Genomic DNA, 56,967 nt, shown 5'->3' with positions numbered 1-56,967 from the left:
TGCCGCCGCTCTTGGCCGCCGCTTCACGGTTCATACCGTCGCGCACTGCTGCCAAAGACAATAAGCGTCGGCTCTGATCGACGTCCTTGGTGCGGTGCGCAAGCGCGCGCAACTCCTCCGCTGAATAGCCGTCCCGTAGCTTCACTGCCGCTGCCATCGCGCGACTCCTCGCAACTTCAATGAGTCAGAAAATCCGCATCTTGGGAATCCCCTAAGAGTCAGCCATCAACGCCCTTGGTATAATTCGTCCCGCCCGTATTGATTTGAATCAATGTAAGAAAAATCTCGGGCGTTATTAATCTTGATGAGTGTCCGAGCAATTGGAGGCAAAGTTGTGGCCTGGATCGTTCGAATTCTATTGTTACTTGCAGGTATGATCGCCGCGCTATTCGTTGCCAGAGATGCCGTCAATTTTCCCATAATCCAGGCGGTGTCCGGCATGCTGCTTTTCGTCGCCCTTGTCGCCGCTATTGCTCTATGGCCACGCCAAAAAGAACACTAACCGTTGATGCGGACGGCGAAATGGATGCGCCCGCGGTTAAATGTCGACAAGCAAAGGTACCGCTTTGCGAAGCTTACGTTTCGCGAGTAATTGGCGATCGCTCAAATTGCCAGCGAGGGGTAACAGAACGCGGTGGTGCGGCACTCTATGGGGCGACCGACTCCTTGTTTCAATGGAGTCAAATGCAGCGTGCCGAATTGGCCTTGGAGGTTCTATGATACTCACCATTCCATCAGCGGCTTGGATAGTGGTCTGTGACGGCCAGAAAGCACTTTTCCTACGCAATGACGGTGATGCGGTGTTTCCAGCTCTTAGGATGGATCACGTGACCCTCGCACCGCGAAATAAACGGTCTGCGGAGCAGGGCACCGATCGGCCTGGCCGGCTGCGGAATTACGAAGGACCGATCAGCGCTGTGGCGGAGACCGATTGGCATGCTCAATTTGCGATCCATTTCGCCGAACGCATCGCTCGGGAGATCGAGGAACTGCAAGACGACGGTCGTCCGCATCCGATAATTCTGGTGGCACCGCCCAAAATGTTGGCCACGTTACGGGCTCATCTGAATGATGCGACAAGGGCCCATATCATAAGTGAGATTGGCAAGGACTTGACGAAACATCCCATTGATGAAATCGAGAAGCTGCTCATTGAGCATTGATATTTTTCCATAGATCATTCCCGACCGACCTTGTCATGTCGCGTTGAAAGCATCAAAGCGGCCCTGCTGCGACAAAACCGTGGCCGCGCTATGCTTGCGATCGTTATGGAAGCGCTTATCTGACCCCATGCGCGATATCCTCAACTGTGTCCTTCAATCATTTACGACCGTCTGAGGCCGAATAAAAGCGGGTCTCCAAGGTGGTCGTTGAGCTTGGATTCAAGAGGGTACAGATTGCGATGGATCAAACGATTGATGCTCTCTACTTGGTATATTTGTAAATAAAAAGCAATAAAAGCGAGAGAGGGCAGGAATAGGTGGCCGATTATATGACGAGAGAGATCGCGATGCCATTTGACGGCGTAATCGACGCGGTGAGCGATGCTCTTGCAACGAAAGGCTTCGAAATTATCGCGTCGATTGATGTTCAAGCCTTGATGAAGAACAGAGTCGGTGCCGTCATCAAGCCCCATACGGTTCTTTTCGCATGCAATCCGCATCTGGTATGGCGCGCACTGCAAATTGAAGGCAAAGTAGGGCCTCTGCTCCCGATAAATGTCATCGTGCGCGAGAAGCAGGGTGAGTACATCGAAATCGCAATCGCAGATCCGGTCTCCAATGAATGCGATATCGACGACATTCGGCTGCGGAATGTCGCCACCGGTGTTCGCAGACTTCTTGAGGAAGTCCTGAATCAATTGTGTCCCGAGGAAACGCCTCACACCTAGGAGGCGCCATGCGCATAGACGGCGAGAGCATCTCGAGCCACCGGCGAGCTACGAACTTCACCATATCCTCATGATGCGGTGGGACACCTGCGACGTCATGTGTGGCCTTTCGCCACCATTTTTCGGTCAGGAGGAAATTCTCGTACCAAAGCCGGAAGGGAAGTTGTTGCCATGCGTCTCCCCGAAATCGACTGTCCTAAAGCGGTGTCCCGGACTGGCGCTCCGCCACCGGCCGCATCGCTTCGCCGGATGGCCGCGTCCAGTCTAGCTACATATCAAATGCGAGCTCGAATCGCTTGCCGGGAGCGGCGCCAAGATGCGTGGCTCAATCGAAATAGGCTAGCCAGAGCGCAATCGGCGACAATCCTCCGGTTACGCGCGCCAAGGCGGCGGCCGTCGTCCGATCAAAATCGCGAAAGGCTTCGCTGAGCGGGGAGGCATGGCCGATCGTACGGGCCCTCGGCGGAACGACCGGACTGGAGGCGATGTTGATCGCATTGCCGGGAAGTCGCGCGGTGCCCGTCTGGTCGTTCATGTCAGTCTCATTTCAGCATCTTGTTACGGGCTGGTTTCGCTTTGCGGTGGCTGCGTCCTTGATCCTCAGCCCGCCATTTGCTTATTTCAGCGAGTTCAGCATCTGGCCGCGTCACGCGGATCTCGCGTCGCCCCTGATAGATGCGACCGCTGTCGCCATCGATGGAAATCCAATCGCCGCCGGAAATCGTTGTACTTGCAAGGTGGGCGCGATCTGCCGCCACGTCGATCGTCATGCTGTTGCAGCCGACGATGCACGGCTTTCCCAACTGGCGCGCCACGAGCGCGGCGTGAGCGGTGCGGGCGCCGACCGCGGTCACGATCCCCGCAGCGGCGGCAAAGCCCGCGACGTCCGTGGTACTTGTATCGTGGCGTACCAAAATCGCCGGCTCACCGCAGGCGGTCAATCGTCGGGCGCTCTCGGAGTCAAATGCGGCGCGGCCAATCGCGATGCCGCCAGATGCGCCGATCCCGGTTATCAGCGGATCTCCGGTTACGACCAACTCGGTCTCAGACAGGGCGCCGAGATCGATTCCGTCAAGTCGCTTTAGCGCTTCATGAGGGGCGAGGAGTTTCTCGCGCACGAAGTCGATGGCGATCCGCAGCGCCGCGCGCGGCGTCCGCTTTGCAGATCGCGTCTGAAGAATCCAAAGTTTTCCGTCTTCGATGGTAAACTCGATATCCTGGACGTCACCGAATTCCCGCTCAAGTTGCTTGAGAACATCGTCGAGTTCGGTCGCGATTGCGGGTAGTAAACGAGCGATGGTCTCTTCGGTGTCAGGTGTGCTCCGGCCCGAGACGACGTCCTCGCCCTGGGCATCGAGGACAAGGTCAATCATGGGGCATGGCAGCCCGGTGGATGGATCGCGCGAGAACGCGACGCCGGCTCCGGACGTAAGTCCGCCATTGCCGAATACCATGGCCTGAACCGTGACCGCGGTGCCAAGGAGATCGTCGAGCTTCTGGAGGCGACGATAGGTTTGCGCCCGCTCGCTCGTCCATGATCGATAGACTGCCCTCGCCGCGCCGTCGAGTTGCGCCATCGCGTCCTCGAGCCAGCCATCATCCAGGTCTTCGATCAGCGCCTGTTCGTCGGTGGCCAGACGTTCAAGCGCCTCGCTATCAAGTTCGCGAAGGCCGGCGGCAGATTCACTGGCGGTCAGCTCGGCAAGGCGCTCTGCAAAAGGCGCAGGATCGAAGCCCAATACCGTCTCCGTGTAGCTCTCGAGAAAACGCCGCCGGCAGTCCCACGCCAGCCGGGGGCGGCCGGTGGTCCGGATCAGACCATGCACGGCATCCGAGGTACAGCCGACGTCGAGTACCGTATCGAGCATGCCCGGCATCGATCGTGCAGCCCCCGAGCGCACCGACACCAGCAGTGGGTGCCGGCGGTCGCCGAAGTGCTTTCCGGTCGCGCGTTCCAGGAACTCGATGCCTTCCTTCAATCCGTCGCGCAGGTGCCGCTCCGCGCGAGCGTCGTTGTCGATGAGGGCGGCGCACAGCTTGACCGGAAGCACGAAGGCCGGCGGCACGGGTAACCCGAGGGCCGCCATCCGCGCTAGATTGGCGGCCTTGGCACCGATTGCGTCAGCGGAATGCCGCTCCGTCGCTCCGTCGCCGATACGCACGATATGCATCGGTTGGTCCTTCCTAGGCTGATAAATTTGTCATGACGTGGCGCCGCAGCAGATGGCCGAATCCAGCGAGCCGGTCGGTTGCGCGCTCGATAGCGCGGGCGAGTTCAAGGACCGAGAGCGACATGGCTACGTCGCTGCCGCCGGCGAACACTCGTGAAGTGACATTGCGCTCGCACGAATCCGCAGCGTGCTCGGCCTCAGTGAGACGAACGACGGCGGCCAGTGCGTCCTCAGCCTCGATGCGGCGTCCCTCCGGAACATCGGCTGCGGCAGCGATGCCCGAGGCTGCGGCTTCGGCACCGGATACAGCAACCTTGCACAACTCGACAAGTGCCAGCAGCAGCTCTGAATCGATTCCGGGCGGCACCAGCGAGGCGATGAAGGCGGCCTGTTCCAACTCATCAATGGCTTCTTCGACGCGGTCCATCAGTTGCTCGATGATCGGGGGAGCGCTGAGGCGCGTCACTTCGTTGCGGGCTTCAATCGCGATTCGATCGGCTTTTTGCTCGATGCGGCTGGCACGGGCTGCAAGGAGCTTACCGTCAGCCGGGCGGCCGGCCTGTAGGGCGGAGATATGGTGGACGAGGGCGGTGGCGATGTCGTGAGCCAATCCCGCCTGTCGCACGACGATCGCAAGCAGCGCGCTGTCGACACGCTCCAGATGCCTGACCAGATCGGCTTCGATTTGGTCGCGGACCAGCCGAACGGATCGCCCCGCGCTTAGCCCCTCGGTCGAGGCGCGCAGCGCGGTCTTGAGGAAATCAACCGCGGTGGCGCGCCCAAGTGCCTGATCCAGACGCTCACCGAAACCTATCCGCGTCGGCGCCGCATTTCGCACGGCGGCGCCGATCAGTTCGTCGCCGCCAAGTTCCAGGAACGCCCGATGTCCGATCCGTTGTCGCGCGGCCCAGCCGAGAATGCCAACCGCGTCATTTTTGGAAACCCAGTTGCGCAGCAGTTTCCGCGCTTTGTTCCAGTCGATCAAAAACACCAGTGCTGCGCCGATGGCGGCGAGGAACGCATCGCGTTCTTTGGCGGTTGCTGGCCGATATTGCCCGGTTACGAGATAGAAGTTTCCATCCTCGCCGAGGCCGTCAGCCGAGTGACGATCGAGACCGCTCCATTTGGCGGGGAATTCCTCAAACAGGCCGACAAAGAATTTGGCGCGCGCCCGGTGCACGTCGGTGTAGGTGACGGTGACCGCACCGTCTTTGACTGTGATCACCACTACATGAGCATCGGTGGTCCCGATATCGTTCTGAATCGCCAACCGGTCGCCAGATCGCGTCGCCATTGTATCAAGACCCGGATGATCGAATTTTAGTCCTCGGGTCTCCTTGAGCCCCAGCATAAAGCTTTCCACAGATCGATGGTCCTCCGGCCGCAAGCCGAAGACGTGGGCGCCTGCGACGGTCTCTTCGGCGCAACCTGCTGCGAGCCGATTAAGCACCTTGTGCAGATCCATCACCAGACGATGTAAACTGTCGACCTCATTTTCTGCCACCGCGGTCAGCTTGGCGATCCGAGATGCCTCGATTTCATTCGAAGCTTCCAGCAAACCTGAAGTCTGTATTGCTGAAAGGCGTGCACTCATGGCTTCACCCGTCGGCGGTTCGCCAGCCTTCACGGCACGAATCATCGCCGCGACATCGTCAAGGATATCCTTCATCAATTTGGCGAGGTTGGGCGCGGCGATGCGCCCTTCGGCGACAACGTGCGCTCCATCGATCAGTGCTGCGATCAGTGCTGGCTCAATTCCGGCCGCGCGGCATTCAACCTGCAAGTCTGAACCTGGATGGTCTGGCTGCCCGGCGTGATGGGCAGCCGCTTGCAGTGCGCTCATGCGGACCTTGATGCAGTCGTTGGCCGCGAGTGCCGCTGCAATGAGGGACGGTAACAGAATGTCTGCTTGACCGAGTTGTTCGACAATTCGAGACTTCATGGATCACCGACTAAAGTTCGATGAGGCCTCTATGCCTCGCATTCGCGACGATCCTATTGCGCTAGATCATTCATCAAACTGTCGTATTTCGTTGGCGATAGTGGTTTTGCAGTTTTCCTTCCATCACTCCTGCGACATTGGTTCAGGGCCGCAGGACCTTAGACACTCAGGCCGAGGCACAAGGGCGCCCAACCTCGATCAAGGAAAGCCGGTTAAACCTCCTTCTTTCAATCTGCGCAATATTCGGTTTTCGCCTTTGATTGAACGACGGTTTCTCGCGGCCGTTCGTGCGCGCTAAGGAATAAGTAAAGAATCTATCAGTCTGGAATCAGGCTCGGGGATGGGCATTATGCCTTTTACCACGGCCGCGATCGCCAACTCACGCCACCGCGGAAGGACACTCTTGCGAACAAAAACAAGGCCGTGAGGCAAGGCGTCGGCAATTTCGGCGGCAACCGGCAGACCGCCACGCAGGAAGGCGACCACAACAGTGCCGTTGAACCGATATGGCGCGAGCTCTCTTGCCAATCGACGTCCAGCCTCCGTTCGATTCTGAAAAATCATCCTGATACGTCATTTGATCTTGATCCGCTCGTGACTGACAATTGCTTTTATTGCGTTTCAACGATCACAGTGGCCTTCGATCAATGTTAGGCATTGATCAGCATCAAATCCCATATGCGACGTCTCTCGACCTAGCGAGATTTGATAAGAATCAACGTCGATATCCATGTCTTCTTGTTTGATGGCCTTCAAAGTGCGGATAGGAGGACGCGATGGTTGGAATTAAATTGAATGCGGAACAGATTCAGACAGCGCCGCCAGAGGTTCGGCGGTGGCTTGATCAGCAAATTGGCTCCTCAACCATGTTGCCGGAGTCCACGGCATCAGATCGCTCAGAAAAGGCGCATTTGGTTGCCTGCACGCCGCAGGATGTGGTGGCAATCTACGAGGCGGTTCAACATATACCTCCCGTGGTGAATGTGTATTTCGAGCTAGGTCGCGAGGGCGAGGGCGTGGAATTCAACGGCCTCGGAGCGTTCCGGCTCACCGATATCGTGCGTCATGCTCGATTGGCCGACCTTTTGCAGCTTGATATTTGTCTGCAAATACTGAATCGGGCACTGCGGGAACATCGTCGTGACGCAAATGCCACGCTCTATTTCATGAGCGCAGCGGAGTATTGCGTCGTTGCTGCCGCGACCCGACAGAGCATCAGTGGCCTTTGGAACGAGATGGTATCGTTGCAGCAGCTTCAGGCCCTCGCTGGTACCATGGAGCCGAGTCACGATCCCGACCAAGCCGCATTCTTCCCATTCGCTGAGGAGTCAGGGCGTGTTCCGGCATCCTCAATGCATATGGGAAACGCCTACCCCATCAAGCCATAACCGGAAAAGACTATTGCGAAGGGCATCATAATAGTCGGTCGCGCCGCATTCTTGAAGGCTTGATAGGTGAGTCCCTGCGTCGCGGTGAATCGCCAGGGATCGGGGGGCCCCGTCTGGCGTTGGCTTGCAGCTTGAAACGAATCGTATCGCGCTCCCGACAATCATGTCGACGATCAAGAGAATGCGTGACGCTGGCGAGCATGCATTTCAGGACCACTCAGGCGCGTCGCAAATTTCCTGAGCGGCTCAAAAGGAGATGGGAACTTTAACCTTATTGCCGGGCAAGCAGTTCGCGATAGAGCCGTCGAACTCACGTTGATTCTGTTGAGACGGAATTATGAATTACAATGTCATTTCTGGCGCAGGGGGTTGTGCGGGGTTCACCTCCGCTATCTCGGTCATCGTTGCCTCTGTCAGGAGCAATGTACTGGCGACAGACACAGCGTTCTCGAGCGCGACGCGCACAACCTTGGTCGGGTCGATGATGCCCGCCTCAACCAAATCGACATATTGTTTGCGGCTGGCATCGAAGCCATAGTTTCCATTGCCTTCCAGCATCTTCGCCACAACAACCCCACCGTCGACGGCCGAATTCTCCGCGATCTGGCGTACAGGGGCTTCGAGCGCTCGCCTCAGGATTTGCACACCGGTTCGCTCGTCTCCGTCCCGAAGTTTTTCCTCGTCGGCGACTGGACCGACACAGCGCAACAGCGCCAACCCGCCGCCAGGTACGATCCCCTCAGCCACGGCAGCTTTCGTCGCGTTAATCGCGTCATCGAGCGCTTCTTTCTTCGACTTCATCTCAGCTTCCGTCGGAGCACCAACTTTGACCACGGCAATGCCGCCAGCAAGCTTCGCCAGCCGCTCCTGCAGCTTCGAGCGATCATAGTCACTATCCGAATTCTTGATCTCGCTATGGAGTTGCTCGATACGCGCTTTGATCATCTTGCTGTCGCCACCGCCGCCAACTATGGTCGTGTCGTCTTTGTTGGAAACGATCCTCTTGGCATGGCCGAGCTGTTCGATGGTTATATTTTCCAGCTTCATGCCGAGTTCTTCCGATATCACCTGCGCACCCGTCATGATCGCAATATCCTGAAGCATGGCTTTACGCCGGTCTCCAAAGCCAGGCGCCTTGACCGCGCAATTCTTTAAAATGCCGCGGATATGATTGACGATGAGGGTGGCCAGCGCGTCGCCCTCCACGTCTTCGGCAATGACGAGCAGCGGCTGGCCTGATTTGGCGACCGCATCGAGGAGCTTTATGAGATCATTGAGGGACGCGATCTTGCGGTCGGCGATCAGAACCAACGTATCCTCGAACACGACCTCCATTTTCTCAGCATCGGTCACAAAGTAAGGAGAAAGAAAGCCGCGGTCGAACTGCATCCCTTCGACAACGTCGAGAGTCGTGGCTGTCGTTTTGGATTCCTCGACGGTGATGACGCCTTCATCGCCGACCTTCTCTATCGCTGCACCAATCAACTCGCCGATAACGATGTCGTTGTGCGCGGAGATTGCCGCGACCTGCTCCTTTTCGCGACGGGTCTGCACCGTTTTTGAGATCGCTTTTAATGCCTCGACCGCGCGCTTTGCGGCATGATCGAGACCACGTTTGATATCGATAGCGCTGGCGCCAGCCACGACGTTGCGCACGCCATCGGCATAAATCGCATGAGCGAGAATGGTCGAGGTCGTGGTGCCGTCGCCAACCATCTCCCCGGTCTTCTCTGCGGCCTGCCGTAGCATACGCGCGCCGAGATTTTCTTCCGGATCCTTGAGGTCGAACTCTTTGGCGATCGTAACACCATCGTTGCAAATGACCGGCGCCCCCCATTTCTTTTCGATCAGTACCGACTTCGAACGTGGCCCGAGTGTCACACGGACGGCATCGACCAGCTTGGTTGCGCCCCGCAGTATCTTCTGCCGCGCTTCCGAACCAAACAGAACTTGTTTATGCGTCATTGATTTAATCTCCGACCGGCCATCTCAATAGCACATCAAAGGGTCGAAATCCTTGATGTCGGTCAACCCGTCAACGATCCTAGCGCGGCTCACTCGCGCCAGCTCGCACCTCCTCCGGCAGTGTCAATCCCTCCGCTGGCCGGTAAACCGCAACAGCATGACAAAGAGGTTGATGAAATCGAGATAGAGCGTCAAAGCGCCCATGACCGCCCTTTTCGACAGCGCCTCATCACAATCGCTTTGAATATAGATCTCATTGATCCGCTGGGTATCATAAGCGGTCAGGCGGCTGAACAGTGCGATTCCGACAAGCGAGATTGCGAATTCCAGGATTGTTGAGGCGAAGAAAGGATTGACGGCACTTGCCAGCATGACGCTGATCAGAATCATGAAAAAGAATGAGCCGAACCGCGTCAGGTCGCGACCGGCGGCGCCAGCATGACGACCCAGATCAGGGGCGTTCCGGCAATTTGCTGATTAAATCCAGCCCGTACAGCAGCATAACCCGTACCACAGCTCACGGCGAGAGCGCCGGTCATGAAATTGTAGATCTTAAGCATGTAAGAGCGCTGGCCGAGATCAAACTCACCGCCGATGAAAGACCTTGTTTGGTGATCAGGGTGCCTCGGACTGTAGGTGATGGTCGTGCTCCACTCTCGCAAAGTCTTAGCGACATCCGGCCATGATCGCGGGATACCAGGATTGATGCGAATCAAGATCTTGCCAAGCGTTTCGCCCAAATCCAGAAGGATCATGAGACGCAAATGTTCTTGGCGAGTTCCCTGAGCCAGACCTCAGCGTGGCCGTCTGAGGGGACTCCCCAGTCGCCGCGCGGCGACAGCGAGCCGCCGGAGGTAAATTCGGCGGGGTTCGCGAATGAGTCAGTCCGAATTGCTCTGGCCCGTCGGTTTTCCACTACCGTGCTGCTTGTCCGAGCGATTTGATGCTCTTAAGCCATTTCTCATGATCGGTGGTCTCCACCATCCCAATGATCGTCTCGCGGACCGGGCGAATGCCAACGAGTTCCAGAACATTGCGCTTCAGGCTCGTCACGCTGTGCTTGAAAAAGAACCAACGATAGACGAACGCCGGCATGCCCATTGTCACGATCAGACGCGCCGATTTTCCTTTCAACGGGCCTGCGGTCGGGTAGGACGAGCCGGGCGCGAACGCAAAGTCCGGTCGCGCAACCTGTTCTAGAAAAGCCTTCAGATAGGCGGGCACGTCGCCGAGCCAGAGTGGATAGATGATGACCAGATGATCGGCCCACTTGATCGCATCCTGCGCTTCCTTGAGCTGCGGCGGCAGTGTCCCATGGACCCATTCGTCCTGCGATCTCAGGACAGGAATGTCCAGCTTGGCAATGGCGATGACTCGCGCCTCGTGCCCGGATTTCCGAGCACCCTCGGCATAAGCGGCCGCCGCGGCATGGCAAAACCGTTTTTCGTTCGGGTCCGGATGACCATCGACAATCAGGATGTGCATGGCCCGTCGCACTCCTCGCCTATGCCGCTCGGCCGACGGCTGCAGGCGCCGGTAGGAATGGAATACGATCCTCTTTGCAGAGCGCTCGCACCGCGAGCCGCGCCGTCAGAAGACCCGATGGCAAGCCGCCGCCGGGCATGATCCATTGCCCTGCCATCAAAAACCGCCGCAGGCCGGGCAGTGTATTGCGTAGCGGCTTGAACCCCATCCCGGGTGTCAGCAGCCATCCTTCCATGCTGCCCTGCCAGTTGCCCGTGTAACGAATGACGGTTGCCGGGGTTGAGACGTCGGTCGTCTCGATGGCTTTGCGGAAATCGGGCACCATCTTTTCAACGATCGCGACGACCGCTTCTGAGACTCTGCGCTTTTCCGCCTGGTAGCGGACCGGATCGTTGCGCTGCAGATCGGCCCAGAAGGAGAAATTGCGTGTCGGGAGAAAGCAGGTCACAGCCGTTTTGCCGGCGGGCGCAAAGGTTGGGTCGAAGTGAAAGAAGCGCAAGGACAAGGTGGATAGCGTGGTTTCGGGATCGACTGCCAGCGGCGCGTCGAGCACGCGCGTCACAAAGCCGGGCTGTGCGGAAAGATCGCGCGCCACCCCGAAGGACACCTGCAGATAGGATGCAAAGGGCGTTAGCGTGCGGAAAGTCATTTCCGCGAACTCGTCGACATAGGCGCCGTCGAGCAACTCATAGATCGTAGCGTGGGCATCGGCAGCAGAGATGACCCAGTCAGCCTTCAAGATCTCGCCGCCAGCCAGCTGCACACCGACTGCAGCGCCCTGTTCCACTAGAATCTTCTCGACCTTGGCGCCCAGTCTCAAGTGGCCGCCCAACTCATTCAGTTTTTCGCGGAGCGGCCGTATAATCGCTTGCGAACCACCGACCACATAAGCACCGTTGCCTTCGTTCATCCAGGCAAGGGCAAAGAGCAGGGCCAGCATCGAAAGCTGCGCCCCTTCGCCGGAGCTGAAGTAGTCTCTCAGCAGCCTGTTGTGGAAGCGTTCGCCGTAGTCCCCGATGCTGAGGCGCGACCACCCGCGCAGCAGCCGCATGTAAGGCAACAACCGCATGAGCGCCACTCCTTTGCCGGGCCAAGACTCACTTGGATCGGGCAACGGGAAATCGCCGAGCCGCCGAATCGTCGCGATCAGGTGTCGAATTTCCGCTGCATCCTCCGGAGCCTGATGCAGCAGCTCAGCTTCCAGCCGGTCGACGTTTGAGTAAATGCGCAAGCGCTCGCCGTGCTCGGTCTCCACCCGCGCAAACTCTTCGGGATGAAAGAAGCTCAGCCTCTCGACGTCGAACACCTCCCGCCATTGCGCATTTAGCGCTCCTTTGGGCTTGGCGCCCGTAAACCAATGCAGACAGGTTTCGAACGTATAATCTCCCCGTCGCCAGCTCGTCGCCAAGCCGCCGGCGCTGTCGTGCTGCTCGACGACTTCAACCTCATAGCCGCATTTCCGCGCATAAACCGCCGTGCAAAGCCCTGCGATACCGGCGCCGATGACGACAACTCGTGGTGAAGACATGCACGTCTCCCATGGTCGATTTCATGTCCCGTTGGAATCTACCAAGGACCAAGAGACGTCGTTGACTCAAATCAATTGGAGCATGACGACAAGCGATTCAACGACACACCGTTGTCTCCCCATGCCACATTCCGCCCTACTGCCGACCTGCCTTCAGACGCGCTAGGCTCGATCGCCATCGCCTCGAAGACCATTCGTTTCGACCGTTGGGGGGCTCGACATTGGGCTCCTGCAATTCATATCGTCCGGGGCGTCGAGGTCGTGCTCACCACCGGCGGGTTCGACCTCTTGGCTGCGCTCGCCAAACATTCCCGACGCATCTTCGGCCGCGAGATGTTGATGGATTTGACACGCGGGCGCGGTTGGGAAGCCCTCGAGTGGACGATCGACGCGCGGGTCGCCCGGCTCAGCAAGAAAATCGATCGATAGTTTCGGCGTCCTCAATTGCACCGGTGCAAAGCACCTTTTCGATCTCAGCCGCGTTCGTCAGAGCCGGCATGAAGAGCCAGAATCGCCGTGTGCAATGTTTTCGGTCCCAAGACGGTTCGCCCAGGTCTCAGCATTCATCGCCCAACAGCGAATCCCTGAGCAACCCGATTGGCTACATTTGGCTTTCAAGAAGTCTATCAGCGCGGCTCCCACGCCCACCTTGTCCGCAGCGCTCGCGATCACAAAAAGCGGCACATCAAGCACGCGGCGATAAGTCAGGTGCGTCTTGACCGCGTAAATGCATAGGCCTTTGACGTAGGCTCTCGCATTGAGCGCGACGATGATCTGCTCATTTTCGTCGGCATCGCACGGAGTATTTGACGATCCGTGAGATTGGCAAAACTCCTGCCACTCAAAGTGCTGCAAGCTTGGCACAATAACCTTGGCCAAAGGATAAGCCCCATCGACTGTCCGTGGACTGATGAATTCGATCGCGTAGCTATTATGCATTGTCATCGCTCATTAACGCTTGGCAGTGTACTCGAAACAGGGGAAGTTATTATATTCGCCGATCATGGCGCACAAAGCCCCTTATCGGCTCCAGCGCTCTCGCCTGATCCGGGTGATAGCCAAGCATCGCCAGCATTGCCAAGCTGATCGGAATGCCAAACTGCAAAGCGATTATGAGAATGGGTACTATGATCATACCTCCTCTTCATCCAATTTCACCTTCCTCCTGAGGTAGCTCGGACACATTGCGATAGGTCAATCCGCGCCCTGGAATTCCATTTTCGTAGCCGAGGTAAATTCTCGGCGTCGACCTCTCCTTTGAGCAAGATCAAGGCCGCACTTCATATCGCTGGCTACAAGGGGAAGGAATGAAAGGATGTTCACGTGCTTCAACATATTACCCTTCATCTCGCGCGGTGCCCCGAATTTCCCGAAGGCAGTTCCGAGCGAGGATATGAATTTGTCGCGCCGCTCAATGCGTCGGCGCATCTCGATGTCGAGGAATGGAAACACAACAGGGCACAATGTCGCGTGAGACGGTTCTGGCCCGGCGAAAGCGATCGGCATGGCCGGCTCGTCCACCTGGGTGGCGGCCAAGGTGGAACCTGGGCCGTTCGTTACGGCGGTCAGGACTCGAGCGAGGGAGAGACCGGCGTTCGTCTGAGCACACACTGTTTCGCCGAAGGTGAATACGTGTCGATACGCGACGACGAGGGACACGCGCACACGTTCAAGATCGCGCGGCTTCGGCCTCTTAAAGCGACACAACAGCAGGTCGTTCACCGCTGAACGGTGAACGCGCGAGACGGAGGACTCGATGTCTGGAACATCAGGCGTACTGGAGACGTCCGACCATCAATATGAGGTGTTCGCATTCTTGGGTAACGCGGCAACATTCGGCCTGGTTGCTCCAGTGCGCCGGATCGATACGCACGGCGCTATCGTGTTTCTCGCCGGGGCGAATGCTTACAAGGTCAAGCGTGCCGTCCGTTTTCCTTTCATGGATTTCTCGACGCTTGAGAAACGCCGCGTCGCCTGCGAAGCGGAAATTGAAGTCAACAAGCTGAATGCGCCAAATATCTATCTCGATGTCGTTCCAATCGTCCGAACACATTGCGGACTTGCTTTGGGGGGTGTCGGTGAGATCGTCGAATGGGCGGTACATATGCGGCGCTTCGATGAGGATGCGACGCTTGATCGTTTTGCCGACAGAGACGAATTGTCGACACATATCCTCACGCGCCTGGTCGAGGCGATTCTGCTTTCCCATGAGCGTGCGCCGCGCCGTGACGGCGAGCGTGCGTTCAAGGCATTGGCCCGCTATCTTGATCAGAACGAGATGGCTTTCTCGGAAATGCCCAATCTTTTCGATTCCGCGCGCATGCAGACCTTGGAAGCGAGTGCTCGCGCTAGGCTGGAGGCGTCGAAGGATCTGCTACTCGCCCGCGGCCGATCTGGCTATGTGCGCCGTTGTCACGGCGATCTGCACTTGCGCAACATCGTTCTGATTAATAACGAGCCAATCTTGTTCGATGCCGTCGAATTCGACGATGATATAGCGACGGGCGACATTCTTTATGACCTCAGCTTTCTACTGATGGATCTCGAAGAGCGCCAATTGCGGCCAGCTGCAAATTTGGTCCTCAACCGGTATCTATGGCAAAGCGACGAGGCGCATTTATCTGGCCTTGCCGCGCTCCCAATATTTTTAAGTCTTCGTTCTGCTATCAGGGCGAAGGTCATTGCCGCCGGGCTTCCGCATCTTCGAAGGGAGCATCGCGATTCTGCACAAATCGACGCACGGCGATATTTCGCGTTCGCCGAGGAATTGTTGAAAGAGGTACCTGCGCAGCTCGTGGCCGTTGGAGGCCTATCAGGGACCGGCAAGAGCGCACTTTCAAGTCGTGTCGCGCCATGTCTTGGCCGCGCCCCCGGTGCAGTTTGGTTGCGCAGCGACATAGAGCGCAAGCACATGTTTGGTGTTGATGAAACCGATCATCTTCCGCAAGACGCCTATAGAAAATCTGTCGATCAAGAGGTCTACACGCGCCTCCGTCGTAAAGCGATGTTGGCACTGAAGTCGGGACAAAGCGTCATTGTCGATGCCGTACATTCAACACAAGGCGAAAGGGATGGTGTCGCCAGCATTGCCACGGAACTTAACGTTCCCTTCGCAGGCCTGTGGCTCGAGGCACCGCTACAGACGCGGTTGGAACGGGTGATGAATCGAGCAATGGACGCCTCCGACGCCAACGTCGCAGTCGCGACCACGCAGACCAACGACGCCGTCAACCGTATGACCTGGCACCGGGTCGACGCATCGGGCGATCTCGAGGCCGTGACAAAGGCGGCGACGGCGACACTTGAATATTCGGTGAGACCGCTCCTTGTTTCGAAGGACGCCGATAGCGTCGGTATTTGACATCGGTAGATCTCGACTTCCGATGACCAGCTGCCCTTGGTCGCAGTCAACGACAGAGGAGCGGAAGAAGCGTTCAAATGAATAACAAATGTCACTTCCAACCGTCGTTTTTGTGAGGGCGCAAGATTATGACGCCAATGCCGGCTGGATCGAAGCGCGACATTGTCATCTGATATGTCTTTGTGGCGACCATCCGCAACAGGCGCCACCGCGATCTTGAGGCGAGCACGGCGCTCATGCTGGAAAACGAAACTCCGACGGCGGACGTGCTCATGCCGCTGGGACGCGCTAAGGCGGTGCTTCCGCGAGCCGTTGCGTCCTGATATCCAGACCTTCGGCTGACTTGGATCAATGATAATATCATGCGCATTCAATATACTGATTTAGCAGTTCTGAATAAAAGCGGGAGAGTGCGATGAACGATGAACACCTTCGCCAGAATGTATTGGATGAGCTTGAATTCGACCCCATGATCGACGCCGCCAAAATTGGCGTCGTGGTCGAAAACGGGATTGTCACGTTAAGCGGTCATGTTGGCAGCTATACCGAGAAAATCGCCGCGGAGCAGGTTGTGCAACGGATCCGAGGCGTGCGCGGCGTCGCGGAAGAGATCGAGGTTCGCTTTCCGAACGACAAAAAGGATGCCGACGATGAAATCGCTCAGCGGGCGGCGAAGATACTCGAATGGGATGCGAGCGTGCCGCTCGGAGAAATCAAAGTGATCGTCGAGCAAGGGAGGATCACGCTCAACGGTGCAGTGGAGTGGCAGTTTCAGCGCTGGGCGGCAGAGGCGGCGGTTCGCAAGCTTTCGGGAGTCAGGGGCGTGACCAACGCTATCATTGTTCGTCCCCGCGCCAGTGCCGGAGATATCAAGCATCGGATCGAAGATGCTCTCAAGCGCAACGCCGAGTTGGAGGCGGGCGGGATTTGCGTGATGGTGAGCGGCGGCAAGGTCACACTTGACGGCAAAGTGCGTGCGTGGCGAGAGCGCCGCGTCGCGGAGCAAGCCGCTTGGGCCGCTCCGGGAGTTGTCGTAGTCGAGGATCGGTTAACCGTAGCGTAAGCGGGGTTTCCTTAGAGATGCGAGCGACTCCGAGATTATAATGCCGGGGCCGTGTGCCAGCTTTGAACGATCGACGGAAGCTGGCGCAGCTTACGGCAGCAAAATCCAGGCTTGTGTTGCGCCTTCGAACCAGATGCATCTGTCTCGAGCGGTAGAACTGGCGAGCGCGCTCAGCGTTCGACCCAGACGCCGTCCGCTTTGCGATATCGTCGCTTGACGGCGGCCCAGGCGACACGATGGCAGATCTCTTCCCGCGCCGGGCCGCGATTGGCGTAGGACGCCCAGGCGTGATTGAACGCGCTCCGGTAAATTTCGGCCGCATGTAGTGGAAGATGATCGCGTACCGCGATGGGCAGCTGCTCAACGGATTCATAGGGCATGTACGTGCGCTCCGGCAGCGATCATATCGTTATATTTTTCCTCCAAAATCCGATCAGGGCTATGACCTACCGCAAGTCGCCGATCTCCGCTCGCATTTGCCTCTCGGCCGTCCGTGGGGCCGTGCCCGGCCGGCCGGTTTCAATACGGAGGCGCGCTATAGCCACACCAGGCACCCCGCCATCGAGCTTGATCCAGGTCAACCTGGGACGTTCAAAAAAGGCCTTATATTCACCCGTTGCCGGTGGCGCCGGCGATCCAAATGATCCAACAAGACATTCAAACCCTCATCAAGACCGAGAAGATTATTCTTGCGGCTGAATTGCAAGCCGCAGTTTTAGAAGCGGTCGCGCTGCCATCGCCGGATTCGTGGCCTTTATCGGTCTCGTCATGGCCAACGGCGCCGCATAGTATGGTCTCTATGTGAAACTTGGTCCGGCCGCGGCCCTCGAGATTATCGCTGCGTTCGATTTCCTGCTCGCCGGTGGGATGGCCGTTGCGGGCGCTATGATCGGCCGCACAGCGCCGCGAGCAGCGCTGGAACAGCGCCGATCGGCGTTCGCTTCGCTTCGCGCCCAGTGCGACCGAGGCAGGGAACTGGCGATCGGGATAATGAGAAAGCCCTTTGATGTAGCGGCCAGAAGCGCCGCGTCACGGATGCTCAGAGCGCTCATGCGGAACGGCGACGGTAAAAGCAACGCTTCGGATTGAACCAATTTTCGGTTGGCCGAAACGCGTAGATCATCAAAATAGACCTGATAATGTTCCTTACCAAGTGATGAACTCATGGCATCTGACACGGATGCCTCGAACTTACGATGTGGAAGGATACGCAACATTGCGAACAGAAGACAGCCGGTGCCACCACGATCGGCGGCTCCCGGCTTACGAAGATAAACGTGAAGACGTCATGCCGGTTTGATCGGTATGGTCTTGGCGGTTTTTTGCGCATCGGGACTCTTTGGGAGCGTTACCTTCAACACTCCCTTATCGAATGAGGCCTCAATCTTGTCGGCGTCGACGCCGCTCGGAATCTGAAACGAGCGTTCGAATGTGCCATAGTGACGTTCGGACAGGTAATAGTCCTTGCCTTTTTCTTCCGCCTCGCGCTTTTTCTCTCCCTTGATGACAAGAAGGCCGTTGGCGATCTTCACTTCAACGTCCTTCTGGTCAATGCCGGGCACCTCGGCTGTGATTTCGTAATCCTTCTCATGTTCGGCAACGTCGACGACGAGGCCGGAGCTGCGAAGTCCCAGGTCACTTCTGGCGCCTAGGCGAGGAAAGGAGGATCTCCAGAAGCTTTGGTCAAACTCGTCAAAGAGGCGATCGATCTCATGGCGCAGCGAACCAAACGGTGGCCACTGCCAGGGCGGAGTGACGCTCACTGGTGTTGGGATCTTTGCATAAGATTTCATCGGTTTATCAGGCATTTCGTTTCTCCCGCAAACGATATGATCCCTGAATACATGATATTTTCCGTATGACATTGACCTCGATCAATGGCCGTCGTGTGTGTGTGTCGGTGAAGTGCGGATGGTCGACTTTGAGGTCGGCGCGCCGTCGCGGGAATGATTGTTTGAGCTTTAGCCTCGATTGATCTCTGCGCTCAAAAGAGAATATGAACCGACTGCTTCGTAGAAAGATCTAAATCTTGATCTGGGTCAACGCGGCTAGGACCGAGACGATGTATTTTTCAACTTTTAAGCGTCGGAGATCCAGAATGAAGGGAGCCGATATGGGGATATTGTGTAAATATCTGCCAGGGGTTCCACATATGATGAGCGTCGGTGGGTACGCCGGTCTTTCATTAATCGGAGAATCCCTCGATGTCTCCCGCGAATGCCTTACCCCAAATGCCGAAGCAGTCAAAAAAGGTAACCAGTGCTCAATTTTGGGACACGGTTATTGAAATTCAGAATGACGATTGGCGTGAAAGCGGAGAGGATAATGGCCTACAAAGACATCGTTATCTATTTGGATCCGTCGTTTGATACGGATCATCGTCTCAAATTGGCGATTGCAATTGCACGAGAGCACGGTGCCAGGCTCGTTGGCGTTGATGCGACGTCGCAGGCGGCTTTTGACGGCGAGTGGCGCGATCGAGCGACGGGCCTGCAAAATCAGTTTGAGGAGGCGATTCGAACCGGCGGCATTGATGGAATCTTCCGTTCGGAAGTCAACTCGCGTAACGCTCATCCTCATCCTGATGCGCATTGCGCCGACCTAATCATCGCGCCGCAACCGCTATTTGAAGCGCGCGACCTCGTAGCGAAGGCGATTCCTCAAGATGTCGTGTTGACGGCCGGAGTGCCGGTTTTGATCCTGCCTCACGAGTGGCGGTACAGCTCCGTTGGCAAGAAGATTGTGATCGCGTGGAACGCGAGCCGGGAAGCGACGCGTGCGGTGCATGATGCGCTGCCAATCTTGCGCAGAGCCGACAAGGTTACCGTTTTCACCTTCTCCTTTAAGGCGCGACCGGAGAGGAATCAGGAGCGCATCATCGATCATCTGCGGCGACATGGCGTGCCGGCCACAGCCTATGGTTGGCGCAGCGAAGAGGATATCTCGCCGATAGTGGCTCTATTTTCTTCGCTCGACACGATCGAAGCCGACCTCATTGTTGCAGGCGCTTACGGCCAATCGCCGACGCTTGAAAAGTGGCTGGGCGGCGCCAGCCATGACCTTATGGAGTCTCTGAGCGTGCCACTGCTCGTGTCGCATTGATGTGCCCCTTTTGGGCGTCTGGAAGGGTCTGAGAGTTCTGTCGGATGAGGAGCGAGACCGAGATGAGCGCCATTCAAACGGTCGCAGATGATGCGAGGAGAGCGTCGGAACTGCTTTGCGAGCTAATTCATGTCGATGCATTCGAAGTGACTCCTGATGCTGATGACGACGTTGTATCGGTGCGCTTCAGAGGTTGCCGTCCCGGCGAGGCGGATCCACGAGAGTTCATATTTCGGCTCAACGAGGAGGCCGCGCGGAAGCTATCAATTGATCTTTCCACGATCGCGTACAGATTGCGGCTGGCCCGCGGCCGATCATAAATGCTCCTGTCGCGGCGCACTTGACTGTAGATGTCATGCTACGCCTCATGCTTTTTGAAAGCTCATCACGTTGGTGCCTTATCGGGAGACTCAAGTGTCCGGAACAATCTTTAGGTTTCCGCAGCCAGTTAGGCGAAAGTCGGATGTGCCTCCTGAAGCCGCAGAACCACGCGTTCCGCCGCCCCGGGGAGAGATACAAATCGAACAGAAATCATCGAGATTGCAATCGGTCGAGCCAAAGCGGACCTTTACGGCTTCGATTTGGCACGCCCTGCGGGATTGGTTCCTCAACAAGGGGCCGATCGATTTTCTTGACTAGGATTGACTCGCCTACAATTGCTTCGAAACGAGAACGAGCGATGCATCACCTGCGTAAGGCTGGGTCGTGAATCCCATATTTTTTTCAACCTCAATGGCTTCGAGATTGGCGCGGCTCTCGATCGACTCGATCGATTGAAGGCCCTTTCCTTTGGCCTGCCGAGCCGTGAACGCCAGAAGCTCCCATCCGATGCCGTAATGCTTGAAATCGGCGTGAACTGAAATAGCGACCTCACCGCGTTGCGTTCCGGGAACGCGCGCCAGCATCGCTGTTGCAATAGGCACACGCGTGCCTTCCACAAACGCAATGTAGGTTTCGGTGTTCTTGTGGTCGATATGTGTCATAGCCTGCAATTGCTCTTTAGAAACGGTATGACGTCCCGTGAGGAACCGGAAGCACAAATCCTCCTCCCGTACATGATGAAATAGATCATCGAGGACGGCATCGGCGTCTTCGTCGGCGGGCCGAACGATAAGCTTTAACCCCGTTTTCGTCGTCAATTCCCATGCAGGCTTGTCCATCTTGAAACCTCCAGCTAGCGATCCACGAGCCGAAACTCGATAATCGTTGTATAATATCACTCGCCTGGAGATTATTTCCTTGCGCTATCTCAAATGATCCGTCCACTTTCTGGCTGTGCTGGAGTGCGAGAACACGGAGATATTGAAGTCGGCCATATTAAAGCATCGTCAAAATAACCGGCCGCATGTTCACCATGCGTTTTGGTATCATTCAGTACACGATGCTTTTACTTCGGTCGGAAATGTAGTTATTGCAGAGCTGATAAGGTTGTACTTCGTTTCGGTGACCATGTAATTTTGATACCAGGCGATGAGATCGCCCCATGGATCTATGACACTTCCAAGGCCGGATAAAAATGCGACGACCGTTCCGATTTGAATTCGCCCGTTCAGGACGAACCAGGCGCCCAGTACGATTACCCCGATAGTTCCCATGTGCTGAGCAAAGTTCATAAGGAAATTTAGAGTATATTTTAGATCAAAAATACCGACATCGAGTTGAAATACGCTTGTAAAGCGATTCAGATAGGAAGCCTGGATTGTGCCACTTTCGTTGACGACATCGGCGCCCGCTTGGCGCAAGGCGGAAATTCGTCTCTCGACACGCTGATTGATTGCGCGCTGCACGGTGGGCACGAAGGTCGCTTGAATGGCAAAAATGACAATCGCGAGAAGTGCCATGACTGGTTGGAGATAAAATAAATAGCCGAATACAAAAGTCAGAATCGACACGTTTAGAACTGGTTCGGCTATACAATCGCCGCTAAAGCCACCGACCGCATCGGCTTCCATTATGATCATTGATATTTTTGTACCTTTAAGGACGGACGTGTTGGGATCTTCGTCATAAGGAATGGACCCGATCGATAATCTCAGCAATCGGGTCGCATTCGTGCCGACCCAGGCGCGATATATATTGGTCAACAGTTTCAGTAGGCCTTGAGCAATGACAAGACAGAGATACAAGGCTGCCAGAGTCAAAATAGCGTGAAAATCTTGTCGCGTCACAGCGGCATTGACGATACGTCTCTGCATTTCGATCGGAAACATGCCAGTGCCGGCGACCAGTATGGAGAGAAAGGTGAGATAAAGCTGATCCCAGATGCTGACGTATAGTACAAAACGCAGCAATGTACTTGGCACATTCGAAGCGCTAAATGTTGGTTCAACCTGGGCCGGGCGCAGCGGCGATGGCCAGAAACTCCTGAATGAAGGCATATCGCGGTCCAGTTTCCTCCTGTCGGTCGGATCAAACGTGGATAACAAATTAATGATCTGCTTTGAGGAATGGTACCGCCTTGATTACTGTCAATCTGATGCAATTATTCCGTGAGGCGCAACGCCGGATCGTGGCCAAACCGCACATTGGGAGTCATGCAGGCGTGTACACGCCGCGTCCTCGGTCCAGCGAGAGGAGATTTTTCGCAAAAGGCTGCGGGAAAACGCGTTTCCCGCATACTGGCGCGATCCTCACTTCGCTCGCAATCGCAAAGCGAATTTTAAACGACGCTTTGCGTTAGGCGACTGTCAAATCGTTGCGGACATCCGTCACACCTGGGGCTGACCAGGCGGTGGCGGCGGCGACCGCGCGTTCGGCCGGAGATTTTACGGTTCCGCTCAACCGAACCTTACCGCCCTCGGCGCTTACGGCTATTGTTTGCGGATCAAAAAACCAGGATCGGTGCAGGGCGTGCGTGATGTCATCGCGAATATTTTCGACATTGACGACGGGCTTCAGTTCAATATGGTTGCTGACGCCTGTGACTCCCGGCAACCGTTCCACGCATTGTCCCGCCGCTCGACGTTGGTAATCCCAAGTGACTTCGCCGCTCAGGGTGATCCAGCCGTTCTCTACACTGACCTTAACCGCGCGATGGGGAACAAATACGTCGTGATCGAGACGATCGGCGGCGCTGGCCGCGATCTCGCCATCGTCGAAACGTGCGTCATCAGGGAGCTTGACTTTGATCTCTTCGACGACAGCCCGCACGCCTTTCACACGCTGGGCGGCCGCGTCGGCCATGATCTTTTCCATGAAGGTGTTAACGGATCCCGTCAATGTAACAATGCCATTATCGACCGCGACGCCGATATGGGCAGGGGTGACACTAGGCTCCCACGCAAGCTCTTCAAGAACCTGCTGCTGTAACTTGTCGTCATGAGACATGGAGAACTCCTCGTTAAAGCGTTACGCTTGCTCCCTTCTTATGCACAAGGGATCGGACAGCGATGATGCGGATCAAATAGGCAGCGTGCGCAGCACGTTATGTCGCATGGGGCGGGCCGTGCGGCTTGATAATGAACGCGCATGGCCGCGAGGTCCGCGAGCTCAAGACATAAATAACGGCCGATCGCGTCGTCACTCATGCCAAGATCGGTCAGGACAGTCAGAGTCACCGCTGGGTCTTGTCCAAAGCACCGGCTTGCGATCGCGGATTGAGTCTCTGGCACCAATTCCATTGATGGTCCCTCCAAGATGCGTTGGCGCGATACAAGCGGTGTTTGCCGGCTTTGTCCTTGATCGGCGTCAAGGCTGCAGCACCGCGGCCCCTTCAAACCGGCCGGCGCGCAGATCGGCCAGAGCTTGGTTGGCTTGCGCCAGGGGATAAGACGTCGTTCTCGTCACGATACCGATCCGGGGCGCCTGGCGCAAAAAGTCGAGGCCATCCTGTCGCGTCAAATTGGCGACGGAGACGAGCTGCCGCTCTTCCCAGAGCATATGGTAGGGAAAGCTCGGAATGTCGCTCATGTGAATGCCGGCACAAACGACTCGTCCGCCCTTGCGGACTGCCTTGAGCGCTTGCGGCACAAGTTCGCCCGCGCTGGCGTAAATGATTGCAGCGTCAAGCGGCTGCGGCGGCATATCGTCCGAGCCCCCGGCCCAAACCGCGCCAAGGCCCCGCGCGAAGGCTTGGGCCGGCAGGTCGCCGGGCCGCGTGAAGGCGAACACCGATTGCCCTTGCCATTGGGCCACCTGGGCGACGATATGTGCCGCGGCGCCAAAGCCATAGAGCCCAAGCCGCTTGGCTTTGCCCGCCATGACAAGCGATCGCCAGCCGATGAGGCCGGCGCACATCAGCGGCGCCAGCGCAACATCCTCGCCCTCCTCGCCGAGCGGAAAGACGAAATGCGCATCAGCAATGACAGCCGTCGCGAAACCGCCGTCACACGTGTAGCCGGTAAAGAGCGCCTGGTCGCAGAGATTCTCATGCTGATCGACGCAATAGGCGCATTGACCGCAGGTCTTCGCCATCCACGGAACACCCACACGCTGACCGATTTTCAGGCCTGCAACACTATCTCCCAGGAGATCAATCCGACCAATCACTTCATGCCCGGGAATGATCGGTAATTTCGGATTGGGCAAGTCTCCGTCGACGACATGGAGATCTGTTCGGCACACCCCGCACGCCGATACTTTTACGCGGACCTGTCCCGGCTCGGGCAGCCGATCCGGCAACTCGGTCCATTCCAAAGGATGGCCAATCCTTTTGAGTAACATCGCGTGCATGAGGAGCCGTCTCTCCTTGTCGGCCATGGCCCTCAGTGAGAAAGCAAGACGCTGTAACCGGACGATAAGAGAAGATCCGCCGTCATGCCACCGAAAACCCATTCTCGGAGACGATTGTGGCCATAGGCGCCCGCCACAACGAGATCCGCCTGTTGCTCAAGGAGGAAATCTGCCAGCATGTCGGTGTCTCTGCCGGCGGCGGTCAGGACGCGACTGTCAGCCTTCACATGATGGCCTTTCAGCCACCCGACAATATCCTCCAATCCCATCTGCGCGCTGTTCTCTTCCTCCTCGGGCACAATCGTCGCGATCGTCACGCGGCGGGCCTTGCCCAACAGGGGGATGGCGTCGGCGATGGCGCGCCGCGCCTCGCGTGTCTCCTTCCATGCGACCACCACATGATCGAGCGCCACCCGTGACGCGTCGGGCGGGATGATAAGAACGGGGCGGCCGGACCGCATGACGAAATCGCCCAAATTCAGATGCTGCGGCCGATCGAAGGCGTTTTGATGACTTGCCCGTTGTGTTATGAAAAGATCCGCGGTCCCGCTCTGGCCGGCGAAATAATTGGCGAGCGCGTCAACGGTAACGCTTGCGCGCCATTCGTAACGCGGTGCGCGCCCCTGCATGGCGGCATAAAATTGAGCGCCCGCCTGTTTCAACATCTTTTCCATATCGATCTGGTTTTGGTCGATGATCTCCGGTGGCACATAACCATGCGCATAGACGAGTTGCAGCGGCTGACATGCGGCAACGCCAATCACCTTGGCATCGAACAGCTTTGCGAGATCGACACTTATGTCAAGGATAGCCGATTTTTCCGCTTCGGGGTCCACATGGGCCATCAACGATGTATAGGTCATAGCAGGTTCCAGCCGTTTCAATGCGTGTGGTGCCGTACCTTACAAGGATGGCGCATGCACATACTTGATATGAATCAAGCAGATGGGGAGCGGTGCGGAATAGGCAATTGATTTGCCGCAATGCGGCAAAATCGCCGATCCTTCACGATGATCTTGCTCGCGTCGGGAGGTATTATGGACCGTATGCTCGCCGTTTCCGCTTTGCACGAGAACATTAGGAACAAATCCATCTGCGTTGAAGATGCTGCACCCACAAGCGTAGCCAACTGGTCCCAACGACGACCCGGCGATGAAACATAGGCGGTTTGCGCCCGATCAATGTGCAAGTCTCCGTCCAACGCATATTGCCGTCCTGCAAAACGATTGCAGCTTAGGAGACACCAACCATGTCACAGGCCCTTTCCCCTGATCAGTTTACGACGATGGATGCGTATTGGCGCGCCGCAAATTATCTGTCTGTTGGGCAAATCTACCTCCGGGACAACCCGCTTCTAGAGGCACCGCTGACGCGTGACCACATCAAGCCGCGCCTGCTTGGCCATTGGGGAACGACGACGGGACTCAATTTTATTTACGTGCATCTCAATCGGCTGATCACGCAAAATGATCTGAACATGATTTATGTCATTGGTCCCGGTCACGGCGGCCCTGGCCTCGTGGCGCAAAGCTATCTCGAAGGATCTTACACCGAGACCTATCCGAGCATCGAGCAGAATAAGAGTGGTCTAAAACGCCTTTTCAAGCAATTCTCCTGGCCCTATGGCGTGCCGAGCCACGTTTCGCCCGAAACTCCCGGCTCCATTCATGAAGGCGGTGAGCTTGGCTATTCGCTCTTGCATGCTTATGGCGCCGCCTTCGACAATCCCGATCTGATCGTCACTTGCATTGTCGGCGACGGCGAAGCGGAAACCGGCGCGCTGGCAACGAGTTGGCATTCCAACAAGTTCCTGAATCCCTCGCGCGACGGCGCCGTGTTGCCGATCCTGCACCTCAACGGCTTCAAGATCGCGAACCCGACGATTCTTGCCCGTATCAGCACCGAGGAACTACGTAGCCTCTTCGTCGGCTATGGTTACGAACCGGTCTTTGTTGAAGGCGACGAGCCGGTGAAGGTGCATTACCTTCTTGCAACCGCACTCGACTCGGCGCTGGCCAAAATCCGCGCCATCCAAAACGCGGCGCGCGATCCCGAACGCGAAGCACCGCCAGAGCGTCCCCTCTGGCCGATGATCATCTTCCGCACGCCCAAAGGCTGGACCGGCCCAAAATTCGTCGATGGCCTTCCGGTCGAAGGCACTTGGCGCGCCCATCAAGTCCCCATCGCCAATTTCAAGGCTGATGAGCATGTCAAGCAGCTCGAATATTGGCTGAAAAGCTATCGGCCGCAGGATCTTTTCGACGCGCATGGCCGGTTCCGTGAAGACATTGCCGCGCTGGCGCCCACGGGTCATCGGCGCATGAGCGCCAATCCCCACGCCAATGGCGGCGAACTCCTGGTGCCACTTTCCATGCCACGCTTTCAAGATTACGCCGTTGCCGTTCCTTCGCCAGGTACCACCGAAGCGGAATCGACGCGCGTGCTCGGAACATTCTTGCGCGATGTCATGAAATTGAACGCGACACAGCAGAATTTCCGTATCTTTGGCCCCGACGAGACAGCCTCGAACCGGCTTGATGCCGTCTTCGAAGCGACCGGCAAGGAATGGATGGCCGACCTTCTTGGCGTCGACATAAACCTCGACCGCGACGGCCGGGTGATGGAAGTGCTCAGCGAACACATGTGCCAAGGATGGCTCGAAGGCTACCTGCTGACCGGCCGGCACGGGCTCTTTTCATGTTATGAGGCGTTCATTCACATCGTCGATTCAATGGTCAATCAACATGCGAAATGGCTGAAGGTCGCCAAGCAACTGCCCTGGCGCAAACCCATTGCCTCGCTCAATTATCTTCTCACATCGCATGTCTGGCGACAGGACCATAACGGCTTCTCGCATCAAGATCCCGGCTTCATCGACCATGTTGCCAACAAGAAAGCGGAGGTCGCACGGATCTATCTGCCACCGGACGCCAACTGCCTTCTGTCCGTCGTGGACCATTGTCTGCGCAGCCGCGATTACATCAACGTGATCGTCGCCGGAAAGCAACCCGAATGGCAGTGGCTCGACATTGACGCTGCCGTGCGCCACTGCGCGGCAGGTGCCGGTATCTGGGCTTGGGCCAGCAACGATGCGGGCGACCCCGACGTGGTCATGGCTTGCGCTGGCGATGTGCCGACGTTGGAGACCCTCGCAGCTGTGACGATCTTACGAAAATCCATACCGGACCTCCGGATCCGCGTCGTGAACATCGTCGATTTGATGGTTCTGCAGCGGCGCGATCAACATCCGCATGGGCTCAACGCGCATGACTTCGCGACACTTTTCACCGCCGACAAGCCAGTCATCTTCGCCTTTCACGGCTATCCGTCGCTCATTCACCGCCTCATTCACAATCAACCTAATCACGATAACTTCCACGTTCGCGGCTATAATGAGGAAGGCACAACCACGACGCCCTTCGATATGGTCGTACTCAACCATCTCGACCGCTATCAGCTCGCACTCGATGTTGTCCAACGCGTCCCGCGCCTTGCATCCCACCGGGCCCGGGCGACCGCCGACTATTGGCGGCTCATGGAGCGGCATAAACTCTATGTCGGCGAGCATGGCGAAGACATGCCGGAAATCGCCAATTGGCGCTGGAGCGACTGAGCGGCCCCGTTGAGCGTGGGCCGCATAGAATAAGTATCGGCTAAGAAAGGCGTGTCTATAGGGAGCTCCGACGGCAGGGAAGAAACTTTGTTGTCGCACTCGGAACGATGTCTCGCAGACAGGGGAAGAAAGTTGTGGCGCCGCTGTTGCGATCGGCGATCGAAGCTTCAGCCGGCCTTCGGCCAGATCCACGCATCAATGAGACTGAAGAACTGCGCGACGGGAAATGGATTGCGCCTTAATCAACGGTCGCATGCCGTCCATCGGCGTGTGTCAAGGCATCGAGATTTCCGACGAAACCCGCGGATCAGACCGCGTTTTGATCTTCACTCCAGACGATATTGGATCAGAAGGATGGGAGAAGCGCGAATGTCAGGGAGCCGAGTCCGAGGGCAATACCGGAAGCGACAAGCAGTGGCATCCAGAAGCGTGCCGGGCCGGAAGCGATAGCCACGACCAATCGCAACAGCGAATTGATCGCTATGGCAGAAAGTACCGCGTCGGCACCCGTTTCAGCTGTGGCGGAAGTTCCGACCAATCTCAAAGCACTGAGAGCAGCGACATCGACATCTATCGCGCCCGAAATCGCCGAAGTGGCCAGCAGTCCGCGCGTGCCGATGTGACTCGCCAATGCGGCATTCACGATCGCTACCACTGCGAATAAAGAGGCAAAGAGGAATAGTGGACCAAGCTCGAAGGGGCTGCGTATCGGTTGGCTGACGCCGTCGCGTTTGCTGTATCCGATCAGGAGCACAAGGCCACACAGGCAAAAGCCCAGGGCGGCGGTGCACGCCGTCGGACCCATCGTCAAGAGGACTTGTGGTTGCACCACAGCAACAATTGCGCCGACACGCGCTATCGAGACGGCGGCTGCCAGAGAAGCAGCACCGGCCAGCGGATAGGCGTCCTTATCGGTCGTTGCGCCGCGGCCGAGTGCGAGTGTAACCGCGGTCGACGAGATTACCGCGCCGGTGAGTGCGCTGACAATTAGACCACGCGTCGTGCCGAGCAGACGCACCGCGATATAGCCGAAGTAGGAGATTCCCGCGGTGAGAACCGTGAAGAACCAAATTTGCCTCGGATTGAGGGCATCCCAAGGATCGACGGCGCGATTGGGCAGGAGTGGCAGGATGATCGCCGTCATCACGGACAGGATCAGCGCCGAGCGCAGCTCGACCCACGTCAGCCGTTTCAACAATTCATGTAAAACTTCGCGGCTGGCGAGGACCGCAGCAAGTGCCGCTGCCGCGCCCGCCGCCGCCTGATAGTCTCCAACCACCGCCATCGCGCCCAGCGCGAACACGCCGAGACCCGCGATAACGCCGGTGGCGCTGAAATCCTCGTCGTGGGCAGCCTCCCTCAATTTGTACAATGTAAAGACGGCAGCAAAACCGAAGAAACCGGCCACGAGTACGGATGCCGCGTCTAGCGCCTGTGCGAGTGCGGCGAAGATGCCGCCCACCAGACCCGAGATGCCGTATGTGCGGATTCCTGCCGTGCGGCTTCTGTCGGGGGCGTCGCGTTCGCGCCAACCGCGTTCGAGACCGATCAGCAAGCCGATCGCCAGTGCCAGGCCAAGGCGGGCAAGAAGCGCGTCCATGCCCGAGATCATGCGACAATTGTGGGTAGATGGTCACGAACCCATCTGACGATCTGCTCGGCAGACCTCACTCCGGATGTGCGTGCGACTTCCCGGCCACCGTAGAATAAAATCATTGTAGGTATGCCTCGAATGCCCAACTCCGCCGAGATGGCTTGCTCGCGATCAGAGTTGAGCTTGATGAGAACAATATCCGGCTCGAGTTCCTGTGCTGCTGCTTCGTAGGCTGGTGCCATCATCCTGCAGGGGCCACACCAAGGCGCCCAGACATCGACTAGAATGGGAACGGTGCTTCGTGTCAGGTGGCGTTTGAAGGTAGCGCCGCCGACGTTTGGCGGCGAGGCCGTGAATAACCTGCGGCCGCATTTGCCACATTTTGCCGCCGAAGCCGGGTGTTCCAATCCCAGGCGATTGACGCTACCGCATGTGCTGCAAACGACCAACTTGTCCACGATAAACCTACTCCTGCTTTATCAACGGTCAGGAAATAGCCGCGGCGAGACAATAGGATCGTCCGGTCTCTCCCAAGCGCTCGATCTTACAGGTTATGCCTCGAAAAGTGTTTGATCGTTGTCAATGGCAACGGGGCGGTTAGCGCGATCACCCTCACGCAGCGTGCGAAGCGCATTCAAGATGACGGCGACATCGATGAACTCCTGCAGTATCGCTCCACCAACCGGAGCAATCATGCCGAATGCTGCTGCGATCATCGCCACCCCGGAAAGTGTGAGTCCCACGACGATGCTCTGCCACGCGATTGACCGTGTCCGCTGCGCAATCAGAACGGCGTCTGCCAAGGGCTGAAGACGGTTTGACAAGAGAACGATGTCGGCCGCCTGGCTTGATGCCGTCGCGCCGCGCACACCCACTGCGACACCGACGGTTGCGGTTGCCAGCGCCGGTGCATCGTTGATTCCGTCGCCAACCATCATCGTTGGAGCGAGAAGTTGTTCTGCCTTCACGACCGCGACCTTGGTGGTGGGGGTAGCATTGGCAAAGAATGAGTCGATGCCTAGAGCCTTGGCAACGTGCGACGCGGCCGCGTCGTCATCGCCCGTGAGCATCAGACGTCGAGACAATCCCGCCGAGCGAAGGTCGTTCAGCGTGTCGAGCGCGTCCGGGCGCAATGTGTCGCCAAAGGTGAACAGCGCAGCCAGCTTACTGTCTAGTGCCACGAAGACCCTTAGCAATGCCTGTCCATCGTCGTGATCGACGCGTTCCTTTGCCCATTTGGGCAGCGGGTTGTTTGCAAGAACGAGCTTTTGCGAGCCAGCGAGTATGGCGATCCCGTCGACGATTCCTTCCAGCCCCGAGCCGCGGTGCTCCCTAACGTCATCAGGGCGGAAAAGCGTTAGTCCCATCCTACGGGCATGCACGACAATCGTTTCCGCTAGTACGTGATGCGATGCTTGTTCGAGCGAAGCTAACAGTCGTATCACTTCGTTTTGATCCACGTCTGGTGCGACGTCGGTATAGATGAGTTCTGTACCACCGTGCGTCAGCGTCCCCGTCTTGTCGAATATCACCGTTCGCACTTTGGCCAGTGCCTCCAACGCCGCGCTTCCTTTCATCAGCACACCGATTTGCGCCGAGCGCGAGATGCCGCCGATGAAAGCAACTGGGGCAGCAAGGATGAGAGGGCAGGGCGTGGCGACCACCAGCACCGCGAGGGCTCGGACTGGATCACCAGAAAAATACCAGGCAATGGCCGAGAAGATCAGTGTCGCCGGTAGCATTATGACGGCGAACCGGTCGGCCATGCGAATGAAGGGTGCTTTCGCCGTTTGGGCAGCCGCAACCATTCGAACGATGGCAGCATACGTGCTTTGGCTTGCGACCGCCGATGCGCGCATGCGGAACGCTTCGCCTGCGTTAGTCGTGCCACTGCGAAGTACGTCACCACGAACGCGTTTTTCCGGAAGCGGCTCGCCGGTTACCGCGGACTCGTCGATGCTGGCTAGAGCGTCGATAAGGATGCCGTCCACGGGCAATAGCTCGCCAGCTTGCACCAGCAATTCGTCGCCTACACAAATTTGGTCGGCGGGGATAGTTTCGGTCGCTCCGCCTGAAAGGCGGTGCGCATCGCGCGGCGATTTGTCGCTTAGCAAGGTCAAATCATGCTCGGCGCGGCCGCGCGCGAAATCCTCGAGAACGGTGCCCCCCGAATACATGATGGCCACGACCACCGCTGCGAGCGGCTGGCCGAGCGCAAGCGCAGCCGACATTGACACCAATGCGATCGCATCGACGCCGAGTCGGCCGATCCACAGGTCACGTAGAATAGATATCGCTAGGGCGATGACCGCCGGCAACGTGGCAATGGTCCACACGGGAGCGGGCCGTACGGCGTTCAGCCCAGTATAGGGAACGATCAGCCCCGTGGCGAGACCGACCGCTGCTACAATGAGGAGGAATCTTCGCAGCACGGTCTCGTTCATGTGACATCCTTAGATGGGGCTGGCGACGCTAAAGCTGCTGGATGACTTCGGTGAGAAGGTGCCGAACGCCGTCGGCGATTTTGGCAAGTTTTGGATCGCCAATCGCTGACATGGATGCGACGGGATCGATCGCGGTAACTTCTATTGGGCCAGGCCTTTCCTCTCTGACGACGACATTGCAAGGCGGCATCGTGTCGATCTTGTCTTCAACTTGGAGAGCGCGCCACGCCAGATGCGGATTGCATGCGCCGAGGATCATGTAGGGCGCGTAATCGACACCCACCTTAAGGGCCTCGGTAACACGGGCTGCCGCCTCGTCAAATGAGGTCTCAATGGCCTTGCTCATATGGTAACTCATCCGCGTTCACCTTCGCACCGACTTCACGCCGGCGCCAAATGCGCATAGCACATCCTGCTCAAGGATCGCGTTGATCCAACGCAAGGACTCGGAGGAGCCGCGACACAAGGGTCGAGGGTGAATTGTGAGTCAGCCATTAATAGCGCAGCGTGCTACCTTCCCGGTAGGGCCCTCGTGTCAGAAGCGCTCGCCCATCATCTCCTCGCTTTCAGGCCAAAGCGCTTTGGCATACGGTGGATGGAAAGCGCACGATCTGACACCCGGGCGCATTGGGCCGATTGTCGCGTCCGTTACGTCGGATGCGCGACAGTCCTCGCAAAAGCGACCTCCAATCTCGTCGGGCCTGGCTACGAAGGCAATCGTGGTGGCGAATCTCGGTTGGTCAGAAGGTCATGACCATGCGGCCATCGACCCGACCCCTGTCGAGGTTGTCGAAGATCGTGTTGATGTCTTCGAGCTTTGCCTTGTGGATATGGGCCTTGACTTTGCCCTCGGCAGCGAACTGCACCGCTTCGGCGAGGTCTTGGCGCGTGCCAACGATGGATCCGCGGATGGTGATACGCTTCAGCACGACGTCAAAGATAGGTGTCGGAAAATCGCCCGGCGGCAGCGCGCTGAGGGCGATGGTGCCCTTACGGCGTACCATGCCGAGCGCCTGTGTAAAAGCGGGCACGGACACCGCCGTTACGAGCACCCCATGCGCGCCCCCGTTGGTTTCCTTGATCACCTGCGCCGCCGCATCTTGGGACCTGGCGTTGATGGCGACTTCGGCGCCGAGCCGACGCGCAAGTTCCAGCTTTTCCTCAGTCACATCAAGGGCCACGACATGCAGCCCCATCGCCTTGGCGTATTGGATGGCGATATGGCCGAGGCCGCCAATGCCGGAGATGGCGAGCCACTCACCCGGTCGTGCCTCGGTTTCCTTAATACCTTTGTAAGTTGTGACCCCCGCACAGAGGATGGGCGCCAGCTCGGCGAAGTCCCCATCCTTGGGCAGACGAGCGACATAGTCGGCAGCGCCGATCGCATATTCGGCGAAGCTGCCGTTGACCGTATAACCGCTCATGTGTTGGTGCTCGCAGAGCGTCTCCCATCCCGTCCCGCAGAACTCACAGCGGCCGCAGGCGTCATGAAGCCAGGCCGTACCGACTGCGTCGCCCTCCTTCAGCGCGACGACGCCGGGGCCGACGGCTGCGACGATGCCCGCGCCTTCGTGCCCGGGTATGAACGGCACCGTCGGCTTTACCGGCCAATCACCTGCAGCCGCGTGAAGGTCCGTATGGCAGACGCCGGAGGCGACGATCTTTACGAGCACTTCGCCATACCCCGGTGTTGGGACTGGCACTTCTTCGATTCGAAGAGGCTTGCCGAATTCGTGAACCACCGCAGCTTTCATTGTCTTCGCCATGTCGAGAATTCCCTCGTTGCGTTCAGCGCGGCGCAGAGTAGGGTCCCGACAGGACATGACATTGATCGAGGTCAATGAATATAGAGCGGCCGCTCACAGAAAATTCAAACGACTAGCAAGCGCCCTCTGGGCGCCTTCCGCCTACACGGCGCCCACGGCCTTGCTATGCAAGCACACGAGCGGGCAAATCCATGGAAGAACGTATTTCCGGTCTCGATCTTACGCGACTGTCAATTCTAAATCTTAAGGAACGCTGCTCGCTTCGTCCAAACGGTGAACCGCCTCGTCATCGAGGATAACGTCAACGAAATGCGCGAGTTCATCCGCCTGCTCCAAGCTCGTCGCGCTGGCGATCGGAATACATTTCTTCGCCCTGAGCCAGGCAAGCGCAACCTGCGCGGATGTGGCGTTCACATCTTTGCCCACTTGCGCCAGCGCGTCGAGAATGCGCAATCCACGGTCGTTGATCATATCTTTGACGCGATACGCGCGGGCGCTCGTTCCAACGTCCGCTTGCGTTCGATATTTACCGGTCAGAAAACCCGCGGCGAGGCCATAATAGGGGATTACACCCAATCCCTCCTTGTCGGCCAATTCCGCCAATGGCCCTTCGAATTCGCTCCGCGAATAGAGATTGTACAAAGGCTGTATGGTTTCGTAACGCGGTAAGCCCTTCTCGCGCGCGAGTTCGAGCGCTGCGGCAAGCCGAGGCGCGGAATAGTTGGACGCGCCGATCGCACGCACTTTGCCCGCACCGATGAGCTCGCGATAAGTCTCCAGCGTCTCCTCGAGCGGCGTTGCGGGATCATCCTCATGGGATTGGTAAAGATCAATATAATCGGTCTTTAATCGCGCCAAAGAGGCATCTACCGCTCGCCGTATATGGGCACGGGAAAGCCCTTTGCCATCGGCCATCTCCATGCCCACTTTCGTCGCAATCACAACCTTCGCGCGGCGCCCGGCCCGCTGGGACAGCCACGTTCCGATGATTGTTTCCGACTCGCCGCCGGTGTGGCCGGGAATCCAGCGCGAATAGATGTCCGCCGTGTCGATGAGATTAAAGCCTCGGTCGACGAACTGATCCAGGAGTTGAAAGCTCGTGTTTTGGTCGGCTGTCCACCCAAATACATTGCCACCAAATGCCCAAGGGGCAACCTTGAGCCCAGATCGACCGAGTTCATATGTTTTCATGGGGAGACCAATCCAGCTACATGAGAGGGCAAGATCCACAGTATCTGCCGTCTTTGACGAAGATTTCAATGGTCGTAGGACCAAGCCTTGGTGAATCCCGGCGGGCCTTGGCAAGGCATCCTTTCTCGTCGGCGAAAGCAGATTCAATGCGAGACCATCGGTGTGTTCCGAGTTGAAGGAGACGCCATGCAACTGATAGTGTAACAACAGAATCCGGTCTGACGAAGTTTCACGCTGTTCGACGAAGGGGATCGCAATCGAGAGGAGCTCTCACTGCGTTGCTTCAGGGTTTACCGATGCTGACGAAAACCGACCTCTCGGTTGATCTGGTTGCGGTTCTCGCGGCCGTCACCGCTGGCGAACCGCGCGTCATGACGATTGGCGATGGTTCGGCGCTGCCGTCCGGCGATTTTGGCCAGGGCGACCGTTCGTTGCAATCTGGACTGCGAACCTGGGTCGAGCGGCAAACCGGCCATCCGCTGGGCTACATCGAGCAGCTTTATACGTTTGCCGATCGCGATCGGGACGGCGCGGGCCTCGGAAACCGGGTCATTTCGATCAGCTATCTGGGTCTCACCCGCGAGGCCGGCGCGGCCCGCGAGGTCGGTACGAGGGGGGATAGCGAGGCTGGATGGCGCAACTGGTACGAGTATTTTCCCTGGGAGGATCGCCGCGCCGGCCCTCCGCCCTTTTTTGAAAGCGCCTTGATGTCCCCGCTGCGCACCTGGGTCGGCGCGGCCGGCAATGCCGCTCAGCGACGCGGGCGCGAGGAGCGCGTCGCGGTCACCTTCGGCCTCGATGGCGCGCCCTGGAACGAGGAATTGATCCTGCAACGCTATGAGTTGATGTACGAGGCCGGCCTTGTTTCTGAGGCCATGCGTGCCGGCTCGGGCAAGGGCGCCGCAACGATTCCCGGCCGGGCGATGGCTGGCGATCACCGCCGCATTCTGGCGACCGCCATTGCGCGGCTGCGGGCCAAAATCAAATACCGGCCCGTGGTGTTCGAGCTGATGCCGCCGACGTTCACGCTGCTCGATCTGCAGCGCGCGGTGGAAGCGCTGGCGGGGCGCCTGGTGCACAAGCCGAATTTCCGCCGGCTGATCGAACAACAGGAACTCATCGAGGAGACCGGCCAGACCGCGGCGGAGAAGCTGGGGCGTCCGGCTAAGCTCTATCGGTTCCGCCGTGAGGTGCTGGCCGAGCGCGCCGTCGCCGGCACGAAACCACCACTCACCCGCGCCTGAGTTGACAAATTCCAGCGAGGGTTCATATTATCGATATATACTCATCTTGAGTATATTTGTATACTAATTATACTCAACTGGAGTATAAAAAATGAACGAATCCGCTGCCGCCCTTTACGATCGCGTCCGTACCGTGATCCCGCCCGCCGAATGGCCGGTGTTCGAAACGGATATCGAGGCCATTCTGGCGTTGAAGCGCACGCGCAACGCGGTCATCCTCGCGCACAATTATCAGACCCCGGAAATCTTTCACTGCGTCGCCGACATTGTCGGCGACAGCCTTGCACTGGCCCGCGAGGCGACCAGGGTCGAGGCGCAGACGATCGTCCTCGCCGGTGTGCGGTTCATGGCCGAGACCGCCAAATTGCTCAATCCGCAAAAGACGGTGCTCATTCCCGATCTCGCGGCCGGCTGTTCGCTCGCCGATTCCATCACGCCCGCCGATGTCCGCCTGCTGCGCCAGCGCTATCCCGGCGTTCCGGTCATCGCCTACGTCAATACCTCGGCGGATGTGAAGGCCGAAGTCGACATCTGCTGCACGTCGGGCAATGCGCGCAAGGTCGTGGAATCGTTCGGCGCATCGCGCGTGATCATGCTGCCGGACGAATATCTCGCTAAGAACGTCGCCGCCGAGACGAATGTCGAGATCATCGCCTGGAAAGGCCATTGCGAGGTGCACGAGCGCTTCACGCCCGCCGATATCGCCGAATTGCGCGAGGCCTATCCCGACGTCGTGGTGCTGGCCCATCCGGAATGCCCGCCGGAGGTTGTCGCGGCGGCGGATTTTTCCGGTTCCACGGCGGCCATGTCCGATTATGTCGGAGCGCAACGGGCTGGCCGGATCGTCCTGCTGACCGAATGTTCGATGAGCGACAACATTGCCGCCCAGCGGCCGGACCTCGATTTTGTCCGGCCGTGCAATCTGTGCCCGCATATGAAACGGATCACGTTGCGCAACATCCGCCGCGCGCTGGAGAGGAACGAGCACGTGGTGGAGGTCGATCCGGCGGTGGCCGATCAAGCGCGCCGCGCCGTCGAGAGGATGCTAGCCCTATGACCCGCGATCTTTTGAAGCTGGCCGGTCAGCCGGTGATCATTGGCGCCGGCATCGCAGGCCTGATGACCGCTCTGCGGCTGGCGCCTCAGCCGGTGATCTTGCTGTCGAAGGGACGGCTCGGCGCGGAGTCTTCGAGTGTTTGGGCCCAGGGCGGCCTGGCGGCGAGCATGGGGACGGATGACAGCCCGTCGCTGCATCTCGACGACACGCTGGCCGCCGGCGATGGTCTTTGCGACCGTGAGGCGGCCGCGCGGATTACCGCGGCGGCGCCGGCGGCCATCGAAGCCCTATGCCGTCTCGGCGTTCGTTTCGATCGCATGCCGGATGGCGCGCTGGCGCTGGGGCTGGAGGCGGCGCACGGCCGCCGGCGGATCGTCCATGCGGCTGGCGACGGCACGGGACGGGAGATCGTGCGCGCGCTCGCGGCCGCGGCGCGCGCCACGCCGTCGATCACTGTGCTTGAAGGGTTCGAGGCGAGGCGCTTGCTCGTGGAGGATGGCGTGCTGCGCGGCGTGCTGGTCGCCGGTCCGCGCGGCGGCGCAACGCTTCCGACCAACCGCGTTGTCATCGCGACCGGCGGCATCGGCGGCCTGTTCACGCAGACCACCAATCCCGATGGCAGCTTCGGTCAGGGATTGGCGCTGGCCGCCCGCGCCGGGGCGCAGCTGGCGGACCTCGAGTTCATTCAGTTCCACCCGACCGCACTGGCCGGGCCGCATCGTCCGGCGCCGCTCATCAGCGAGGCGGTGCGTGGGGAAGGGGCGTTGCTGGTCGATGAGACCGGCGACCGGTTCCTCGCCGGCGAGCCTGGGGCCGAACTCGCCTCCCGCGATATTGTCGCGCGCGGCGTGTGGCGGCGCCTCAGCGCGGGGCACGCGACCTTTTTGGATGCGCGCGTCAAGCCCGGTGCGCATTTCGCCGAGCACTTCCCGGTCATCACCGCGGCCTGCCGGGCGGCCGGGATCGATCCGGCCACCCAATTGATCCCGATCCAGCCGGCGGTTCACTACCACATGGGCGGCATCGCCGTGGACGCATCAGGACGCAGTAGCGTGCCGGGACTGTGGGCTTGCGGCGAGGCGGCCGCAACAGGGCTCCACGGCGCCAATCGGCTCGCCAGCAATTCGCTGCTGGAAGCCGTCGTATGTGCGGGATGGGTCGCGCAGAGCGTGGCCGGCGCAGATGCGGGGCGGTCGGTGCGGCCACGTGAGATCGGGCTCCCTTGCGCGTCCGATCCGTCCAGCCTTCGCGCCATTCTCTCGCGCGGGCTCGGTGTTCTGCGGGACGGACGCGGCTTGGAGGAGATGATCCGCATGCTGCTCCCGATTGCGCACAGCCGCGGGCCGGCCGCTGATCCGGCGCTCACCGGCCTGATAATGGCCGTTGCCGCCTGGCGCCGGCAGGAAAGCCGCGGCGCCCATTGGCGGACCGATTTTCCCATGCGTGACGCCATTCCCAGACGGTCCGTGCTGTGCCTTGACGAGGCATTGTCAACCGCACGCGACCTTTCTCCGATTGACCAGCCCCTCATCGCCTGAACGAGCGAGACCATGCCATTTTATCCCCTGCCCACCATTATGATCGAGCCCGTCGTGCGAAACGCCCTGCTCGAAGACCTCGGCCGTGCCGGCGATCTGACCACCGACGCATTGGCACCCGCCGATCTTGTCTTCAGTGCCGCACTGATAGCGCGCCAGCCCGGCGTCCTGGCGGGCATTGACGTCGCGGCGCTGGCCTGGCGGCTCCTCGAGGAGCGGATGGAGATCAGCCGCCAATGCGATGACGGCGCCCGCCTGGAGCCGGGGCAGACGATTGCGCTCATTCATGGCCCGGCGCGCGCGCTTCTCTCGGGTGAGCGGACGGCGCTGAACTTTCTGTGCCGGCTGAGCGGCATCGCCTCAGCGACCGCGTCCATTGTCGCGGCGGTTGCGGGACACAAAGCGCGCATCGTCTGCACCCGCAAGACGACACCCGGTTTGCGGGCGCTGGAAAAATATGCGGTGCGGGCAGGGGGCGGCAGCAATCATCGGTTCGGTCTCGATGATGCCGTGCTGATCAAGGACAATCACATCGCGATGGTGGGCGGCGTTCGCACCGCGATCGAGCGGGTGCGGGCCGGCGTTGGCCATCTCGTCAAGATCGAGGTGGAGGTCGACACTCTGGAACAATTGGAGGAGGCGTTGAGTGTTGGTGCCGATGCCGTGCTGCTCGACAACATGTCGTTGGACCAATTGCGCCAAGCCGTCCGCATGGTTGCCGGCCGCGCGATCACCGAAGCTTCAGGCCGGGTGACGCCAGAGACAGCTCCTGAAATCGCGGCCTCGGGGGTCGATCTGATGTCAATCGGATGGATCACCCACAGCGCGCCGACGCTGGACATCGGATTGGATTGTTGGGGCGGCGCGGTCTGAGTTCCCCACGTTTTGGGACTATGCTCTCCTAAGGCATCTTGCGGGCGAGCGTGTAGACGCGGTCGTTCAGGCCGAACAGCACTGTGTTGGCGTCGACCATGTGGTAGTCGAGTTCGTTGCCGCAGCCGGTCTCGAGCGTCTTGATCGTCTCACCTTTGAAGCCGAGCGCAGCCGCCTGCTTGGCCGGGTCGGCGCTGAGGGTACCCTGGAACAGCATGTCCGGCGTATAGTCCTTGATCTCGTATTTGAGCTTGGCGCAGCGCACGGGCCTGGGGCCGTCGATGCGGGTCTTGAGGAAGCTCACGGTCTTGCCCATGAGGAGCTTGAGCTCGTCGTCGGGTTTCGGCGGGGCGGAGGCCCAAGGGGCAGTGTCGGCCTTGCTGATGGTCCACGTACCGGCGAAAGCCTCCTGCGCCTGCGCCCCGGGCGAGCCTGCAAGGCTTAAGATGAAAGTGCCGGCGAGTAGCGGTGTGACAATCTTAGTCGACAGAAATTTCGTCATGGATCGGTCTCTCGAATTTCGTGTTCTTGTCGCCCTTGTTGATGCTGCTATCGATTGAGCGCGCTCAGCTCGCTGGCATCCTGGTGATAGCGATGATATCACGTGGTGGATCACTGACCAGAAGCGAGCGGGGGGACCTATGCTCGGGAAAGTGCCATCCGTCCTTGCCTTCCTGGGTGCGATTTCCCTGAGCGCAACGGCGATCGCGGCCGAGACGTGCCCGGTCGGCGACACGGATATCGAGAAAGCCGGCTCCTATATGCAAGCGGTGGCGGCGGTCATAAGCGACGCGCCGGATTGCGATCGGGCGGCAAGGCTGCTCCATGCGTGCCAGCTCGGCTCGAGCGGGGACAATGCGCTCTCCACCACGGTACAAGAGAAATGTGAGCCGATCTTCATGGGTAAGGCGAGCGCCGCCACGAAGCGGGCCTATCAAATGGCGCTGGATCGCTGCGACAAGATCGCGATGAGAAACGCGGGAACGATGTATCAGTCCTTCGCAGCCGTCTGTCGTGCCGATGCGGCGCGTGATTTCGCCCGCAAGGAGATCGTCGCCAAGCGCAGATGAACGGGCTTGGCCTCTGGCTGCTTACGGACAACATAGAAATTTCCGCAAATTGGTAGAATACCTATCGACCGGCACTTACTATAGCGAAAATTGAAATGGTAATCTGCGCGATGCCATTGTGTCGTTTGAAGCACATGCCCGCTCTCCCTCCTCGTCACGCGCGGCGTCTCTCGACGGCAACAGCCGAATTAGCTAGTTTCGGCGGATACGATCGGAATTCCCTTGTGCGAACGGAATAGCAACAAGCATGACGCTAGCGGTGGTGACGGGTGCTTACGGATTTATCGGCTCGGCGGTGACCCGGCGGCTCGTGCAAGAAGGTTTCAACGTGCGTACCCTTGCGCGAGCCTCGACGGCACGGCGCAATCTCGCGGAGATCGATTGCGAGACGATCCTCGGCGATCTGCGCGACCCCGAGGCGGTCACCCGACTCATGCGTGGGGCCGAAATCCTCTTTCACGTCGCCGCCGACTATCGCCTCTGGGCACCGAATCCGAACGAGATTCGGCAAAATAATTTGACGACCACCCAGAACGTCATGAACGCAGCCCTGGCCGCAGGCGTCGAACGGGTTGTCTACACATCCAGCGTTGCCGCGCTCAAACCGCCGGATACACCCATCCCCAGCGATGAAACGGCCTCCATTCGGGAAGCCGACGCCGTTGGGGCGTACAAACAAAGCAAAGTCGCCGCGCAGGACCTGGTTGAACGGATGGTGCGCGAACAGGGCCTTCAGGCTGTCATCGTCAATCCTACGGCGCCGCTCGGCCCCGGCGATATTCGTCCAACGCCGACCGGCCGCGTGGTGGTCGAAGCGGCATCCGGGCGCATGCCCGCTTTTGTCGACACCGGGCTCAATCTCGTCCATGTCGATGACGTCGCGGCGGGACACCTGGCCGCGTTCCGGCAAGGCCGGATTGGCGAACGCTATATTTTGGGTGGGGAGAATATTTCGCTCGCGCAGATGCTTGCCGATATTGCGTCGCTGGTCGGTAGGCGGGCGCCCCGTTTGAGCTTGTCGCCGGGTATGGTGATGCCTGTCGCCTTTGCCGCCGAGGCGATCGCCCGCATCACCGGCCGCGAGCCATTTGTCAGTCTCGACGCATTACGCATGTCGCGCTACAAAATGTACTATTCATCGACCAAAGCCGAAAACGAACTTGGCTATCACGCGCGTCCTTATCATGAAGCCCTGGTCGAAGCGGTCGCATGGTTTCGATCCGTGGGATATCTGCGATGATGATGCTGGCGCTTCTCAGTGCTGCCATCTGGGCCTATCTGATTCTGGCGCGTGGCGGCTTTTGGCGCGCCGCAGAGCGTGATGAGCCCGATGTTGCCGCTTCTCCCAGCGCGTGGCCAGCCGTCGTGGCTGTTGTTCCGGCGCGAAATGAAGCCGATGTCATCGGCCGTGCGGTCACGTCATTGCTGGTGCAGGATTACGCCGGCCCTTTCCGTGTCGTGATCGTTGACGACGACAGCGCCGATGCAACGGCGCAGGAAGCAACGGCTGCCGCTGCGCAACTCTCGAAGAGCGATCGCCTCACGATCTTGCGCGGTTCTCCTTTGCCGAACGGTTGGACCGGCAAATTATGGGCCCTTCATCAGGGACTCATCGCCGCGGATGAAACGGCACCGACCTATTATTGGCTGAGTGATGCCGACATCACGTACAAGCCCGACACGTTGCGCATGATGGTGGCGCGCGCGGCACAAGGCGATCTCGCTGCCGTATCGCTGATGGCACGGCTCCGTTGCGTGAGCTTCGCCGAAAAAATGCTTATCCCCGCCTTCATCTTTTTCTTCCAGATGCTCTACCCTTTCCGTTGGGTCAATCAGGCCGGTTCGCGCACCGCTGCGGCAGCCGGCGGATGCGTTCTTGTGAACCGGAAAGTTTTGACGGAGCTTGGTGGGATCGCGGCGATCCGTGGCGCCCTGATTGATGACTGCACGCTTGCCGCGCTGCTCAAGGGCCAGGGCCGGAAGATCTGGCTCGGCCTCACGCACCGCGCCGACAGTATTCGAATCTACGATCATTTCGACGACATCCGGCGCATGGTGGCGCGCTCGGCCTATGCGCAGCTTCGCTATTCGTCTGCCATATTGTTGGCGACATTGATCGGCATGGCTCTTGTTTATGTGGTGCCACCTGCCATTGCCTTGTTTGGTTCTGCGCCGGCCAATTATATTGCGCTCGCAACATGGGCCGGCATGGCGCTTGTTTTCATACCAACGCTCCAATATTATAATGTTTCATGGCTTTGGGGCCCTTTTCTGCCCGTCATCGCCGTCTGCTACATGGCCTTTACGCTCGATTCCGCACTTCAATATGCGGCGGGTCGAGGCGGCCAATGGAAAGGGCGCGTGCAGGCGTCGAGGGACATGTGATGGATAGTGCTGGATCTGCAAGCTCGGGCAAAGGTGCGAGAGACGAGAATTTTCCCGTCGCATCCTGGCTCATCGCCAAGCGGCATCGCCCCGCCATCATGGCTTTTTACAATTTTGTGCGAACGGCCGATGATGTCGCGGATCATGCGACCCTTCCGGCCTCGGAGAAATTGCGCTTGCTCGATCAGCTCGAGGCGAGCCTTCTCGGTCACAATGATAAAGAGCCAACGGCGATTGCGCTCCGATCCATCCTTGCCGAGCGCAATCTGACGCCCGCGCATGCGTGCGATTTGATCGCCGCCTTTAAGATCGATGCCAGCAAATCGCGCTATGAGGATTGGGATGCGCTGATTGGTTATTGCCGGCTGTCCGCCATGCCTGTCGGCCGTTATGTCCTCGACGTGCACGGCGAGAGTCAAAATCTTTGGCCGGCCAACGACGCACTTTGCGCTGCGCTGCAAATCATCAATCACCTGCAGGATTGCAGCAAGGATTATCGGGCGCTCGATCGGGTCTATCTGCCGCTCGACGACCTGCGCGCCGCCGGAGCGCAGGTGTCCGATCTTGGATTGGAGCGCGCATCGCCTGCTCTGCGGCATTGTTTGTCAAGCTTGGCGGCCCGCACGGAAGAGCTGCTGGGCGACGCCGCGTCCTTCTCGCGAAACATTCGCAGCACTCGGCTTTCGCTCGAGGTTGCGATCATTCATCGGCTCGCCACGCGGCTCGTCGAGCTGCTCAAATATCGCGATCCGCTGAGCGAGCGCGTGCATCTTGATAAATCGCAAACATTCATGATTACCGCCTCCACCTTGATATCGCGTGCGCGGTTTGGCGCACGCAAAGACGCATCGAATGTCCGGTTGCTGACATGACCGCGATGGAGACGCAGATTCAACATTCGACCCGCGCCAAAGGCAGCTCGTTTTATGCCGCGATGCGCATCCTGCCACGGCCGCAGCGCGAAGCGATGTATGCCGTCTACGATATCTGCCGCGAGATCGATGATGTCGCGGATGAAGGCGGCACGTCGGCACAGCGATTGGCCGAGCTCGAAAACTGGAGTCGCGACCTCGATACTTTGTATGCTGGTGGTCCGCCGGGCCGCTTTGCCGAAGTCGCGGGCGTCGTCGAGCAGTATCGTCTGGATCGAAACGACTGGGCCGCGCTCCTCGAAGGCATGACGATGGATGCGAAGGGCAATAGTATTGCACCCAGCTTCGCGACGCTTGATCACTATTGCGATTGTGTCGCGAGCGCGGTGGGTAGGCTCTCCAATCGGATTTTTGGGATCGGCGACGACGACAGCATGCCTTTGGCGCATCATCTCGGCCGCGCTCTGCAGCTCACCAATATTCTGCGCGATCTCGACGAAGACGCGGGGCTAGGCCGTCTCTACCTACCCGAAGAAGCCCTGCGCGAGGCACACATTGAAAGCCGGCATCCGAGCGAGGTGCTACGCCATCCGGCACTCGATGCAGCGTGCCGGCCGGTCACCGCGCGGGCGCACGAGCATTTTCGTCAAGCCGCTGCAGTATGGGAGCGAATCCCGCGTTCCAAAACGCGCGCGCCGCGCCTGATGGGAGCAGTCTATCGATTGCTCCTCGATCGCCTCGAGGCGCGGGGATTTCAAGGGCCGCGCGAACGCGTTCGCCTCGATCGGCTGACCTTGATCGGCCTGCTCGTGCGTCACGGTTTTTTTTGATGCGCAACGGGACGGTTCATGTCGTCGGCGCAGGTCTTGCAGGGCTGTCCGCAGCAACCGCTCTTGCGGAGCAGGGAAGGCGCGTGAGCTTGTATGAATCCGCGACCTTTCCGGGCGGACGTTGCCGATCCTATTTTGACCAAGGATTGAGTGCGACGATTGATAACGGCAATCACCTCATTCTCTCCGGCAATCAGGCAGCCATGGCCTATGTCGATCGAATCGGCGCGCGCGACCACTTGGTTGGACCGGACCGGGCCGCATTCGATTTCGTCGATCTGAAGAGCGGCGAGCGCTGGCGGATCGAACCCAATGAAGGTCTGGTGCCGTGGTGGATTTTTGACAAGGCCCGCCGCGTTCCAGGGACGGGCTGGTCCGACTATTTGGAACTCTTACGCGTGCAGTTTGGGCGGCGCGCGGTCGCTGTCCGCGATGTTCTGACCTGTCACGGCACGATCTATGAGCGCTTATGGCAGCCCTTGTTGCAGGCGGCCTTGAACACGGAGCCGCCCGCGGCAAGTGCGCAATTGGCGCGCGCCGTGGTCGCGCAAACCTTGCTGCGCGGCGGCGCGGCCTGTCGCCCGCTCGCGGCGCAAGCCGGATTGTCGACGGCGCTCATCGATCCGGCGATTGCGTTTCTTGAGCGGCATGGCGCATCCATTCAGTTCGCGAGCCGGCTCCAGTCGATGGCCTATGAGGGCGATCGCGCCGTCGGCCTCATCTTCGCGAAACAAACCGTTCCGGTCGAGCCGCATGATTCCGTCGTCCTTGCGGTGCCGGCACTGGTCGCGGCACAAATTTTTCCCGACCTCAAAGTACCGCAAGAACATCGTGCCATCGTCAATGGCCACTTCAAGATTGCGCCGCCCAGGACGATGCCCGCCATATTGGGCGTGATCGGCGGGCAGGCCGAGTGGATCTTCGCCTATCCGGATCGTATTTCGACGACCACCAGCAGCGCCGATCATTTGCTTGATCAACCGCGCGAGGAGCTTGCGCGGCGGCTCTGGGCCGATATCCAGGTTGCGGCCGGGTTCTCGGCGGATATGCCGCCATGGCAAATCGTGAAAGAAAAGCGTGCAACGTTTGCCGCGCTGCCACAGGAAGAGGCGCGCCGCCCGCCTGCGCACACCAGGTGGTCCAATGTCCTCTTGGCGGGCGACTATACCGCCACGGGCTTGCCGGCGACCATAGAGGGTGCCATTAGATCGGGCGTGACCGCCGCCGGCTTGGTGGCGGGATCTTCTGCGCGGCGGTCGTTCTCGTCGCGCAGATCGAAAGAGGCGAGCGGAACATGATGCCCTCAAGCGGCGAAACGGATGAGCTGGCGCAGCCTCTTGTGTCCGAGCTCGAGCTTGCGGTCGATCGCGGTCGCGAGGCCTTGAAGGCGTGTCAGGATGCGGATGGCCATTGGCTGTTCGAGCTTGAGGCCGACGCGACAATTCCGGCGGAATACATCTTGTTGCGCCATTATCGCGCCGAACCCGACGATCTGGAGTTGGAGCGGAAGATTGCGGTCTATCTGCGCCGCATTCAGGGCGCGCACGGCGGATGGCCGTTGTTCGAAGGTGGGGCGCTCGACATCAGTGCCAGCGTCAAGGCCTATTTTGCGCTCAAGATGATCGGCGATACGCCGGACATGCCCCATATGCAGCGCGCCCGCGCTGCGATCCTGGTGCATGGCGGCGCTGCGCGAAGCAATGTCTTTACCCGCATTCTATTGGCGCTCTACCAGGCCGTGCCCTGGCGCGCCGTTCCGGTGATGCCGGTCGAAATCATGCTTTTGCCGCGCTGGTTTCCCTTTCACTTAAGCAAGATCTCCTATTGGGCGCGTACCGTCATCGTGCCTTTGCTGATTCTGCAGGCGCTGAAGCCCATTGCCAAGAATCCGCGCGGCGTCGGCATTGAGGAGCTCTTTGTCGTGCCGCCCGATCGCGTGCGGCATTGGCCCAAGGGGCCGCATCAAAAGGCCCCTTACGCGCAGATTTTCGCTGGCATCGACCGGGCGTTGCGTCTTGTCGAGCCGTTGTTCCCGCGCCGCCCGCGCGAACGCGCCCTGGCCAAAGCCGAGGCATTCATTCTCGAACGGCTGAATGGCGAAGATGGTCTCGGCGCGATCTATCCCGCCATGGCCAATGCGGTCATGGCCTTCGACGTTCTGGGATATAAGGCCGACGATCCTGCGCTTGGGATCGCCCGGCATGCGATCGACAAGCTCTTGATCGTGACGGAAAACGAGGCCTATTGCCAGCCTTGCGTGTCACCCGTCTGGGACACGGCGCTTGCCTGTCACGCCTTGCTCGAAGCAGACGGAGGCGAGGGGGCGGCGCTGGCGCATCAAGGCCTCGCCTGGTTGAAGCCGCGACAGATTCTCGATGTGAAAGGCGATTGGGCGGTGCAGCGGCCCGCGCTCAGGCCTGGCGGTTGGGCGTTTCAATTCGCCAACGACCATTACCCTGATCTCGACGATACGGCGGTCGTGGTGATGGCGATGGACCGCGCGCAGAACGCGTCCAATCATCGCGATTTTGCCGATGCCATCGCGCGCGGGCGCGAATGGGTCGAGGGATTGCAGAGCCGCAACGGCGGCTGGAGTGCCTTCGATGCCGACAATGATTACGAATATCTCAATCACATTCCGTTCTCGGACCATGGCGCTCTGCTCGATCCGCCGACGGCGGACGTGACCGGACGTTGCCTGTCAATGTTGGGCCAGCTTGGCGAGACGGAGGCGTCGAGCCAATCGGTCCGGCAAGCGCTCGCCTATTTGTGGCTGGATCAGCGCAAGGATGGCTCATGGTATGGGCGCTGGGGCGTCAATTACGTCTACGGCACATGGTCGGTGCTCTGCGGGCTGAATGCGGTCGGGCTCGATGCGCAGACGCCGCAAATCCGCAAAGCGGTCGATTGGCTTATCGCGATTCAGAATCCCGATGGCGGCTGGGGCGAAGATTGTAGCAGCTATCGCCTCGATTACGCCGGCTATCAGCCGGCGGCGAGCAGCGCCTCGCAAACCGCTTGGGCGGTGCTTGGACTTATGGCTGCAGGGGAGGGGCAGCACACGGCCGTAGCGCGCGGTGTGCAGTGGCTTCTCGACCGTCAGACCGACAATGGCTTCTGGAAGGAGGATCATTATACGGGGACGGGATTTCCGCGCGTTTTCTATCTGCGTTATCATGGATACGCGAAGTTCTTTCCGCTTTGGGCCGTCGCGCGGTATCGAAATCTGCAGAAAGGTAACAGCGCGCGGGTGCTGCATGGCATGTAAGCTGAAGCGCGCCGCTTCTGGGCGGAATGTTCGAGCAAGGGCCGCGTAGGTGCTGCCCGATTTGACTCCGGCCGGCACGGGCAGTGCGCGCGCAACGCGCGATCAGCCGCAGGTCATTGCCGCATGCGGCTTGGAGCTCGAAGCGCGCATGACGCGGGGTATTGGTGTGCCGACGGTCTGCGGCGCGGCGCGGGCCGACCTCTTGCGGCAACGTTTGGCATTGAGCCTGGGTGTTGGCAGAACCGTCGGGCTCGTCAGCTTCGGCCTGGCGGGCGGGCTCGCTCCGGAGCTTGCGCCCGGAACATTGGTGTTGCCCAATCGGGTCGTTGAGGGCAACCGGTCTTGGAACGTGGACGCCGACTGGCTGCGTCGGCTGCGCGCAACCTGCGACGAGGCCGTATGCGCTGACGTTGCGGGAAGCGATGTCGCCATCAGCACGCCGCACGCCAAGCGGCAACTCCGAGCGGCAACGGGCGCGTCAATCGTCGACATGGAATCGCACGTTGTCGCCGAGGTCGCGCGCGTCCATGGATTGCCATTCGTGGTCATCCGCGCGGTGGCGGACACGGCCCAATCGACATTGCCATCCGCGGCGCTCATCCAACTGCGTAGTGACGGCCGCCCCGATATCGGCCGCATCCTAATCGATCTCGTAAAACATCCGGGCCAGATGGGCGAGATCGTCAACCTTGCGCGTCTGTCGCGATCGGCAGCGACCTCACTCGGCCGCGTCTGTCAGATGCTCGGTCCCGGTCTTGGCTGCCCCTATTTCCTTTAGTTTGTGCTCGACATGGCGCGAAAATACGAATTCCGCCGGTCGCTGATTTTCAAGCGAAATATCGGGCGCCATCTCCCCGCTCGTGCGCGGGCCTTTCAGGCTGAGGGAGAGAAGCTTGAGCGGATGCTTGAACCCGTCCCGAACCGCAGTCGCCTCGAAGCCGCTGTGCACCATGCAGTCCGCGCATTTTTCATAATTGCCGGTGCCGTAGGAATCCCAGTCGGTCGTCTCCATCAATTCCTTGTAGGTTTTGGCGTATCCTTCGCCGAGAAGATAGCAAGGCTTCTGCCAGCCAAAAATCGTGCGCGTCGGATTGCCCCAAGGCGTGCAATGATAGGTCTGATTGCCGGCGAGGAAATCGAGAAACAGACCCGACTGGAAGAAGTCCCAATTCCGGCCATTGCGTCCGCGTTTGAAAATTTCGCGAAACAGCGTCTTGGTCGCCGTGCGATTGAGGAAGTGTTGCTGGTCCGGCGCGCGTTCATAAGCGTAACCGGGTGAAATCGTAATGCCGTCGACGCCGAGCGGTTTCAGCGTGTCGAGGAAACGCGCCACATTCTCGGGCTCCGCATCATTGAACAACGTGCAATTGATGTTGATGCGGAAACCCGCCGCTTTGCTGACACGTATGGCTTCGACACACTTATCGTAAACGCCAGTCTGGCACACCGATTTGTCATGGTGTGTCTGGTCGCCGTCGAGATGCACCGACCAGTTGAAATTCTTGTGCGGCTTATATTGGTGGAGTTTCTTTTCGAGCAGCAACGCATTGGTGCAGACCGTGACGAATTTTCCTTTGGCAAGCAGCCTTTCGACGATCTCAGGCAGTTCGCGATGCAGCAGAGGTTCGCCGCCGGCAATGACGACGACAGGCGCCGGACATTCATCGGCGGCGCTCAAACAATCCTCGACTGACAGCCGCTGATTGAGTATCGGCGCCGGATAATCGATCTTGCCGCAGCCTGCGCAAGCAAGATTGCAGCGAAACAGCGGCTCAAGCATCAACACGAGCGGGTAGCGCGGCACGCGCCGGATCTCGTTCTTGACAATATAGGCGCCGATGCGCGCCATTTGGTTCAGCGGGATTCCCATCCGATATCAACCTTTACGATTCAAAGACCGCGGCATGTAGCGAATTAGCTTTCGACGAGTTCTGCCGGCAATCTGAAATGAATATTCTCCTCGCGGCCCGCCATGGTGGAGACGTCCACCGCGTGCCACTCGGCAAGGCGATCGATCACCCGTTCGATCAGCACTTCCGGCGCGGACGCACCAGCGGTCAGGCCGATTGTCCCGACACCACGAAGCCAAACAGGATCGATCTTGGTTTCGTCTGCGATGAGATAGCTTGGAACGCCGGATTCCTCGCCGATTTCCCGCAAGCGATTGGAATTCGAGCTGTTGTTGGAGCCAACAACCAGAATCATATCGACGTTTTGCGCCAGTTCCCGCACCGCGCCTTGCCGATTCTGCGTGGCATAACAAATGTCGCGCGTATCGGGTCCGACCACGTCGCTGAAACGTCGCTCCAGCGCCGTGATGATCGCCCGCGTATCGTCAAGGCTCAATGTCGTCTGGGTGACATAGGCGAGCGGCGTGTCGTCGGGCAAGGCGAGTTTTGCCACATCCGCAACCGTTTGGATCAGATGGACTTTTCCTTCGATACGGCCGAGCGTCCCTTCCACTTCGGGATGACCGGCGTGGCCAATCAGGACGATTTCTCGCCCCTGCGCACGATAGCGCCGCCCTTGATTGTGAACTTTCGCCACCAAAGGACAAGTGGCGTCAAGAAAAGGCAGGCCTCGGCTGCGCGCCTCATCCTCGACTGCCTGTGCAACCCCGTGCGCGCTGAAGATCGTAATCGCGCCTGCCGGAATTTCATCCAGCGTGCCGACGAAACGCGCGCCTTTGGCCTTTAGGCTTTCAACCACATGGCGATTATGAACGATCTCATGGCGCACATAGACAGGAGCGCCGTGTTTCTTCAGGGCGAGCTCGACAATCTCGATCGCCCGGATGACGCCAGCGCAAAACCCGCGAGGTGTAGCAAGAATAACCTTCATCAATGGCAGCCTGTCTTCACCATCACCCGTCAAGATATGACCTGAACCACCCCCCGACGGTTGAAGGCTGGGTCACCCAAATCTTATGTCTCACCTACCATCGTCTCAAGGGCGACGGCCATAGTTTTGTTCTGCTTCGGTCACCGAAACGTTGCCGATCGATCTATGAGGCCCAAAAAAGGCATGAAATTGATCAATTTAATTTGCCCATTTTGGGGCGCATAACTTGATACGCACGAACAAGCTATGCGAATTCTGCGGGCCAACTCTATGACCGGTGTTGCCTTGGCGGAGCGTTGTTCTGCAAACATCTTGGACTCCTGCGTCTTCACGCCATAGGTTGGCGCGCTGGCGCGACGTAGACGTCAATCAGCTCGAGTTCAGGGAAACGACAGCCGGATCCTCCACAACCGAAGCAACAACGCGAAACGCTTCTCAAACGGGTCCAAGCAATACCGAAACATAGCGCTGCAATTTGATGGCTACGCGCGCAACGTCTTTGATGCTGCTATCATTTTTATTATAGAAATATGGACCATATAGTCAAATTGTCGCTACGCTCCTGGCATTAATACCAACGGTCACGAAGAATGACCGTTGGTTCCTTTCTTCATTTTTCGCCTTTTTCAAGGCCGAGAGCGAAAAATGAAGAGCGGTCCCAAGGTCGCTTCTCGCGACCTTTGGCATAAGAGGTGATATTACGCGAAGCGCCGGCGTCGGGAGCAAACACATTGGTTGAGGTTTTCGTTCTTCGTATTGTTCAGGCGTGCACGCGGCGCGCCTATCTCACGGTCCTATTGGCAGTGCTTCTTGGTGCCGGGGCATCGATCTACGCGGCAGCGCATTTCGCCATCAACACCAATTCGAGCGACCTGATTTCGCCCGATGTCGCCTGGCGCCGCTATGAAGCCGCCTTTAATGCGGCCTTTCCCAATTTGATCGCCGATGTTGTCGTGGTGGTCGACGCGCAATCGCCCGACCAGGCCGACGCGGCGGCGAACTCTTTGGCGCATAAATTGGAAACGATGCCGAACGCCATCCAACTGGTCCGTCAGACCGGGACCGGGTCTTTCTTCGCGCAAAACGGCCTCCTGTACCTGCCAACCGACGACGTCCGCCATGTCACCGGCCAGCTCGAAGGGCTCGCGCCGTTTCTCGGGGGCCTTGCCGCCGACCCCAGCGTCGAAGGCCTGGCGCACGTGCTCACGGGCCTCGGCAATGGTTTGGCGTCAGGCCAAACCCCGCCAGACGCCCTCGATAAGAACGCCATCGGCGCCATTTCGGACACGCTCGATGGCGTCTTGGCCGGCAAGGCCATGGGACTCGACTGGAACCGCCTCGGCGGCCCGGCGGATAAGCGCGGCACGCGTCGGTTGCTGCTCGTGCGTCCGGTTCTCGATTTCACCGATCTTCAACCTGGTCATCTGGCGGACGAAGCCATCCGATCGGCGGCGAAAGAGCTCAAACTCACGCCCGAAAACGGCATACGCGTGCGCTTGACCGGTGATGTCCCCATGGCCGATCAAGAATTCAGCACCCTGGCGGAAGGGGCGGGCCTGAACGGCATTCTGACGGGCCTTGCCATTCTCATCATCCTCTGGCTGGCTTTGCGGTCGGCCCGTATCATTCTGGCGGTTCTCGTCAGTCTCGTCGTCGGACTGGCGATCACCGCCGCGCTCGGCCTCTTGATGGTCGGCACTTTCAATCTGATCTCGGTGGCTTTCGCCGTCCTCTTCGTGGGACTCGGCGTGGATTTTGGCATTCAGTTCAGCGTGCGCTATCGGGATGAGCGGCACCAAAGTGACGATCTCTCGATCGCGCTCGATCAAACCGCCCTCAAGGCCGGCCGGCCTCTGACGCTTGCTGCAGCCGCAGTGGCGGCTGGATTTTATTCGTTTTTGCCGACGTCCTATCGCGGCCTGTCAGAACTCGGCCTGATCGCGGGCACCGGCATGATCGTCGCTTTGGTCACCAGCATTACGGTGCTGCCAGCTTGCATGCGGATCTTGCGACCGCGTGGCGAAGCAGAGCCCGTCGGCTTCCTGTTTCTTGCCCCCGTCGATCGGTTCACCGCCCGCTACCGTTACCCGATTTTGGCCATTACGCTGCTCGCCGTCGCGTTGGGGCTTCCGTTGTTGTGGCATGTGCGCTTCGATTTCAATCCCATTCATCTGCGCAGTGCCAAAGTCGAATCCGTCTCGACCTTCATCGACTTGACCCGAGATCCCGACACGAGCCCGGCCACAATTCATATCTTGCGTCCATCACTGCAAGCGGCCGAGGACACTGCGCGCGAGCTTAATCAATTGCCGGAAGTCGAGCGAACGGTCACGCTCGCTTCGTTCGTTCCAAAAGACCAAAAAGAGAAGCTCGATGCGATCGCAGAGGCCAAAGCCGGACTCGAGCCTGCCTTGAGCGACGCGCCACCGACCGACGCGGCGCCGGATGCCGAGGTGGCGGCTGCGCTCCACCAAGCCACCGCGGCACTCTCGGATTTCGGCCAACAGGATCAATCGGTCGCGCGATTGACCGACCTCCTCACCCGGCTCGCAGATGGGACCACGGCTCAGCGCGCCGCGGCGCAGCAAGCCTTATTTGCTGGTTTTCCGAACATGTTGTCGCGGCTGCACGAAAGCCTTCAGGCTGCGCCGGTGACGCTGGAAAACCTGCCGTCCGATTTGCGAGGCGATTGGACCACAGCGGACGGAAAGGCGGCGATTGAAGTGTTCGCACGGGGCGATACCAACGACAATCTTGTCTTGCGGCAATTCGCCAATGCCGTTCGCGCCGTTGCGCCCGACGCGACGGGATATCCGGTCACGATCCAGGATGCGAGCGAAACCGTCGTCAATGCGTTTTTCAAAGCCGGCGCTTTTGCGCTGCTCAGTATCACGATCCTCTTGTTGGTCGTGCTGAAGCGCATAGCCGATGTCCTCCTGACTTTGATCCCGCTGCTGCTCGCCGGAGTTGTCACGCTGGAGCTGACCGCGCTGCTCGACCTTCCTCTCAACTTCGCCAATATCATCGCCTTGCCGCTGCTGCTCGGCGTCGGCGTCGCCTTCAAGGTCTATTTTGTCATGGCCTGGCGTTCCGGCGAACGCAATCTTCTGGCCTCCAGCTTGACGCGCGCGGTGCTGTTCAGCGCCGCGACGACCGCCTCGGCTTTTGGCAGCCTATGGTTCTCGCATCACCCGGGCACATCGAGCATGGGCGAGCTGCTCGCGCTGTCTCTGGTCAGCACTTTGGCAGCCGCGGTCTTCTTTCAGCCAATTCTCATGGGACCGCCACGCCAAATTGAGCCCGCCAACGAGGAGAAGTGATCGGCAGGGGGGCTGTAAATCTGACGGAGCATAGAGTTGTTGCCTATTCTTTCGATCGGGTATTATGCACCTGACAAACCGACGGATGTTCCGCTATTGTTCGGAACATAGGAGCCGCAATGTCCGTCGATCTCACCAACCCGATTTTCTCCAACGAAGACGCCGCCCGTAAGTATTTCGAGGCGATGCGTTGGCCAAACGGCCCCGTATGCGCGCACTGCTGCGTTGTAAACGAGGCTACGGCGCTCAAGGGCACGGCTCATCGTCCGGGCCTTTATAAAGCCGCGCTTGCGACGAACAGTTCTCAGTGACCGTCGGCTCCGTCATGGAAAGCAGCAATGTCCCGCTTCACAAGTGGGCGCTGGCGTTCCGTTTGATGGCGTCCAGCAAGAAAGGCGTGTCTGCCCATCAACTCATGCGCTCGCTTGGCCTCGGTTCCTACCGCACAGCCTGGTTCATGGCTCACCGCGTTCGCGAAGCTATGGCGGACCGCGATCCGGAGCCACTGGGTGGCAAGGACAAGACGGTTGAGATTGACGAGACTTTCATAGGCAAGCCGGAACAGAGGTTCGTCAGCGGTAAGGGCTGGCAGGGCAAGCGCGGGACGGCGACGAAGCGCAAGGTTCTGACGATGGTTGAGCGCGATGGCCGCGCCGTCTCGGTCAAAGTGGAAGACTTGACCATCCAGACGCTAAAGACCGTCATCGGCGCGCATGTCGTTCTCGATAGCACGTTGAACACGGACGAAGCGCAGCACTATAAGCAGATTGGCGAGAAGTTTGAAGAGCATAGGGCCGTGAACCACGGCGATGGCGAATATGCCTGCGGCGAGACAACAACAAACACGGTCGAAGGTTTTTTTCGGTATTTTCAAACGTGGCATGACCGGCGTCTATCAGCACTGAGGCGATGCGCACTTGCAGGCGTATCTGAACGAATTCGATTTCCGCTATTCAAACCGTTATTCAAACCGTATGAAACTCGGCATTGACGGCACGGAGCGCACGCGCCGCGATCAAGGGTATCGAAGGCAAGCGCCTCACATACAGGCAACCTCGTACTGCGTAATCGCAAGGCGCGGTTCAAACGCAACAGAGCCAAAATCAGGGCGATTTTGGAGATGATCGAGTTGCTGTTTTGACTCGACTCCTTCCCTTCTTTTGCGCACGATTTGTTTTCCCGACGAGTTCTTTTGTCGGCGATGGCGGCGTGGTTAGGGCGCGACGCAGTGCATTGTTCATGCGCTGCGTAATTTCCACATCGGTTAATTCTTCAACGACAGGTGTCTTGCTGACCATGGTCAAACCTCCGGGAAAATGCGCCTTCTGCGGCGGCTTTGGGATGACGAAGCAGCATATCTTCGGAAAACGCCTTCTAACACTTCTGGATGGGCAATTTGGAACGCATTTAATCATAGAACAATTGCCGGAGACCGAAAGAACGATAAGGACCAGATCCGGGAATGTTTGGTCAAAACAACTGAGACGCGTGTGTAATAATTGCAATGCCGGTTGGATGAGATTGCTAGAAGAGAAATCGTACCCGGTGCTGAAACCTCTAATTTGTGGGTCGACCAAAATTGCCGTCGAGGATCAAAGAATATTGGCTGCGCGCATTGCCCACATGGTGATGGTTGCGTCGCTATCCGTTTCAGTTGATTTATATGCCGTTAGCCAACAGGAAAGAGACTGTTTAAGACTTACAGGAGAGCCGCCACCGTATTGGCTAATCTTGCTGGCAAGAGGCGACGTTCCCGTAGAACTGGGACAATTTTATTCTTCCGACGCGTTTAGAGGACAGCTATCAAAAGCTGATGGTTCCACCGAGATAGTCAAGAATCTCGTAGTTACATTCTTGCTTGGGAGACTTTGTATCCAAGTCCTTACCCGTGTCCCCCATATGTTTCAGGGATATACAGGAACCAGACTCGCGCAGCTGTGGCCCCTTCCCAATCAGGATATTCAGGATATCGATTTGCTGCAGACTAGCCTTTTGACTCAAACGCAAATTGCCCTTATTGCGAAAGCAATCCGCGAAGAGGGCATCCGTCGTAAAGTTTGAGTCGCCAGTCTGCCGACTCTTGTTCTTATTTGGTTCTAGATTTGTCAAGTGCGTAATACCCTTTCGATTTGACAAATTTTGATCTAGAACATATAGTGAACATTTACTTCGGCGGTGTCACCGCGATCAATTAGGACGGTTCTGAGCCAAAGAGTTCGCGTGACGGCGTGCTTGCACGCGTGTCGCGTGCCGCAACGTTTCCCGCCTTTCGCGGATGAGACCGGTTTCCCTGTGAACCAAAATTGGGAACGAACTGATAGAGAGAATAGTCAAATTATATCAATATGATAAGAAGGAATTTAAGATATTTGACGTTGCCGCGATCCGAAGTGAGTTGGAAACGAGCGAAGAGGGCTTCAGCCAAGATCGCTGAAGCTGCAGAGACGCAGCCGGCGTCTCTTGACCAGCTCGAGCGTGTCGGACGCGGTCAATC

General features: G+C 58.7%; 52 protein-coding genes and 4 pseudogenes (2 of these 56 cut by a window edge). 27 read left to right on the top strand and 29 right to left on the bottom strand.

The window, feature by feature from the left end; translation table 11 throughout:
• Positions 1-157 (bottom strand): annotated as a pseudogene (locus V9T28_RS18240) (IS630 family transposase) (its annotated part extends 559 nt beyond the left edge of the window); the annotation flags it as partial.
• Positions 158-334: 177 nt separating this feature from the next.
• Between V9T28_RS18240 and V9T28_RS18235 the strand changes: the two are divergent.
• The 3 genes from V9T28_RS18235 (at position 335) to V9T28_RS18225 (ending at position 1,891) form a co-directional block, all read left to right on the top strand.
• A complete protein-coding gene (locus V9T28_RS18235; protein ID WP_199500225.1) occupies positions 335-502 on the top strand; it encodes a hypothetical protein in 168 nt (55 codons plus the stop codon).
• 214 nt (positions 503-716) lie between these two features.
• Complete coding sequence (locus V9T28_RS18230) at positions 717-1,163, top strand: host attachment protein (protein ID WP_158554873.1); 447 nt, start codon at positions 717-719, stop codon at positions 1,161-1,163.
• A 329-nt stretch (positions 1,164-1,492) separates the two neighbouring features.
• Positions 1,493-1,891 carry a DUF302 domain-containing protein gene (locus V9T28_RS18225; RefSeq protein WP_147306494.1) on the top strand — a complete coding sequence of 133 codons (399 nt, stop codon included), beginning with the start codon at positions 1,493-1,495 and terminating at the stop codon, positions 1,889-1,891.
• Positions 1,892-1,955: 64 nt separating this feature from the next.
• Here V9T28_RS18225 and V9T28_RS23385 read toward each other — a convergent pair.
• The 4 genes and pseudogenes from V9T28_RS23385 to V9T28_RS18210 all read right to left on the bottom strand — a co-directional run.
• A pseudogene (locus tag V9T28_RS23385) lies at positions 1,956-2,027 on the bottom strand (hypothetical protein); the annotation flags it as partial.
• Between the two features lie 189 nt (positions 2,028-2,216).
• Positions 2,217-2,426, bottom strand: coding sequence for a poly-beta-hydroxybutyrate polymerase N-terminal domain-containing protein (locus V9T28_RS18220; RefSeq protein WP_116402158.1), 210 nt, complete (start codon positions 2,424-2,426; stop codon positions 2,217-2,219).
• 7 nt (positions 2,427-2,433) lie between these two features.
• The gene (locus V9T28_RS18215; protein WP_116402157.1) at positions 2,434-4,062 is read right to left on the bottom strand and encodes a PEP/pyruvate-binding domain-containing protein; all 1,629 of its coding nucleotides are present in this window, start codon (positions 4,060-4,062) and stop codon (positions 2,434-2,436) included.
• A gap of 13 nt (positions 4,063-4,075) precedes the next feature.
• Positions 4,076-6,004: a hypothetical protein gene (locus V9T28_RS18210; RefSeq protein ID WP_116402156.1), complete on the bottom strand. Its 1,929-nt coding sequence runs from the start codon at positions 6,002-6,004 to the stop codon at positions 4,076-4,078.
• A 776-nt stretch (positions 6,005-6,780) separates the two neighbouring features.
• Here V9T28_RS18210 and V9T28_RS18205 point away from each other — a divergent pair.
• Positions 6,781-7,392 carry a hypothetical protein gene (locus V9T28_RS18205; protein WP_116402154.1) on the top strand — a complete coding sequence of 204 codons (612 nt, stop codon included), beginning with the start codon at positions 6,781-6,783 and terminating at the stop codon, positions 7,390-7,392.
• A gap of 342 nt (positions 7,393-7,734) precedes the next feature.
• On the opposite strand, the gene groL is transcribed toward V9T28_RS18205, so the two are convergent.
• The 4 genes and pseudogenes from groL to V9T28_RS18180 form a co-directional block, all read right to left on the bottom strand.
• The gene (gene groL, locus V9T28_RS18200) at positions 7,735-9,357 is read right to left on the bottom strand and encodes a chaperonin GroEL (RefSeq protein ID WP_116402153.1); all 1,623 of its coding nucleotides are present in this window, start codon (positions 9,355-9,357) and stop codon (positions 7,735-7,737) included.
• Between the two features lie 123 nt (positions 9,358-9,480).
• A pseudogene (locus V9T28_RS23380) lies at positions 9,481-9,917 on the bottom strand (Bax inhibitor-1/YccA family protein).
• A 355-nt stretch (positions 9,918-10,272) separates the two neighbouring features.
• Entirely contained in the window at positions 10,273-10,842 is a 570-nt protein-coding gene (locus V9T28_RS18185) for an NAD(P)H-dependent oxidoreductase (RefSeq protein WP_116402150.1), read from the bottom strand.
• A gap of 19 nt (positions 10,843-10,861) precedes the next feature.
• Positions 10,862-12,370: a phytoene desaturase family protein gene (locus tag V9T28_RS18180; RefSeq protein ID WP_116402149.1), complete on the bottom strand. Its 1,509-nt coding sequence runs from the start codon at positions 12,368-12,370 to the stop codon at positions 10,862-10,864.
• Positions 12,371-12,445: 75 nt separating this feature from the next.
• On the opposite strand from V9T28_RS18180, the gene V9T28_RS18175 reads away from it, so the two are divergent.
• Positions 12,446-12,799, top strand: coding sequence for a winged helix-turn-helix domain-containing protein (locus V9T28_RS18175; RefSeq protein WP_245424199.1), 354 nt, complete (start codon positions 12,446-12,448; stop codon positions 12,797-12,799).
• A gap of 57 nt (positions 12,800-12,856) precedes the next feature.
• On the opposite strand, the gene V9T28_RS18170 is transcribed toward V9T28_RS18175, so the two are convergent.
• Together V9T28_RS18170 and V9T28_RS18165 are read right to left on the bottom strand one after the other, a co-directional pair.
• Positions 12,857-13,309 carry a hypothetical protein gene (locus tag V9T28_RS18170; RefSeq protein WP_116402147.1) on the bottom strand — a complete coding sequence of 151 codons (453 nt, stop codon included), beginning with the start codon at positions 13,307-13,309 and terminating at the stop codon, positions 12,857-12,859.
• 255 nt (positions 13,310-13,564) lie between these two features.
• Positions 13,565-14,092: a hypothetical protein gene (locus tag V9T28_RS18165; protein ID WP_158554871.1), complete on the bottom strand. Its 528-nt coding sequence runs from the start codon at positions 14,090-14,092 to the stop codon at positions 13,565-13,567.
• 34 nt (positions 14,093-14,126) lie between these two features.
• On the opposite strand from V9T28_RS18165, the gene V9T28_RS18160 reads away from it, so the two are divergent.
• Both V9T28_RS18160 and V9T28_RS18155 read left to right on the top strand, forming a co-directional pair.
• Entirely contained in the window at positions 14,127-15,731 is a 1,605-nt protein-coding gene (locus tag V9T28_RS18160; RefSeq protein WP_116402145.1) for a bifunctional aminoglycoside phosphotransferase/ATP-binding protein, read from the top strand.
• A gap of 415 nt (positions 15,732-16,146) precedes the next feature.
• On the top strand, positions 16,147-16,794 hold the full coding sequence (locus V9T28_RS18155) for a BON domain-containing protein (RefSeq protein WP_116402143.1): 648 nt from the start codon (positions 16,147-16,149) through the stop codon (positions 16,792-16,794).
• Positions 16,795-16,964: 170 nt separating this feature from the next.
• Here the strand turns inward: V9T28_RS18155 and V9T28_RS18150 are convergent, their stop codons facing one another.
• Positions 16,965-17,174 (bottom strand): ChaB family protein, encoded by a 210-nt coding sequence (locus V9T28_RS18150; RefSeq protein WP_116402142.1) that lies wholly within the window; start codon positions 17,172-17,174, stop codon positions 16,965-16,967.
• 260 nt (positions 17,175-17,434) lie between these two features.
• Here V9T28_RS18150 and V9T28_RS18145 point away from each other — a divergent pair, with 260 nt between their 5' ends.
• On the top strand, positions 17,435-17,599 hold the full coding sequence (locus tag V9T28_RS18145) for a hypothetical protein (RefSeq protein ID WP_210210426.1): 165 nt from the start codon (positions 17,435-17,437) through the stop codon (positions 17,597-17,599).
• A gap of 481 nt (positions 17,600-18,080) precedes the next feature.
• Here V9T28_RS18145 and V9T28_RS18140 read toward each other — a convergent pair whose 3' ends face one another.
• The gene (locus V9T28_RS18140) at positions 18,081-18,587 is read right to left on the bottom strand and encodes an Hsp20/alpha crystallin family protein (protein WP_245424205.1); all 507 of its coding nucleotides are present in this window, start codon (positions 18,585-18,587) and stop codon (positions 18,081-18,083) included.
• Between the two features lie 305 nt (positions 18,588-18,892).
• Here V9T28_RS18140 and V9T28_RS18135 point away from each other — a divergent pair, with 305 nt between their 5' ends.
• From V9T28_RS18135 to V9T28_RS18125, 3 genes are all read left to right on the top strand, one after another.
• Positions 18,893-19,081 (top strand): hypothetical protein, encoded by a 189-nt coding sequence (locus V9T28_RS18135; protein ID WP_147306493.1) that lies wholly within the window; start codon positions 18,893-18,895, stop codon positions 19,079-19,081.
• A 38-nt stretch (positions 19,082-19,119) separates the two neighbouring features.
• Entirely contained in the window at positions 19,120-19,896 is a 777-nt protein-coding gene (locus V9T28_RS18130) for a universal stress protein (RefSeq protein ID WP_116402139.1), read from the top strand.
• Positions 19,897-19,958: 62 nt separating this feature from the next.
• Positions 19,959-20,216 carry a hypothetical protein gene (locus V9T28_RS18125; protein WP_147306492.1) on the top strand — a complete coding sequence of 86 codons (258 nt, stop codon included), beginning with the start codon at positions 19,959-19,961 and terminating at the stop codon, positions 20,214-20,216.
• 330 nt (positions 20,217-20,546) lie between these two features.
• Here the strand turns inward: V9T28_RS18125 and V9T28_RS18120 are convergent, their stop codons facing one another.
• From V9T28_RS18120 to V9T28_RS18100, 5 genes are all read right to left on the bottom strand, one after another.
• Positions 20,547-21,056 (bottom strand): GNAT family N-acetyltransferase, encoded by a 510-nt coding sequence (locus tag V9T28_RS18120; protein ID WP_116402137.1) that lies wholly within the window; start codon positions 21,054-21,056, stop codon positions 20,547-20,549.
• A 207-nt stretch (positions 21,057-21,263) separates the two neighbouring features.
• A complete protein-coding gene (locus V9T28_RS18115; protein WP_158554870.1) occupies positions 21,264-22,322 on the bottom strand; it encodes an ABC transporter ATP-binding protein in 1,059 nt (352 codons plus the stop codon).
• A gap of 250 nt (positions 22,323-22,572) precedes the next feature.
• Positions 22,573-23,223: a BON domain-containing protein gene (locus tag V9T28_RS18110; RefSeq protein ID WP_116402135.1), complete on the bottom strand. Its 651-nt coding sequence runs from the start codon at positions 23,221-23,223 to the stop codon at positions 22,573-22,575.
• 360 nt (positions 23,224-23,583) lie between these two features.
• Positions 23,584-24,567 carry a zinc-dependent alcohol dehydrogenase family protein gene (locus tag V9T28_RS18105; protein WP_339071783.1) on the bottom strand — a complete coding sequence of 328 codons (984 nt, stop codon included), beginning with the start codon at positions 24,565-24,567 and terminating at the stop codon, positions 23,584-23,586.
• Positions 24,568-24,599: 32 nt separating this feature from the next.
• Positions 24,600-25,430, bottom strand: a complete 831-nt coding sequence (locus V9T28_RS18100) for a universal stress protein (protein WP_339071782.1) — start codon at positions 25,428-25,430, stop codon at positions 24,600-24,602.
• Between the two features lie 386 nt (positions 25,431-25,816).
• Here V9T28_RS18100 and V9T28_RS18095 point away from each other — a divergent pair, with 386 nt between their 5' ends.
• Positions 25,817-28,180 carry a phosphoketolase family protein gene (locus V9T28_RS18095; RefSeq protein WP_116402131.1) on the top strand — a complete coding sequence of 788 codons (2,364 nt, stop codon included), beginning with the start codon at positions 25,817-25,819 and terminating at the stop codon, positions 28,178-28,180.
• A gap of 346 nt (positions 28,181-28,526) precedes the next feature.
• On the opposite strand, the gene V9T28_RS18090 is transcribed toward V9T28_RS18095, so the two are convergent.
• The 6 genes from V9T28_RS18090 to V9T28_RS18065 form a co-directional block, all read right to left on the bottom strand.
• A complete protein-coding gene (locus V9T28_RS18090; protein ID WP_116402303.1) occupies positions 28,527-29,780 on the bottom strand; it encodes an MgtC/SapB family protein in 1,254 nt (417 codons plus the stop codon).
• 8 nt (positions 29,781-29,788) lie between these two features.
• Positions 29,789-30,235, bottom strand: a complete 447-nt coding sequence (trxA, locus tag V9T28_RS18085; protein ID WP_116402130.1) for a thioredoxin — start codon at positions 30,233-30,235, stop codon at positions 29,789-29,791.
• Between the two features lie 90 nt (positions 30,236-30,325).
• Positions 30,326-32,218, bottom strand: a complete 1,893-nt coding sequence (locus V9T28_RS18080; protein ID WP_116402129.1) for a heavy metal translocating P-type ATPase — start codon at positions 32,216-32,218, stop codon at positions 30,326-30,328.
• A 28-nt stretch (positions 32,219-32,246) separates the two neighbouring features.
• Positions 32,247-32,564 (bottom strand): DUF302 domain-containing protein, encoded by a 318-nt coding sequence (locus V9T28_RS18075; RefSeq protein WP_445242133.1) that lies wholly within the window; start codon positions 32,562-32,564, stop codon positions 32,247-32,249.
• Between the two features lie 394 nt (positions 32,565-32,958).
• Positions 32,959-33,984 (bottom strand): alcohol dehydrogenase AdhP, encoded by a 1,026-nt coding sequence (adhP, locus tag V9T28_RS18070; RefSeq protein WP_199500242.1) that lies wholly within the window; start codon positions 33,982-33,984, stop codon positions 32,959-32,961.
• 243 nt (positions 33,985-34,227) lie between these two features.
• Positions 34,228-35,175, bottom strand: a complete 948-nt coding sequence (locus V9T28_RS18065) for an aldo/keto reductase (RefSeq protein ID WP_116402127.1) — start codon at positions 35,173-35,175, stop codon at positions 34,228-34,230.
• Between the two features lie 296 nt (positions 35,176-35,471).
• On the opposite strand from V9T28_RS18065, the gene V9T28_RS18060 reads away from it, so the two are divergent.
• From V9T28_RS18060 to nadC, 4 genes are all read left to right on the top strand, one after another.
• Positions 35,472-36,419, top strand: coding sequence for an NUDIX hydrolase (locus V9T28_RS18060; RefSeq protein WP_116402126.1), 948 nt, complete (start codon positions 35,472-35,474; stop codon positions 36,417-36,419).
• Positions 36,420-36,510: 91 nt separating this feature from the next.
• Positions 36,511-37,476, top strand: a complete 966-nt coding sequence (gene nadA / locus V9T28_RS18055) for a quinolinate synthase NadA (RefSeq protein ID WP_116402125.1) — start codon at positions 36,511-36,513, stop codon at positions 37,474-37,476.
• Entirely contained in the window at positions 37,473-39,014 is a 1,542-nt protein-coding gene (locus tag V9T28_RS18050) for an L-aspartate oxidase (protein ID WP_116402124.1), read from the top strand. Before nadA ends, V9T28_RS18050 begins: the two co-directional genes overlap by 4 nt.
• Before the next feature lie 12 nt (positions 39,015-39,026).
• Positions 39,027-39,887 (top strand): carboxylating nicotinate-nucleotide diphosphorylase, encoded by an 861-nt coding sequence (gene nadC, locus V9T28_RS18045; RefSeq protein WP_116402123.1) that lies wholly within the window; start codon positions 39,027-39,029, stop codon positions 39,885-39,887.
• A gap of 28 nt (positions 39,888-39,915) precedes the next feature.
• Here nadC and V9T28_RS18040 read toward each other — a convergent pair whose 3' ends face one another.
• Complete coding sequence (locus tag V9T28_RS18040; RefSeq protein WP_116402122.1) at positions 39,916-40,389, bottom strand: hypothetical protein; 474 nt, start codon at positions 40,387-40,389, stop codon at positions 39,916-39,918.
• Between the two features lie 139 nt (positions 40,390-40,528).
• On the opposite strand from V9T28_RS18040, the gene V9T28_RS18035 reads away from it, so the two are divergent.
• The 8 genes from V9T28_RS18035 to V9T28_RS18000 all read left to right on the top strand — a co-directional run bounded on the left by V9T28_RS18035 (position 40,529) and on the right by V9T28_RS18000 (position 49,090).
• Positions 40,529-40,957, top strand: coding sequence for a hypothetical protein (locus tag V9T28_RS18035; protein ID WP_116402121.1), 429 nt, complete (start codon positions 40,529-40,531; stop codon positions 40,955-40,957).
• A 247-nt stretch (positions 40,958-41,204) separates the two neighbouring features.
• Complete coding sequence (hpnA, locus tag V9T28_RS18030; RefSeq protein ID WP_116402120.1) at positions 41,205-42,197, top strand: hopanoid-associated sugar epimerase; 993 nt, start codon at positions 41,205-41,207, stop codon at positions 42,195-42,197.
• The gene (locus V9T28_RS18025) at positions 42,167-43,342 is read left to right on the top strand and encodes a glycosyltransferase (RefSeq protein WP_245424198.1); all 1,176 of its coding nucleotides are present in this window, start codon (positions 42,167-42,169) and stop codon (positions 43,340-43,342) included. The genes hpnA and V9T28_RS18025 overlap by 31 nt, the downstream gene beginning before the upstream one ends.
• On the top strand, positions 43,342-44,214 hold the full coding sequence (gene hpnC / locus V9T28_RS18020) for a squalene synthase HpnC (RefSeq protein WP_116402119.1): 873 nt from the start codon (positions 43,342-43,344) through the stop codon (positions 44,212-44,214). The genes V9T28_RS18025 and hpnC overlap by 1 nt, the downstream gene beginning before the upstream one ends.
• Positions 44,211-45,044, top strand: a complete 834-nt coding sequence (hpnD, locus tag V9T28_RS18015) for a presqualene diphosphate synthase HpnD (RefSeq protein ID WP_116402118.1) — start codon at positions 44,211-44,213, stop codon at positions 45,042-45,044. Before hpnC ends, hpnD begins: the two co-directional genes overlap by 4 nt.
• Positions 45,044-46,342 (top strand): hydroxysqualene dehydroxylase HpnE, encoded by a 1,299-nt coding sequence (gene hpnE, locus V9T28_RS18010; RefSeq protein ID WP_116402117.1) that lies wholly within the window; start codon positions 45,044-45,046, stop codon positions 46,340-46,342. Before hpnD ends, hpnE begins: the two co-directional genes overlap by 1 nt.
• Positions 46,339-48,312, top strand: a complete 1,974-nt coding sequence (shc, locus tag V9T28_RS18005) for a squalene--hopene cyclase (RefSeq protein WP_116402116.1) — start codon at positions 46,339-46,341, stop codon at positions 48,310-48,312. Before hpnE ends, shc begins: the two co-directional genes overlap by 4 nt.
• Before the next feature lie 49 nt (positions 48,313-48,361).
• Positions 48,362-49,090, top strand: coding sequence for a phosphorylase family protein (locus tag V9T28_RS18000; protein ID WP_116402115.1), 729 nt, complete (start codon positions 48,362-48,364; stop codon positions 49,088-49,090).
• Here V9T28_RS18000 and hpnH read toward each other — a convergent pair.
• Together hpnH and ispH are read right to left on the bottom strand one after the other, a co-directional pair.
• Entirely contained in the window at positions 49,031-50,182 is a 1,152-nt protein-coding gene (gene hpnH / locus V9T28_RS17995) for an adenosyl-hopene transferase HpnH (RefSeq protein WP_116402114.1), read from the bottom strand. The two genes, V9T28_RS18000 and hpnH, sit on opposite strands and share 60 nt — an antisense overlap.
• A gap of 44 nt (positions 50,183-50,226) precedes the next feature.
• Positions 50,227-51,153, bottom strand: a complete 927-nt coding sequence (gene ispH, locus V9T28_RS17990; RefSeq protein ID WP_116402113.1) for a 4-hydroxy-3-methylbut-2-enyl diphosphate reductase — start codon at positions 51,151-51,153, stop codon at positions 50,227-50,229.
• A gap of 731 nt (positions 51,154-51,884) precedes the next feature.
• Between ispH and V9T28_RS17985 the strand changes: the two genes are divergently transcribed.
• Both V9T28_RS17985 and V9T28_RS17980 read left to right on the top strand, forming a co-directional pair.
• Entirely contained in the window at positions 51,885-54,473 is a 2,589-nt protein-coding gene (locus tag V9T28_RS17985; protein WP_116402112.1) for a hopanoid transporter HpnN, read from the top strand.
• Between the two features lie 119 nt (positions 54,474-54,592).
• Positions 54,593-55,541 (top strand): annotated as a pseudogene (locus V9T28_RS17980) (IS1595 family transposase).
• A 35-nt stretch (positions 55,542-55,576) separates the two neighbouring features.
• Here V9T28_RS17980 and V9T28_RS17975 read toward each other — a convergent pair.
• The gene (locus V9T28_RS17975) at positions 55,577-55,771 is read right to left on the bottom strand and encodes a hypothetical protein (protein WP_147306490.1); all 195 of its coding nucleotides are present in this window, start codon (positions 55,769-55,771) and stop codon (positions 55,577-55,579) included.
• On the opposite strand from V9T28_RS17975, the gene V9T28_RS17970 reads away from it, so the two are divergent.
• Entirely contained in the window at positions 55,761-56,534 is a 774-nt protein-coding gene (locus V9T28_RS17970) for a hypothetical protein (protein ID WP_147306489.1), read from the top strand. The two genes, V9T28_RS17975 and V9T28_RS17970, sit on opposite strands and share 11 nt — an antisense overlap.
• Positions 56,535-56,890: 356 nt before the next feature.
• Here the strand turns inward: V9T28_RS17970 and hpnK are convergent, their stop codons facing one another.
• Positions 56,891-56,967: the 3' portion of a hopanoid biosynthesis-associated protein HpnK gene (gene hpnK / locus V9T28_RS17965; RefSeq protein ID WP_116402110.1), read on the bottom strand. Its footprint extends 763 nt past the window's final position; the window shows 77 of its 840 coding nt (coding positions 764-840); its start codon lies off the right edge, out of view; it ends in the stop codon at positions 56,891-56,893.

Origin of the sequence: Methylovirgula sp. 4M-Z18 (genome assembly GCF_037890675.1) — a bacterium.
Classification (GTDB): Bacteria; Pseudomonadota; Alphaproteobacteria; order Rhizobiales; family Beijerinckiaceae; genus 4M-Z18.
This window is presented reverse-complemented; position numbering and strand designations above follow the sequence as displayed.

Coding starts and splice junctions, on each gene's coding strand:
- nadA (WP_116402125.1), top strand. CDS start 36,511: ATGAACGAATCCGCTGCCGCCCTTTACGATCGCGTCCGTACCGTGATC.
- V9T28_RS18215 (WP_116402157.1), bottom strand. CDS start 4,062: ATGCATATCGTGCGTATCGGCGACGGAGCGACGGAGCGGCATTCCGCT.
- V9T28_RS18065 (WP_116402127.1), bottom strand. CDS start 35,175: ATGAAAACATATGAACTCGGTCGATCTGGGCTCAAGGTTGCCCCTTGG.
- V9T28_RS18035 (WP_116402121.1), top strand. CDS start 40,529: ATGCTCGGGAAAGTGCCATCCGTCCTTGCCTTCCTGGGTGCGATTTCC.
- V9T28_RS18125 (WP_147306492.1), top strand. CDS start 19,959: ATGAGCGCCATTCAAACGGTCGCAGATGATGCGAGGAGAGCGTCGGAA.
- V9T28_RS18170 (WP_116402147.1), bottom strand. CDS start 13,309: ATGCATAATAGCTACGCGATCGAATTCATCAGTCCACGGACAGTCGAT.
- V9T28_RS17975 (WP_147306490.1), bottom strand. CDS start 55,771: ATGGTCAGCAAGACACCTGTCGTTGAAGAATTAACCGATGTGGAAATT.
- hpnC (WP_116402119.1), top strand. CDS start 43,342: ATGGATAGTGCTGGATCTGCAAGCTCGGGCAAAGGTGCGAGAGACGAG.
- V9T28_RS18155 (WP_116402143.1), top strand. CDS start 16,147: ATGAACGATGAACACCTTCGCCAGAATGTATTGGATGAGCTTGAATTC.
- V9T28_RS18225 (WP_147306494.1), top strand. CDS start 1,493: ATGACGAGAGAGATCGCGATGCCATTTGACGGCGTAATCGACGCGGTG.
- V9T28_RS18220 (WP_116402158.1), bottom strand. CDS start 2,426: ATGAACGACCAGACGGGCACCGCGCGACTTCCCGGCAATGCGATCAAC.
- V9T28_RS18135 (WP_147306493.1), top strand. CDS start 18,893: ATGAAGGGAGCCGATATGGGGATATTGTGTAAATATCTGCCAGGGGTT.
- hpnE (WP_116402117.1), top strand. CDS start 45,044: ATGCGCAACGGGACGGTTCATGTCGTCGGCGCAGGTCTTGCAGGGCTG.
- V9T28_RS18100 (WP_339071782.1), bottom strand. CDS start 25,430: ATGACCTATACATCGTTGATGGCCCATGTGGACCCCGAAGCGGAAAAA.
- V9T28_RS18210 (WP_116402156.1), bottom strand. CDS start 6,004: ATGAAGTCTCGAATTGTCGAACAACTCGGTCAAGCAGACATTCTGTTA.
- ispH (WP_116402113.1), bottom strand. CDS start 51,153: ATGAAGGTTATTCTTGCTACACCTCGCGGGTTTTGCGCTGGCGTCATC.
- V9T28_RS18105 (WP_339071783.1), bottom strand. CDS start 24,567: ATGCACGCGATGTTACTCAAAAGGATTGGCCATCCTTTGGAATGGACC.
- groL (WP_116402153.1), bottom strand. CDS start 9,357: ATGACGCATAAACAAGTTCTGTTTGGTTCGGAAGCGCGGCAGAAGATA.
- shc (WP_116402116.1), top strand. CDS start 46,339: ATGATGCCCTCAAGCGGCGAAACGGATGAGCTGGCGCAGCCTCTTGTG.
- V9T28_RS18140 (WP_245424205.1), bottom strand. CDS start 18,587: ATGAAATCTTATGCAAAGATCCCAACACCAGTGAGCGTCACTCCGCCC.
- V9T28_RS18090 (WP_116402303.1), bottom strand. CDS start 29,780: ATGGACGCGCTTCTTGCCCGCCTTGGCCTGGCACTGGCGATCGGCTTG.
- adhP (WP_199500242.1), bottom strand. CDS start 33,984: ATGGCGAAGACAATGAAAGCTGCGGTGGTTCACGAATTCGGCAAGCCT.
- V9T28_RS18160 (WP_116402145.1), top strand. CDS start 14,127: ATGTCTGGAACATCAGGCGTACTGGAGACGTCCGACCATCAATATGAG.
- V9T28_RS18095 (WP_116402131.1), top strand. CDS start 25,817: ATGTCACAGGCCCTTTCCCCTGATCAGTTTACGACGATGGATGCGTAT.
- V9T28_RS18040 (WP_116402122.1), bottom strand. CDS start 40,389: ATGACGAAATTTCTGTCGACTAAGATTGTCACACCGCTACTCGCCGGC.
- V9T28_RS18050 (WP_116402124.1), top strand. CDS start 37,473: ATGACCCGCGATCTTTTGAAGCTGGCCGGTCAGCCGGTGATCATTGGC.
- V9T28_RS18145 (WP_210210426.1), top strand. CDS start 17,435: ATGATCCAACAAGACATTCAAACCCTCATCAAGACCGAGAAGATTATT.
- V9T28_RS18075 (WP_445242133.1), bottom strand. CDS start 32,564: ATGAGCAAGGCCATTGAGACCTCATTTGACGAGGCGGCAGCCCGTGTT.
- V9T28_RS18120 (WP_116402137.1), bottom strand. CDS start 21,056: ATGGACAAGCCTGCATGGGAATTGACGACGAAAACGGGGTTAAAGCTT.
- V9T28_RS18060 (WP_116402126.1), top strand. CDS start 35,472: ATGCTGACGAAAACCGACCTCTCGGTTGATCTGGTTGCGGTTCTCGCG.
- V9T28_RS18130 (WP_116402139.1), top strand. CDS start 19,120: ATGGCCTACAAAGACATCGTTATCTATTTGGATCCGTCGTTTGATACG.
- V9T28_RS18185 (WP_116402150.1), bottom strand. CDS start 10,842: ATGCACATCCTGATTGTCGATGGTCATCCGGACCCGAACGAAAAACGG.
- hpnD (WP_116402118.1), top strand. CDS start 44,211: ATGACCGCGATGGAGACGCAGATTCAACATTCGACCCGCGCCAAAGGC.
- V9T28_RS18080 (WP_116402129.1), bottom strand. CDS start 32,218: ATGAACGAGACCGTGCTGCGAAGATTCCTCCTCATTGTAGCAGCGGTC.
- V9T28_RS18205 (WP_116402154.1), top strand. CDS start 6,781: ATGGTTGGAATTAAATTGAATGCGGAACAGATTCAGACAGCGCCGCCA.
- V9T28_RS18150 (WP_116402142.1), bottom strand. CDS start 17,174: ATGCCCTATGAATCCGTTGAGCAGCTGCCCATCGCGGTACGCGATCAT.
- nadC (WP_116402123.1), top strand. CDS start 39,027: ATGCCATTTTATCCCCTGCCCACCATTATGATCGAGCCCGTCGTGCGA.
- V9T28_RS18025 (WP_245424198.1), top strand. CDS start 42,167: ATGGTTTCGATCCGTGGGATATCTGCGATGATGATGCTGGCGCTTCTC.
- hpnA (WP_116402120.1), top strand. CDS start 41,205: ATGACGCTAGCGGTGGTGACGGGTGCTTACGGATTTATCGGCTCGGCG.
- V9T28_RS18110 (WP_116402135.1), bottom strand. CDS start 23,223: ATGTCTCATGACGACAAGTTACAGCAGCAGGTTCTTGAAGAGCTTGCG.
- V9T28_RS18180 (WP_116402149.1), bottom strand. CDS start 12,370: ATGTCTTCACCACGAGTTGTCGTCATCGGCGCCGGTATCGCAGGGCTT.
- hpnH (WP_116402114.1), bottom strand. CDS start 50,182: ATGGGAATCCCGCTGAACCAAATGGCGCGCATCGGCGCCTATATTGTC.
- V9T28_RS18230 (WP_158554873.1), top strand. CDS start 717: ATGATACTCACCATTCCATCAGCGGCTTGGATAGTGGTCTGTGACGGC.